Consider the following 50,709-nt stretch of genomic DNA (forward strand, 5'->3'; position numbering starts at 1 on the left):
TTTCGTTATAACTGATCTGATCGACTGATATAAATAAAGTTCAATTGAAGCCTAATTTATTTGTGTATAAGAGTCAGGCAATTAAGCTAGGGGTAAATGCAAATTGCTTCATCCTTAAGTCCTTGTTAGTTTTGTTGAATTTGGTAGCTAAAAAAGCCTCCATATTAATACCATGTAACAAAGGTGTTAGCAATTGCGGTGTGGTGTGACTTTAGTCTGGGTGTTGCTGGTAAAATAGTCAGTGTGTTTTATTTACTTGGAGATAGAAGTTCGACGTAAAGCGGGGTTTTAATATAAATCTTGCGTTGCAATTAGTGGTAAGAATTAAATAGTTTAGTGAGCACTTATTTTGTAATAATTTATTCTTTTATTAACAGCCACTAAGTTGCAGTATATTTATGCAGTTTGGTTTAAAATTGTGCGTTAAATTATTTTAAAATAAATAAAAAAACGCCTAATAAATTAGGCGTTTTTATTTATGCTTTATGCTTCATTAAGCGTTCTTTTTCACGCGACCAGTCTTTATCTTTACCGTCTTCGCGTTTGTCGTGTAATTTTTTACCTTTTGCTAAATGAAACTCAAGTTTCACCCAGCAATTCTTCCAATACATAGCAGTAGCAATTAATGAATAGCCATCGCGTTCAGTCGCGCCTACTAAGCGATCTAGCTCGCGTCTGCTTAATAGTAACTTACGATAACGTAAAGGATCACAAATTACATGGGTAGATGCACTGTTAAGAGGCTGAATTTGGGCGCCTAATAAAAATGCTTCACCGTTTTTAAGATGGATATAAGTTTCAGTGATGTTAACTTTGCCAGCTCGGATGCTTTTTACTTCCCAGCCTTGGAGCTCTACACCCGCTTCAAACTTATCGTGTAAAAAATACTCATGTCGCGCTTTTTTGTTAAGCGCGATGGTATTGCTTGTCGATTTTGATGATTTATTCTTAGCCATAGTGCCCTATATTATACGTAATACGAGATGTTTTACATCGATTTTTTAATAATGCATTTAAAAGCTTAGTAATTAATTTAAGCAGCGTGAAAGTTTGGGGAAACGCGTAAAGCTTGCTAAAATTCCACCACACAGTTGGGAGTGAGTATGCCACAAATAAAAAAAAGTGCGCTGGTTATGTACAGCACTAAAGAGATGTTTGACCTTATTAATGATGTAGAAGCCTATCCTCAGTTTTTACCTAATTGCTCAGACTCAAAAATTATTAAGCAACACAATAATAGCATGACCGCGAGTTTAGAAATATCAAAAGCAGGTATAAAAAAGTGGTTTACCACAGAAAATACCTTTGTTGATGAGCAAACCGTGGTATTAAATCTTGTAGATGGTCCGTTTAAAATGTTGCAGGGGCGTTGGCACTTTCAACAACTTGACGCAAATGCTTGCAAAGTAGAGTTACAATTAGACTTTGAGTTTTCGAGTAAGTTGATTGAGTTAGCGTTTGGTAAAATATTTAATGATGTTGCAAAAAATATGGTGAGTGCGTTTACTCAGCGCGCGAAACAGGTTTATGGAGCGAGAGTATGATTGATGTTGAAGTTGTATTTGCACTACCCGAAACAGCAACAAGCTTAACAATAGAAGTTGTTAAGGGAACAACGGTAGAACAAGCTGTTATTCAATCAGGAATTATCGAAAAACACCCAGAAATAGATGCTACAGCACTAACACTCGGTGTTTGGAATAGAACTGTAAAGCCTAATCAAGAGCTAAAAGAGGGGGATAGAATTGAAATTTATCGTCCTTTAATTGCCGATCCTAAAGATGCGCGTAGAAAACGAGCTGAAAAAGCGAAAGAAGAAGGGCGAGCAAATAAAGTAACCGGTGGCCGTCCTATAGAGCGATAGCATAAGGTTTTAGCTATTATAAAGGTGAGCTTAACTCACCTTTATAATTTTATAAGCGAGGGTGCTTATTGTTCGAGTGGAGTAGTAAAGTTTTCTGGCTGTTCGTAATCACCTGAAATAGAAGCAAGCTTTTCATTTTCAAAGTTAATAACCAGTGATTTGTACTGCTCGTTACTACGGCCTTTATTAAAGCTATATACATAACGCCAAGTGTTATTATCAAATGCATTTTCGGCGATAGGCTTGCCTAATACATAAATAACTTGCTCACGAGTCATGTTTACACGCAGTTTATCAACATCAGATTGTTCTAAAAAGTTACCTTGAGGGATGTTGATTCTGTATACCCAGCTAGAACACCCAGCTGCTGAACTAAGCGTTAAAGCAACGATAAGCCAAAGAGAAAAAGTTTTTAACGACTGCATTGTTAGTTGTGATCCTTATTTTTTATAATCTGCATGATACCGATTAGTCACTGAAGGTAAAACCCTTTTAAGCAATTGTTTTTTGTTAAGGCATTAAGTTAAGGTAGCGATTTGACCACTGATAATCAAAAAAGTTTAAAATGCAGTGAGCAGAGCTGCTTAAAAAAGCCATCTATCTGGTATTTGTATATAGTACAAACCCGCTACGGCCATTGGTATACGGGTATAACGACCAATGTTGAGCAACGTCTTGCTACGCACCAAGCGGGTAATGGTGCAAAAAACCTTAAAGGTAAAGGCCCACTTTTACTTATTCATCAGCACAGTGTTGGCAATAAAAGTGCAGCAAGTAAATTAGAATACCAAGTGAAAAAATTATCTAGGGCTAAAAAAGAAGCCTATGTAGCATCATTTAAGACGGGTTAAGTGGGAGTGGTGTTTTAGCAAGCTGGTTAATAAAGGCTTCTATTAATAGCACTGCATCAGTAAAAAGTTTGCTGTTAATATTCTCGGCGGTGTCATTACTTGTATGATGGGCACTGTCGTAGCCCATGCCAAAGTAAACATAAGGGATTTTTTGCCTTGCAAACGAATAGTGATCGCTCGCTTTATGCCAGTTTATATTTTTAGATTTTATATATCTGCTCATTTGCGCTGCGGAGTAAACCGGTTTTAAATTTACATTATTATTTTCAACGGCTAAAAACACACTATTTAAGGTGTTTTTTAACGTTCTAGAGGTTAATACATATAAGTTGCTACGACGTTTTTTAACCCCTAGCATGTCTAAATTTATGTTCATAATAACGCTATTTGGTAGCAGTGTTTTGGCAAAATATTTACTGCCATGTAAGCCGTTTTCCTCTGCATCTGTGGCTACAAAGGTAAGAGAAAAAGGCAGTGGCTTATCATTAAATACGCTTGCTAAATAAATTAAAGCAGCAACACCGGTGGCATTATCATTTGCTCCAGGATGCAGTTTTCCGCCACGTTTACCTAAATGGTCATAGTGTGCGGTAATAATAATACGAGTGGCTTTTTGTAATGGGTCGCTTGCCTGTGTTACTGCCTCTAGAGCACCTATGTTGGAACTAATAATATTAATACCACACGCTTGGCTAAATAGGCCCGATTTATAGCAAAATGGCTGCTCGACCACGTTATTATTAACTTGGCTTAATCTGTTTTTTATATAGCTTCTTGTAAGCTCTGCGCTTTGAGAACCTGTTTTTCTACCTGCAAGTTGCTGGTCTGCTAAGTAATATAAATCATCAATAAGTAGCTGCTGCGCCGTTTTACTATTAACAAAAGGGCTTAAAAGCAGAAAAATAATAACGACAGTTAATTGTTTAATGGGCACCTACCTTTGCGGTTAATGATTGCAGCGCTTTTAACTTTGCGTCATAACGTTTTTTGTCATGTAAAAAATCAGCATTTTTTCCGGCTTTACGCAAATGGTACTTTGCTTGCTTTGTATCGCCCCACTGAAAGTAAACTCGCGCCAAGCCAAAATGACTTTCGTGAAGTGTGGGGGATAATGTATAGGCCTTTTTAAAGTGTTTGAGTGCTTTAGCGTAATATTTATGTACGTACTCGGTATTACCAAGTGATATATGGTAATAAGGATTACTTTGGCGCTGTTTATCAAGCTGATTAAGTATTTGAGTTCCTTGCATCTCTCGCTCTGTAAGTAAGTACAACATAGCAAGATTACCTTGTGCTGTGTTGTTGTTTTTATCAAGATGAAGGGCGTAATTATAAGCTTGCTCGGCTTCATTTAAATAGTTAAATTGCTTAAATAAAACACCTAAGTTCCCCCATGCAACGCTAAAATTAGGTGCTACCTTAGTTGCTGCATTAAAGTAGCTATAGGCTAATTCATATTGTTTATTTATTAGCGCAGTAGCACCTTTATTATTATAAAACATAGCGGTAACAGTATTTTTTGATAATCGTGTTGTTTTAAAGCGTGCTTGTCGGCTGTTAGAGTCAAAGTCGATAATTAAGCGCTGATCTCGTTGGTAAAATAAAGTGCCAGCATCTTTTATTAGAGGTTGGCTATTAAGGCTTAAATTTATGTGTCCGGTTAATAAATTAACGCCTTGATCAAGTGCCCAATATTCAGGGATATGTACTTTTTGAAATTGCGCTTTTAAGCCTAAGTGCTCCGCTAAGCTATACGCTAATATAGATAATGACAAACAGTTAGCGTTTAGATTTTGATAGCTTTGTGCAGCGGTTAAAGTGGCAGATGAGCGATAGGCAAGTGAGTCATCACCATTTTTTAATAAAAAGCTAAATATGCCTTGTGCAATATGTTGGGCTGAATTTTGACTGTTTAAATGAGAATCTAATTGCCGCGTTAAGCTGGTATCTAATTTAAATATTTCTGCTGGAGTTTCGATCTGTTGTAGCTTAAAGTTTGCTGGCTCAATGAGTTGCGGCAGCGCTAACTTTGGCGGTGAGCTACACGCACACAAAAAAAGTATAAAGCTAAATGATAAATAATATTTAAGTTGAGTGGCTTTCATATAACACCTCTAAGCAAAACTACTTACCAGTTAAGTGTAGTTGTAATTTTACTCAGAGGTATAATTTAAATGTTACAAAAAATGAGTTAGCGATTTGCCTCAAAAGTGGCAACAAGTGACGCAAGCGTTTGTGCGCTATTTGCTAAATCGCGAATAGCCTGCTCAGTATTTAATTGCTCATTCATCGACTTGTCGCTAATTTCACTAATTTGCTCAATATTACGTCCTACATCGGCTACTACATTACTTTGCTGCTCTGTTGCTGTTGCGATTAAGGTTGCCATATCATTAATTTGATTTGCTGTTTCAGTAATTGTATCAAGCAGCTCAACTGAGTTTTGCATTGCCCCTACACTTTGCTGAGCTTTACTTTTGGACTGACTAATATCGGTAACAACATCATTCGATATTTGGGTTAATTCTTCAATCATCGACTGAATTTCAGTGGTTGATTGTGAGGTACGATTAGCCAGCGCTCGCACTTCATCGGCAACAACAGCAAAACCGCGACCGTGCTCGCCCGCACGCGCAGATTCAATAGCAGCATTAAGCGCAAGTAAGTTTGTTTGCTCAGAAATACCTCTAATTGAGTCAACAATACTAGCAATATCAAGCGTTTTTTTAGAAAGTAAGGTTACTTGCTCTGTAATGCCATCTATGTCGCTAGCAAGAGCTGCAATAGTCGTTTGGCTTTGCAGTACCTGTTGATGGCTTTTACTGGTGTTTTCACGGCTACTATTGGTTAACTTCGCGGTGTTGGCGGCACTTTGTGCTATTTCTTGTACTGTTGCGCCCATTTCGTTAATGGCGGCAGCAACCGATATTGTTTGCTCTTTTTGCTGATCAATTGCTTGTGAGTTATGTTTTGCTTGCGCAAACACGTGGTCAGAGCTTTGGCGGATCCCATGGCTTTCATGGGCAACTTGTTTAATTGCTGTGTCTATTTTTTCGATGAATTGATTAAAACCATCGGTTAAATTATTTAGCTCAGGTTGCGCAGAGTAAGGAAGTCTATATGCTAAATTAGCATCGCCTGTGCCTAAACGAGAGAATAGCTCGGCTATTTTCGACAGTGGCGACGACAATGAGCGAGCAAGCAAATAACTAATACAGCTCGCTATAAGGGCAATAATTATAGTGAAGGTTAAAATTTGCCATTCTAATTTACTCACACTCGAAAACACTTCGCTTTTAGGTACTTGGGCTACAACAAAAAGGTCAGTATTTTTTATTGGTGTTGCAGCAACCAGGGTGTCTTCACCGGCTAAGTTAATTTCTGCCAATGAAAAACCATTACTATTTAATAATTTATTATGTATATTTTCGCCGTACAGGGCATCTATATTTACTTTAGCCACTTTATTGGCGTCTTTGTGTAACTGGATCAAGCCATTTTTATTGGCAAGAAAAACAAATCCAGATTGCTCAATCTTAAATTGCTGCAGTAGCTTTTGCATATCGGTAATGCTTTTAGCAAGCCCTGCCAAACCTAAACCATTGGGTTGCTGATGATTAATAAACATTTTTACATCGTTAGCAGATTCTTGATAAATACTAATGTCATAAGGGCGCTTTGACTGTTTAAATGCGAAAAACCAGCCATCTGCGGCATCGTTTTTTAATACGCGTAAAAAGCCATTTTGGTTCCAGTATTGTGCGGTGTCTCTATTTGCCCATGATGCAGTAGCAAGATCGTACTGCTGTACTAATCTATTTAACTCATTAAGAAGTTGAGAGTCGTCCTCTGTGGCTGAATTTGCCCAATCAATCAGAAATACATTTGAAGAAAGTTGTTCTGCGGCGCCTAAAAGCTCGTTTATTTCGCCACCAATATGGTTACTAATAGTTTGTAACTTGCTTGGAAGTTCAGACTCTATCATGCGCTTTTCGATGATATCCTCTGCGTTATGTAACGATGTTAAGCCTATGAGCGCGGCAACACAGATTGCTATAACACTGCCTAAAGCGGTGATTTTTTGAGTAATAGAAAGGTTTTGTATCATCATAAGGGTAATTTTGTTTACAACTGAACCAAGTAGGTGATTATTTTAACACATTATATATTTTGAGCGAGTGATGAATAGCGCGCCATACAGGTACGAAAAAGCCCACCGCAAAAGCAGGTGGGCTTGGTTTCTAACAAGTGAAACTTAGATTAACTTGGGATTAAACTATTTTTTTCATTGCTGACATGTAACCGCGTAATGTAGCGCCTACTTTTTCAACAGGGTGTTCACGTAATGCTGTATTAATTTGAATTAGCGTTTGGTTGTCTACTTGATTACTATGCTCACCTAAGCCTTTACCAATTACGTCGGTGTCAATTTTTTGCATAAAGTCTTGTAGCAAAGGTAAACATGCGTGGTTATATAAATAACAACCATATTCTGCCGTGTCCGAAATTGTACGGTTCATTTCAAATAACTTTTTACGCGCAATGGTATTAGCAATCAGTGGCGTTTCATGTAATGACTCATAATAAGCCGACTCTGCAATAATGCCTGCGGCAGTCATGGTTTCAAATGCAAGCTCTACGCCTGCTTTAACCATAGCGACCATTAAAATACCGTTATCAAAAAATTCTTGCTCAGCAATTTCAACATTGCCCGCTGGGGTTTTTTCAAAGTGAGTTTCGGCTGTTTCTGCGCGCCATTTAAGTAAGTTTGCATCATCATTATTCCAGTCTTCCATCATGGTACGTGAAAAAGTACCATCGATGATGTCATCTTGATGCTTGTTATATAGTGGACGCATAATTTGTTTTAGTTCTTCGCTTAATTCAAACGCTTTTACTTTAGCTGGGTTTGAAAGACGGTCAAGCATATTGGTTACGCCACCGTATTTAAGGGCTTCGGTAATTACTTCCCAGCCGTATTGAATTAGTTTTGAGGCGTAACCTGCATCAATGCCTTTTTCAATCATTTTATCAAAACATAAAATAGAACCGGTTTGTAACATGCCACATAAAATGGTTTGCTCGCCCATTAAATCTGATTTTACTTCAGCAATAAATGACGACTTAAGTACGCCGGCTCTGTGGCCGCCAGTACCTGCAGCATAGGCTTTAGCTTGAGCTAAGCCATGCCCTTGTGGGTCGTTTTCTGGGTGTACAGCAATTAGAGTTGGTACGCCAAAACCACGCTTGTATTCTTCACGCACTTCAGAGCCTGGGCATTTAGGTGCTACCATAATAACGGTAATGTCGTCGCGTACTTGCATACCTTCTTCAACAATATTAAAGCCATGAGAGTAGGCAAGGGTTGAGCCTTGTTTCATTAGTGGCATAATTGCGTTTACCACTGAAGTATGTTGTTTATCAGGCGTTAAATTTAATACTACGTCGGCAGTTGGAATTAGTTCTTGGTAAGTGCCTACAGTAAAGCCATTTTCAGACGCGTTTAAAAATGATTGACGACGTTCACTAATGGCCGAGTCACGCAGCGTATACGACACATCTAAACCAGAATCACGTAAGTTTAAGCCTTGGTTTAAGCCTTGTGCGCCACAGCCTACAATAACCAGTTTTTTACCTTTAAGAGCATCAACGCCGTCAGTAAACTCGTCTGCGTTCATAAATTCACATTGGGCTAATTGCGCCAATTGTTCGCGTAAAGGTAAGGTATTAAAATAATTCGCCATGTTAGTGTCCTATTGATTCAGTTTGTTAGATGCATTGCTGTTGCTTTGCTTAACTCAACCATATGAAAAATCTTTTCTTGCGTAAACTGATATATTTGCATTAGAGTGTTTCATAATATGAAACACTGGGTTGATTATGGATCACAAGCATTTAAATTACTTTTTAGCGTTGGCAAAAACATTGCACTTTTCGCGTGCCAGTGAACTTTGTCATATAAGTGCGCCGACATTGAGCCGTAATATTAAGCAGCTTGAAAGCGAAGTGGGGGTAATGCTATTTTTACGTGATAACCGCAGTGTAAAATTAACCCGCGAAGGGCTGGCATTTATTGACTACGCCACATCCACATTGGCTAATTGGCAGCGCTTTAAAGCGAACCTAAAAGAGCCACAGCAGTATATTTATGGCAACGTGAGTATTTATTGTTCAGTAACCGCGTCGTACAGTTTTTTACATCATATTTTAGAGCAGTTACGCGCTCAACATCAGCATATAGAAATCACCCTAAATACCGGCGATCCTGCGCTGGCAATAAACCGTGTTTTAGATGGCCACGAATCTATGGCTATTGCTGCTAAGCCAAATAAGTTACCTGCACAAATTGCCTTTGTTGATATTGGTTATTCGCCGCTGGTATTTATTGCGCCTAAAATTGCGTGCTCAATTACGCAAAAGCTTGCTAGTAATACAAGTAGTATTGATTGGTCAGAACTTGAATTTATTGTGCCAGAGCAAGGTTTTGCTAGGCAGCGCTTGGAGCAATGGTGGCGAAAAAATAATATTCAGGGAAAAATTTATGCACAAGTAGCGGGGCACGAAGCGATGGTATCTATGGTGAGCCTTGGCTTTGGTATAGCAATGATCCCTAAAATAGTTTTAGATAACAGCCCACTACAAGACAAAGTACACGTTTTACAAACAAATACACATGCACCTAAAGGTATTGATATTGGCTTGGCAGTATTACATAAGGAATTAAACGACCCGGCTATAAGTGCCTTGTGGAATATAGCGCAAAATATGGGTGAAAAAATAATTTAATGCAATACACTTACTAAGGTTGCTCTTAGTATAAAAGCCCAGATAGCGTAAGCCTTTAATCTACCGCTCCTCTATTGCCTATCAATAGAGCTGTTAGGCTAAGTATATAAGCCGCAAAGTAATCATAATTGTATAAAAGTTGTTAATGATTGTAACTGCCTAGAGCTTGTTCTCAATGACCTTGCTACTATGGATAAATGGCCTTTTTATATATGTACGATGAACACAATGCGGTTTTATTTTATAATAATATTATTAATCTCTCTTTCGTTTAATGCTCAGGTATTAGCGCAAAGTGACGAGCCTGTAGATGCACATATATCTACAGAGCAACTGCATTTAAGTATGAGTATAGGGGCGGGAGTAATAACTAATCCATTATATGGTGCAGATAATATTCCGTTGGTGATCATTCCTCAAATAGCCTTTTATGGCCAACAGTGGTTTTTTGATAATGGCCGAGTTGGCTACTCGTTTAAACAAACGCAACAGCATAACTTAAGCCTAGTAACAGAATTAAACCCTGAGTCGCGTTTTTTTATTGATTGGCACCCGCAAAATATATTTGCGCTAAAAAGTGCTAGTTCAAATAATCAATTTACCCAGTTAGAAACAGATACCTCGCCTCAACAAATAAATATTAATAATATTAGTAAGCGCAAGCTCGTTTTAGATGCAGGTATTAGTTACTCCTTTGTAGCTGAGCAGCAGATGTTATCCGTGCAAGCATTGCACGATGTAAACTCAGCTTATAATGGTTGGCGAGCTGCAATACAATGGCAGTATCATGGGCAAGTAGGTAATTTGCAATTAAAGCCCACTGTGGGAGTTAATTATAAGTCTGCGCAATTAAACGACTATTATTACGGTTTAAACAGTGATGAAACACTGTTAGGTAAAATAGTAGTTGGTAGTAGTTGGCAACCTTATGCTAAAATCGATGCCCGCTGGCCCCTTAGCAAGGCCAACGCTCTTCGTTTTCATTTAGCATATTATGACTATTCGGCTATGGATAGTAGCCCGCTGTTTGAACGTCATTATTCAACGACTGCCTTTATAGGATTTGAACATACTTTTTAATATGAAGTATTTAATCTTTTTTGTGTTTATTTCTTCACTACTTAGTGGCGTTAGCGTGGCGCAAACAATTCTTGATGTATCTCCCAAAGTTTGTGTTGTCTCTGAACAGCATGATTTTTGCGATCTCAATTTGCAGTTTAAATGGCAGCAGTTAGCGGTTAAAGATGTGTGTTTGTATCAACAAAATACGCAAATACGATGCTGGCAACAGCAAGGTTCTGGTCAGTTTAGCTATAAAGCGCGTGTTCAGGTGGAGACCATATACTCCCTGATCAATCCTCACACCGGTGACTCACTTGCGAGCGTACTCGTTGAAGTACAAAGTGCCCATACTAAAAAACAGTATCGGCTGCGTTCACCGTGGAGCTTTTTTTAATTTAGGAGTAGTAAATGCCAAAAATATTACTTGTTGAAGATGATCTTGGTTTACAGCAATTAACCAAAGATTACCTCGAACATAATGGCTTAGAAGTCGACGTACTAGATCGTGGTGATGAAGTGTTTACTTACCTTGAAAGTAATCCCGTCGACCTGATTATTTTAGATGTAATGCTGCCAGGTAAAGATGGCTTTAGTGTTTGCAGACAAGTACGTGATAAATACACCACTCCTATTTTAATGTTAACGGCCAAAGGTGAAGACTTTGATCAGGTAATAGGGCTAGAGCTTGGCGCTGATGACTATGTTATTAAACCGGCTGAGCCACGTGTATTATTAGCAAGAATTAGCGCATTATTACGCCGTGGGCAACCTAACTTAAAAGCCACCGAAGAGCTGCAGTTTGGCGACTTATTTATTGATAAAACCAGCCGTATTGTTAAGTTATCGGGCGCAGAAATAGTCCTAACCTCACATGAATTTGAATTACTTTGGCTACTAGCATCAAATGCCGGAGAAGTATTGAGCCGCGAACATGTGCACCAACATATGATAGGGCGACAATACGATGGCCTAGATCGCACCGTAGATGTACGCGTTTCAAGAATTCGCAAAAAACTGGGCGATAACAGCGACAAACCTTATCGGATTAAAACTGTTTGGGGGCAAGGCTATTTATTTGTTTCTGACGCGTGGGATATGTAATTAATGCTTAGTGTTAAGCTGCGTTAATGGGCAAGCTGTTTATAAGCCTGTATGTGTATATTATTGTCTCGTTATTTATTGTCAGCGGGGTAATTGAACAGCTTTGGCCATATGAAGAATCGCAGCAGCAGGTGCTACTCGACGATGAGTTTGGCCAGTCTTTGTGGCTATTATCACAAACCCCTAATGGGCTTACAAAGCTAAAAAACCATTTTTCTAGTCAAGTGATTGCTCAGCGCGATTTAATATTACCCGCCGAGCAACAAGCTCAGCTATTAAAAAATCACTACCTTTATTTATATGATAAACAACAGCGCATAGTTTGGTATGTTCAACTTAACGCCACACAACTATTACAGGTTGGCCCTATAGGGGGGGCAGCCAAGCCCGTTGCCTCTGTTTTACCCTACTTATTGCTGTTAGTAATTGTAGGCATTCCTGTTGGTTTGTGGAGTTTTTTACTGTGGCGAGACTTTGCTAAGCTGCGTAATGCATGCGAGGCGGTAGGTGGCTCACAGGACTTTCAATTAACAGATAGCTCTAAATCATTTTTTTTACCTATAACGGGCACCTTGCAAGTGATGCAGCAGCGAATTGAGTTTTTATTAACCGCGCAGCAAGAGCTTACCTCATCGGTATCGCATGAATTTAGAACGCCACTGGCGCGGTTAAAATTTGCCATTGCAATGCTTCAAGACCGAATGCTCGATGATAAAGCCGAAAAATACTTAGCTAATATGCAAGTCGATATAAATGAACTTGAGGCACTGGTTTCTGAAATGCTTGAGTATGCACGTTTAGATTCACAGCAACCGAGTTTACAGCTGATCAATTGTAATTTAGTGGCAGTGGTTAAAACGGTGGTTGAAAAACTCAGTTTTGATACGCGAATAAAGTTAAGCACTACATTACCCAGTGAACTGATTTACCGCTGCGACAGTCACTTTATGGCGAGAATAATGCAAAACTTGGTAGGTAATGCTTTAAAGCATGCCAATAATAGTGTGCAAATAACCTTATTAGCGCAAGCTAATAATATAGTTTTTATTGTTGAAGATGATGGCAATGGTATTGCTGAAGTTGAGCGTGAAAACGTATTTAAGCCATTTACTCGATTGGATAAAAGTAGAGATAAAAAAACCGGTGGGTTTGGGTTAGGATTGGCTATTGTCAGTAAAATTATTTCTTGGCATCAAGGTCAGTGTACAATTGAAGATTCAAGCTTAGGCGGAGCTAAATTTATTGTCAGCTTACCGATTAATAAATAGCAGCTTTTAATACATAAATAAAAAGTACATAAATAAAAAGTACACAGATAAAAAACACTCAATAAAAAAGCGCCCTTGTTAACAAGGGCGCTTTTTTGGGTTTTAATCAAAATCAACAAGTAGCAAAGTAATAGACAGCCCCTTTATAAAAAAGTTCTTAATTTAATTATTTTTCTTTTCTAGTAATGGCATTAACATTTGCTCTAGCCCATTGAGCTTTATCTCATACATCATGGCTAGTTGGCTGCCTAGCTTTGAGTCGGGAAACCCTTGTTGTTTAAACCATACTAAATAGGGCTCGGGTAAAAGCAGTAAAGGGCGGCCTGCGTACTTTCCAAAGGGCATAATAGTATTAACGGCAATTTTTAGCTGTGTAGGATCCATTGGCTTTAAAGGTTTTATAAAACATAGCTAAGTGTAAGGTATATTAAAGAGATAAAATAGGCTGTGACGGGCAAGTAACAGCCTATTTAACGAGGGAGCAGGCCCTCTGGATTAATATATTTTATTAGTAAGCCCTTCGTTAGCTGGAGTCTAATTAGGGGCAGGTGCTTGCGCTAATATTTACCAATAGTCTTTAGTTTACCTGCTTTTTTCTATGTTAGAGAATTAGCTTGTAAAAGAATGTAAATTCAAACTAGTGCTGCTTTACGAAAATAATTTTTGTTTAACGTGCTCAGCAAAACCACTACCAGCTTCTAAGTAAAAGTTATAGGTAGAATTTACACCCATTTCTTCTAACTCTTTTTGCTGATCAGGGTAGTTAGCAATAGCGGTAACTTGCCCTTTATAACCCGATGCTTTTAATTGCTCTAACGCAAAAATATTTTGCATATGCTGTGGCATTGTTAGCATGACCATTTCAACACGAGAGTGATTTACGCGCTGCCAAAAGTCAGGGTCGGTTGCATCTGCTATTAATACATTTCTTCCGCGTTTTATGTGCTTATCAACTACTTCAGGCTTTATGTCTATACCTGCAACTAGCTGTGGGTGCGTAGCATTTATTGTTTCATAAGCACCTGTGCCAATTCTGCCCATGCCAAATATAACAATTTTAGTGTCGTTAAGGTTAACAGGCAGTTCTTCGGATAAACGAGTTTTACTTTCAAACTTTAGTAGCCAAGGCTCTATTTTTGCGTAAATTTCGTTAGAGCGCTTATTTAAAGGGGATGCAATAATAAAAGTAATTGATACGGCAATTGCAATAACGGCTAACCACTCAGAGGTGATCATGCCTGTAGAGGCGGCTACAGCGCAAACTATTAAACCAAACTCGCTATAATTAGCTAAACTAAAAGTGGTTAGCAATGAGGTGCGAGCACGTAAGTTAAACATGTTTGTTAGCACATAATATAAAAACGTTTTGATTGGTAATACTAACACCAGTAATAACGCGGCAAGTAATGAGCTGGTGGTAAGCTCTGCGTTTAAACCTATTGTTAAGAAAAAGCCAACCAATAAAATATCTTTTAAATTAAGTAATGACTTAGAAAGTTCACTGGCCTTTTTATGAGGCGCAATCATCATACCTATTATTAGTGCCCCTAAATCACCTTTTAAACCAACTAGCTCAAATGCATGATAACCAGCCACAAGTGCAAAGAAAAACCCAAATAATGGCAGGAGTTCGCCGTGTTTAGAGCGGTTTAGTATCCACCCCATAACAGGGCGTACTAGCGGCAGTGAAATAATAAGTACCAAAGCCCAAATATTAGGGATTTTACCTGTGCTAATAGCTAAAAATACCACGGCAAAAATATCTTGCATAACTAAAATACCAATGGCTACTTTTCCGTGTAAGCTGCCCATTTCACCGCGTTCTTCTAACACTTTAACAGCAAAAACGGTACTAGAAAAACTCAATGCAAAGCCAACTAATAAAGCGCTTTGCCAGCTCAAATCAACAAATAATGGCAGTGCAAATAGGCTAAGTAATAGCATAAAGCCACTAAATAACGCACTACTCAAAATAATATGTAAAGTAGCAGAAGCCCACACTTGTGGTTTCATTAAACTATTTACTTTTAGCTTTAAACCAATACTAAATAATAAAAGCGTAACGCCTAAGGTAGCAATGGTGTTGAGTAATTCGGTGCTTTTATAGCCCGCTAAATTAAGCGCGAATCCCGCAAGTAAAAAACCGATAAGAGGAGGGAGCTTTAGCTGATAAACAGCAAAGCCAAACACAAACGCGGCGGCAAAGTAAATTAGTTCCATAATTATAAATATCACTTCATTGGGAGGTTTAGTGTAACGAAAAATCAATACCATTGAAAATAAATATACAAATACTCACCATTTTATTCATACAATAAGTCCTTCATAAAAGATTAGGCTTAAGCGCCGTTTAATCAAATACTTGCTCTGTTGCGTATGAAAAATGGACATTTAACACTTATTTAATCGTAAACAGCATGTAAATAGTAGTTTTTCACTGACAAGAGCATTTAAATGTGGTTAAGATGCGCTAACGACGAAGTTTAAGTTAGAGCACATTATAGAGCCGCTCAGCTTAAGGAGAAAAATATGTTTAAAAAGATTTTAGCATCGGTTGGTATTGGTGCCGCCAAAGTAGACACTATTTTAGAAACAGAGCACCTTCAGCCTGGGCAATTATTTAATGCGCAAATCGTTATTACAGCTGGTGATGTAAGCCAAGAAATTGCAGGGTTAGATTTACTATTAATGACGCGAGTTAAAGCATCAAATGAAGATGGTGACTATTTTACCAACCACGTTATAGAGCAGTGGCGCATTACAGATATAGGCACGGTAGAGCCAGGGGAAGTTAAAACGATTCCTTTTCAAGCACGGTTGCATTCAGAAACACCTATTACTGAAATTAATGCAGGGTATAACCAATCTTATGTTTGGCTTGAAACTGGGCTGGACATTGATTTAGCGCTTGATCCAAGTGATAAAGACCATTTACATGTGTACCCCAATGAAGCTGTTAAAACGTGTATGCAGGCCATGGAAAAGCTTGGCTTTAGCCTAACTAAAGCTGATGTTGAAAAAGGCCATTTGCGCGCATCAACGTTTCAATCAGTGTCTGGTTGTTATCAAGAGCTAGAATACAAGCCTAATAGCCGCAGTTTATTTGGAGTGAAAGAAATTGAATTATCATTCATTCCAGAAGCACATAAAACCCATGTGTTAATTGAGTTAGATAGAGCATTTAAAGGCGATGGTTATGTAGATTTAACCATAGAGCACGACCATGTAAATCTCTCGCAATTATGCGATCAGTTAGAGCGACTATTTACCTAAGGTAGATAATTACTTAAAACAAAAACCCAGCTTATGCTGGGTTTTTGTTTTAAGCCATTTTATTATATAGCATAGCGGTTAATTAAGCCCCTAGCTGCATTACTGCTATTATGCCTAGCCCTAATAAAGTATAGGCTTTTATGTCTATTAGAGCCAACGACAGGAGTTACAATGGCGTTTAAATGTGAAACTTTTACTGCGCTCAATACGCAAACCTTATTCTCCATAATGCGTGGGCGCGTAGAGGTATTTGTAGTTGAGCAAATGTGCCCTTATCCAGAGCTTGACGATAATGATATAGCACCAAGTACCTTGCATATTTACACTGTGAAAAATAATACGCTACAAGCTTATGCTCGATGCTACGAAAAAAACGCAAAATACAGTGCGATCGGTCGCGTGTTAGTCACTAAAGAGGAACGAGGTAGAGGATTGGCTCAGCAATTGGTTACAGAGGCCATTAATTGCTGTAAAAGCCAATGGCCAGAACGTGATATTTATATTGGTGCGCAAACGTACTTACTGGAGTTTTATCGCTCATTCGGATTTGAAAGTATTAATGCTGAATATTTAGAAGATGGCATTGCTCATCAAGATATGGTTTTACAACTAGTACCTTGATTACAAAAGCCCACAATGTGGGCTTTTTTGTTGTTAAGAGCAGAAACTAACTTTAGCTTAATGATGAATGTAAAAATACCAGGCCTATCGCCAGTGGGCATACAAACTTAGTGTACCAAGGCCATACTTTCCAAAATAAGGTATTGTGTACTTCAGGGTTACCTTCTTGAATGGCCTTTAGTAATGAGCCTCTTGACCAAATCCAGCCTACGTATATACAACACATAAGACCTAATAATGGCTGTGCCACTTTAGTGGTTAAGGTGATCACTAAGCCAAACAGTAACTCTAAGTTACACACTATCGTGATGCTCACTAGAGTGATTAATGCACCAATTACCCAAGTGGCCTGTAAGCGAGACATTGCAAAGCGTTCTACCGTATAAGATACCGGCGCTTCGAGCATTGAAATAGAGGAGGTGAGTGCTGCAATGCTCATTAGCGCAAAAAACGCAAAGCCAACAAATAACCCCATACCACCCATACCATCAAAAAGTGCAGGTAATACTTGAAATACTAATGTGTCTTCAGAGAGGAGCTTTCCGGTAGTCGGTGAGAAAATCTCAATCCCTTGTGCTTGTGCTACATACATAGCAGGAATGATTAATAACCCTGCGACAAAAGCAATAAATACATCAATAAGCGTGACATAAGCACCTAACGAAACTAAGTTCTCTTTTTTACTAATATACGAGCCATAAATAATCATCACACTGGTACCTAGTGATAATGAAAAGAATGCTTGCCCTAGTGCACTAACTAACAAGTTAGCATCAAAAATAGATGAAAAATCGGGTACTAAATACGCCTTTAAGCCTTCAATAGCGCCATCTTGGGTCATTACATAAATAATTAACGCAAATAAAATGCTGAGCAAAGCAGGCATTAAACGTTTTGACCATTTTTCGATTCCGTTTTCAACGCCACGACTAATAATAGCAACGGTTAGTACAATAAAGATCATAGTGAAAATGATGTTTCTGCTAAGTGACTGTTCACCTAGCCAAGCAGATGCAGAGTTTGCGCCCACTAATGTTGTAATAGGTTCTACTGTTGCACTTAGCATCCAACCAGCAACAATGGCATAAAAGCTTAAAATAAAGCCAGCACATAAAATACCGCCAAAACCAACCGCAAAAGAAAAATGTTTTTGCCAAGGTTTATTAGATATTTTTCTAAGTGAAGAAACCGCATTTGCTTGGCCATGACGACCAATCATTAACTCCGCCATTAAAGCAGGATAAGCCAAAAAGAATGCCAGTACTAAATACGCAATTAAAAATGCGGCACCACCATTACTTGCGGTTTGTGTAGGGAAACCCCAAATGTTACCTAAACCTACAGCAGATCCTGCGGCGGCCATTATAAAACCAAAGCGAGAGCTAAACTCGCCTCTTACTGCACTCATATTATTGTACTTCTCTATTTTGTGACGGCGCAGACAATCTACTGGAAATGTAAAAAAATAAAAAGTGCTAATTTGCTGATCTAGCACAATTACTTTATTAAACTCTGTGTTATGAACATAGATTTTAATAAAGTAACTTAAAACTAAAAATTAACAGCTTGATATTGTTTAATAATTGTTAATTTACAGTGTGTAGCCTTTACTTTACACTAGGGTGTTGTAGAGCTATTTTCAGGGTAAAACAAGCTCCACCTAACTGCTTACTTTTGCCTGCATAAACACGGCCGTGATGCCAGTCAGCTACTTTTTCAACAATTGCTAATCCGAGGCCATAACTTTTATCAGCTCGATTGCGGTGATTGTTTTCGCGAAAAAAAGGGCTAAATACTTTGCTAAAGTTTTCAGCTGCTATGCCTGGGCCATCGTCCTCTACGGTAATAATAATATGTTGCTCATTGACAGTAGCACTTACATAAATATGTTGCAGGGCAAAGTCGCAGGCATTATTAATTAAATTAGTAACGGCTCTGGCAAGCCAATGTAAGTCGGCATAAATAACATCGTTACTACTATTAAGTTGCACACTGAGTTTGTGGGAGTCTAATTTAGGCGATAGCTGCGCTAAAATATCTTCAAAGTAGCTGCGCATATGGGTTGCAGAGTAGGTTAAGCGGTTGGCATTTTGTTCTAGCGTGGCAAAGGCTAGGTAGCTTTTTAGCATAGACTCCATATGGTCTAAGTCATTTTCCATGCGGGTTAAATATTGCTTCACTTTTGGCATGTCATTGCTATCTATTGCAGCATCTAAACCAAATCGCAGGCAAGCTATGGGGGTGCGAATGTCATGGGATAAACTCGAAGCCATTAGCTTATTTTCAGCAACCAGCTTTTCTATTTGACTCGCCATACGGTTAAAGGTGAGCTCTACATCTTTTATATACGTGAAATGAGAGACTTTGATACGAGTTTTAACATCACCCGATGCAAATTTTTTAGCTGCTTCATTTAACACGCTCAAGCGTTTGGCTAAGGGATAAATAATAAAGCCCATAAATACACACAGCCCAGCGTAAAATAATAAGGTTAGAATAATATCGTCGCGTTGCTCTGCTTCAAATGAGTTATCGAGGCGCATAGATAAATGATAAGGGCTTAATGCTTGGTTGCTATAAAGCATATGAAAACCCTGTTCGCCCTCTAAAATTAACCCACCATGGGTTTGCATTTGCATAAGTAAGGCAGGGCTAAGCGCTAAAGTGTCGTTTAGCTTATAGGTAAGCGGCAGGCTAAAGTCGTTGGCTAACTTTGTAACATAATTACTGCGCTGTGCAGGGGGGAGAGTAGCAAGCTGTTTGCTAAACCCTGCAATCATTTTACTTTGCATGCTAAATTCGTCTAAAGGGGCGTGTGTATTTTGACTAAAAGCGTCAATAAGCCAGCCTAAAACAATAATCGAAAGCAGTGCGCTGCTAAGCAGTGCAATATAAAACTTTTTCATTTGTAGCTACCAAGCAGTGGCAACGAGTAAATAACCTCGTCCCCAAATTGTTTTAATTTTTTCAGGGTTTTGCGGATCGTCATTAAACTTTTTACGTAGCGCAGAAATAAGCACATCAACACTTCTATCAAGGCCGTCGTACTCGCGTCCTTTGGTTGCTTTAAACACCGCATCGCGTGATACAACTTGCCCTGCGTTACTGGCTAAGTAATGCAGCAATAAATACTCAGCGCTAGATATATTTATATCGATATCGTTAAGTTTAACGCTTCGCGACTCACTATTAATGCTCAAAGCCCCTACATTAATAATACTATGCTGTTTATGAGATTGGCTGCTTTGGGTGGTGAGCCTAAGGGCTGACTTTATTCTTGCTAGTAATGCACGAGGGCGTACCGGTTTCATTATGTAGTCACTGGCACCTACCTCTAAGCCAATCACTTCATCCATTTCGTCATCACGAGCTGTTAGCATAATAATAGGAGCTTGATAAAAGCTACGTAGCTCGCGACAAACGCTTATGCCGTCTAACCCAGGAAGCATAATGTCAAGTAGTATTAACTGCGGTTTCAAGGTTTTAACTTGGCCAACAACTTCATCACCGCGATGACAAACATGTACACAATAGCCTTGCTCTGTTAAATATTCAGCCACCCATTGTGCCAAAGAAATATCATCTTCAACGAGTAAAATAGTACCGTAATTATCCATAAGACTTCCTTATTAAAACAATCGCCAACGGCGTTTTTTCTGCCTGTTTTGATAAACCCACTGTAACTTTACGTCAGTGGTGGCTATGACTTTTGCAGTATTACTATCAAATAATTCAAATGATAAGCTCTGCTCAGAGTCAAATGCATAATTAAAAACGCCGTGTTGCTGCTTAAGCCAACATTGCATAATATATTTTGAGGTAGCGTCTCGTAAGCAGTAGTTACCTATTGTGGGCTGCTGCCATGATAAAACCACTTCAGTATAACAGTGGCGGCCTTCACGTAGTGCCACGCAGGTATTAGGTATTGCACTAAGTGCGGTTACCTCTTGGGGCACCTCGGCGAGTAAACTGCCAGGGTAAGCTAATAGTAAATAACACCAGCGTCTAAAATACATAACGCACGCCTAGCTTGGCTTTGTGTTGGTACCCTTGAGAAATAATAGGGCTGTCGTCAATTTCTTTAGAAAATAAAGTCGTTAACCAGCCGGCTAAAAACACCCAGTCTTGGTTAAGCGGGTACTCAGCATGAAACTCAAGCATAATGCTGCTGCTGGCATTGGTTTTATAGGCAGGACGCAGCAAGGTAACTTCACTTTGCTCAATACCAAAATAATAGTTAGTAAAGTCAGCAGAGTAGGCACTAAAGCCTATGCCTGAGCGAAACTCCCAGTTACGCCAAGGTTGTATTTTGCTAAAAAAAGAATTAAATACCCAGCCATTGTGGGCGTTTGAAATATCATGCAAAAATTCAATAGAAACCTGTGAGCCATCAAATCTGTGGGTAAATCTAAGGCCTGTATTAAAGTCATACTTACGCTTTTTAATGCCGCGTAATTCCTCAACCACACCATTGTTATAAAACCCCAAGCCTTTTTGACCAAACCCAGCTTGGGCGTTAGCACCGATTATATCGAGCTCCCAATTATATTTGTTAATTAGACTGTAGCCTATAACAAGGCCGCCGCTGAGTTGGTTATGGTCATAATCGAGATAAAAGTTATCAAAAGAAACCGCAAGGCTGAGATCTAATTCAATACCATCGTCATAAGAGTCCATGCCGATAAGGTAAGAGTCTTCAATATAATAACCAGTACCGGCGCTCCAGTCCCATGCAAAGCCTTGAATAGGCTCCAAGGTGTTATCAGCATAATAGCGGTTACTGGCAGTACTATGGGCACTAAATACACAGGCAAATAATAAGCAGGTGTAACATAAAAAATAGCTAAGTATTGAGTGCTTCATCCTTGGAACCTAAATAAGTAATGATTATAAAGCGTAGTATATTGTTAAACGTTCCTTTAAACCTGTAAAAAAATGTAGTGTTTAACTTACGCTTATATCACTTTAATTTTGTCGATTAATATACTGCTTAAATAAAACTGCATCATTGGTGCTAAAGCACTTATTTCTGTGCGAGTACACGGGCCTTGCACTTTAGTCAGTGTGCTAAGCTTGCTCATTGTATTATATTTAGGAATAGCTACCTTTGTATTTGCCTCGGCGCGTGCTAAACGTGCTTGTTCGGTATTTTGCTGGTGGACAAAGGCGACTACTTCAAGTTCATTAGTGATTTTTTGCTCTTCGGTAAAGCTATAAATCAGTGATTCACGATGAAAGCTAGTGCTATCTAAAGATGATTTTGCAAACCAAACAACATCACCAGAGGCTTTATGCGTTAAGCGCATGCTAACTTGCGCTAAAATAGTTGCACACTGCTGGGTTGGAAATTGCTGTGCAACTTTAGAGTATAGAGCATAAGGTTGTTTGGGCTGATTTAACGTGTATTTACTATCATCGGTAAACGACAGATCAACTTGATGAATAGCAAGTGTGTAATCACTATCGTTTTTAGTAGTTACTTTTAGTTGTTTGTCATTGAGCGCTTGGCTTATTTGCGCCAGTAAAGTGTCGGTTACACTTACTCTGTCGGTAACAATTTTAACCGTTTGGTTTTTCATTACTTTATGAGCTGGTAATTGCACTGACTTTACTTTAGGCGAGGTGTGTTGTGCCTCATACTCCAGTTGGTATGTCTGACTTTTTAACATTGGCTTTAAGGGCATTGCCAATGGCTCAGCAGGCTGATTTGTTGTTGTGGTTATAGCGCAACCCGATGAAAATAATATAAAAAGTGGTACAACTAAAAAACGCATAAATACTTCACACTCAGTAAAAGGCCAATAATCAACATATTGTACGTTAGTCTTGACAAAAGTTCATGATATTATATGCATAGAAGCAATTAAAAAAAGAAAAAACAGCCACCGATGAAGTACCTTAATTACTCGATTTATTACCTGCTCGCCTTTTGTATTTTAATAACCCACTCAGAGGTTGCTGCAAATGTAGATCCAGATTGGCCTGCATTTGTAAAAAAATATGGGCGTTACGCAGAAAAAAAGCTTAAACGAAAAGGTATACCTGGCGCGGCTTTATCGATTGTTAATATGCAGTCGAGTGATTATATTCATACCATGGGCTTTACCAAAGTGGGTAGCTCTCAAAGGGTTAATCAACATACACGTTTTAGATTAGCATCGGTGTCTAAAACCTTTGCAGGATCGTTAGCTGCTAAGCTTGCAAGTGAAGGGGAAATAGATTTATACCAGCCTATTAGCGACTATATTCCTGAATTTGCTAACACCGACTACAAAGATAATTTAAAGGTTTATCATATTTTAAGTCACTCTAGTGGCCTAGTTCCCAACGCCTACGATAACCTAATTGAATCACGAATGAGTTATCCAGATATTGTTGAAAAGCTACTTACGGTAGCGCCCATATGCGATCCTGGGCAGTGTTATGGCTATCAAAATGTGATGTTTAGTTTAATTGACGATGTAATTTTAAGGAGTACTCATAAAAGTTACTCTCAGTGGCTAAATGACGCTATTTTTACGCCCTTAAAAATGCATGACACTAGTTTAGGCTACGACGCTATGGTGCAAGATAAAAACTACGCATTTCCACATGTAAGAGGGAAAAAACGTTGGTATAGCGCTAAGCTGAAAAAAAATTATTATAAAGTAGCCCCCGCTGCAGGCATAAATGCCAGTGCCGCCGATATGGCAATATGGCTAAAGGCGCAATTAGGTCAGTACCCAAATGTATTATCGCTCGATGCATTAGCGGTACAAACACGTCCCTATACGCATACCAAAAAAGAGCAATACCGACGAGTATGGAAAGGTCATCTTAGTGAGGCTTTTTATGGGCTAGGTTGGCGAGTATATAACTACGATGATGAAACCCTTTATTACCATAGTGGTTGGGTGCAAGGCTATCGCACCGATTTAGTGGTTTTTCCTCATTTAAATGTGGGTTTTAGCTTAATAATAAATGCCGAAACCGGGGTGATAAATGAACTTACAACAGAGTTTATAAATAGAGTGCTTAAATATAAGCGAGGCTAAAAATCATGATTAAAGATAAAAGGCTTTTAATTTTGGTGTTACTGGTTATGGTGTTTAATAGCCAATTTGTATTTGCCGCCCCAGATAAGATTTATTTATTTCGCCACAGTGAAAAGCAAGCAGGTAAAAACCCGTCGCTTACAGTGCTTGGCGCACAACGCGCGCAGTATATGGTACAGTTAATAAAACAACATAAAAACGTGCAGCTATTTAGTAGTAACTATAAGCGTACATTACAAACAGCAGCGCCAATGGCTGCTTACTTAAGCACTACAGTAAAAATGTATGATGCAGCTGATTTAGCTTCACTTGAAAGTAAACTACTAAAATTACAGGGTGTTGTAATTGTTGTAGGGCACAGTAATACCACGCCTGAACTTACGGCACTGCTTTCAAAAGGCACGGTGAGTGCTATGTCTGAAAATGAGTTTTCGCGCTATTACATACTAGATAAAATACGCGATAAAGCCCCAAAAGATGCACCGCAATATAGGGTCAGTGAACTCACTATGGATTTTAATCATTAATTTAAAAGTGACAGATAATAAAAAACCAGCGGGTGCTGGTTTTTTTATATTACCGGGTAAATCCTACAAGTAGGTGTTTAGCCACGCGGTAATTTAATTTTTTTCTCTTCACTTTGGCGGTAAAGCACAATAGTGTGACCAATTGATTGTAATTTAGTTGCACCAGTTTCACGCACAATTGCTTCAAAAATGAGCGCTTTAGTTTCGCGATCATCAGTTGGAACCTTCACTTTAATTAATTCGTGAATTTCTAATGCGCTTTGAATTTCTACTACTACGCCTTCGGTTAAACCGTTAGAACCTAGTAAAACTACAGGCTTGAGGCTATGTGCCTGACCTTTTAAAAACTGCTTTTGTTTGTTTGATAATGTCATGTTTATACAAATTTTGCTGAATATGGCTTGAATTAAGGGTATTCTACCGCCATCTAAAGAATATTACTAATTAGTTGCGTGTTAATTTATGACAAATAAAAAACAGTCAGCCAGTTCACAGCGATGGCTGAAAGAACATTTTGATGATAAATATGTTCAAGAGGCGCAAAAAAAAGGTTGGCGTTCTCGAGCTGTTTTTAAATTAGATGAGGTCCAAAGTAGAGACAAGTTACTCCGCCCAGCAATGACTGTTGTTGATTTAGGGGCTGCACCGGGTAGTTGGTCACAATACTTGGCAGAAAAAGTAGGAGATAAAGGACAAGTTATAGCGTGCGATATCCTCCCTATGGATTCATTAGCGGGTGTTGACTTTTTACAAGGCGACTTTCGTGAAGAAGCAGTGTTAAGTGCATTGTTAAAACGTATTGATGGCAAAAATGTTGATGTGGTACTCTCTGACATGGCACCAAATATGAGTGGTAACAATTCGGTTGATCAAGCTGGTAGCATGTATTTGGTCGAGCTTGCACTGGATATGTGTAATCAAGTATTAAAGAAAAATGGTGCATTTATTGTTAAAGTATTCCAAGGTGAAGGCTTTGATCAGTTCTTGCAAGATGTACGTAATAGTTTTAAAACAGTGAAGATACGTAAACCAGATGCCTCGCGCGCCCGTTCACGGGAAGTATATATAGTAGCGACTGGATATAAACTGTAGTACAGTTGTTGGGCGTTTAGTTGAATTTAAATTAATTGGATACAAGAGGTTAACCCCTTGAGCGATATGGCAAAAAATCTAATACTCTGGCTGGTTATTGCAGTTGTGCTGATGTCAGTATTTCAGAGCTTTAATGGCGGCGATCAAGTAGATCGTCAAACAAGTTATAGTCAATTTGTTAAAGATGCCCGCAGTGGCTCTATACAAGAAGTGGCAATTGAAAGTACCAGTGGCACAATTACAGGTACTAAAACCAGTGGCGAACGTTTTCAAACGATTATGCCTATTTACGACAAAGACATTTTAAATGATTTGTTAAAAAGTAACGTCAATGTGAAAGGGGTTAAACCTGAAGAGCAGTCATTTTTAGCAAGTATATTTATTTCTTGGTTCCCAATGATACTGCTTATTGGTGTGTGGATATTTTTCATGCGTCAAATGCAAGGCGGTGGCGGTAAAGGCGCAATGTCGTTTGGTAAGAGCAAAGCGCGCTTAATGAGCGAAGATCAAATTAAAACCACTTTCGCCGATGTTGCTGGCTGTGATGAAGCAAAAGAAGATGTATCAGAATTGGTAGATTTTTTACGCGACCCATCAAAATTCCAAAAATTAGGTGGCAGCATTCCTAAAGGCGTGTTGATGGTTGGTCCTCCTGGTACAGGTAAAACGTTACTTGCTAAAGCCGTTGCTGGTGAAGCAAAAGTGCCGTTCTTTACTATTTCTGGTTCGGACTTTGTTGAAATGTTTGTTGGTGTGGGCGCATCTCGCGTACGAGATATGTTCGAGCAAGCTAAAAAAGCATCACCCTGTATTATCTTTATTGATGAAATAGATGCTGTAGGTCGTAAACGTGGTGCTGGTATGGGCGGCGGTAACGACGAACGTGAGCAAACGCTAAACCAAATGCTAGTAGAAATGGATGGTTTTGGTGGTAACGAAGGTATTATCGTTATTGCTGCAACTAACCGCCCAGACGTATTAGATCCAGCCTTACTTCGTCCGGGTCGTTTTGACCGCCAAGTTGAAGTTGGCTTACCTGATATTCGTGGTCGTGAGCAAATACTTAAAGTACATATGCGTAAAGTGCCATTAGGCGACAACGTTGAAGCAGCTTTAATTGCACGCGGTACACCGGGTTTTTCAGGTGCTGATTTAGCAAACCTAGTAAACGAAGCTGCACTCTATGCGGCACGCGGTAATAAACGTGTTGTTAGTATGGCTGAGTTTGACGCTGCTAAAGATAAAATCATGATGGGCGCTGAGCGCAAAACCATGGTGATGAGCGAGCAAGAAAAAGCCATGACAGCGTACCACGAAGCTGGCCATGCTATTGTTGGTCGTATGGTGCCAGAGCATGATCCTGTTTATAAAGTATCTATAATTCCACGTGGCCGTGCGCTAGGTGTAACTATGTACTTGCCTGAACAAGACCGTGTAAGCCATTCGAAAGAATTGCTAGAGTCGATGATCTCAAGCCTGTATGGCGGACGTATCGCAGAAGCACTTATTTATGGTGCAGATAAAGTAACCACAGGTGCTAGTAACGATATTGAACGTGCGAGTGATATTGCCCGTAAAATGGTAACGCACTGGGGTTTAAGTGAAAAACTTGGACCACTACTTTACGCAGAAGATCAAAACGATATGTACATGGGCGGTGGTCGCTCTATGAGTATATCGGACGAAACAGCTAAAATTATCGATAGCGAAGTACGCTTATTATCAGATCGTAACTATCAGCGAGCAGAAGCGATATTAAAAGAAAATATCGATATTCTACACGCAATGAAAGATGCGCTGATGAAGTACGAAACGATTGATGCTAAGCAAATTGATGATTTAATGGCGCGCCAAGAAGTTCGTGAACCACGCGATGCGCATGACCGCCATGAAAAAAAGCCAGTTAAAGAAGATGTTTCAGCAGAAAAATTAGTTGATGAAGATCAAAAACCAACTGATGAAGCTAAAAAAGATGAAACAAACCTTGATGACAAAGCTGAATAATCGTTAAAATAGCTAAACTAAAAGCCCCGAACCTCGGGGCTTTTTTGTATCAAACGTATAAAATAAACTTCAGCTAATTCAAACAAAAAAGGTCATCATGAATAATTTACTAAACTTGCCTCGCAAACGTACACTAAGTTTGGCAAATCCAGTAATTATGGGAATACTTAATGTTACTCCCGATTCTTTTTCAGATGGCGGGAAGTTTATAGACCCTGATATTGCGCTGCAGCGTGCGCTGCAATTGTTAGACGACGGGGCGCAAATTATAGATATTGGCGGAGAGTCGACTCGCCCAGGTGCTCCTGATGTGAGCCTTGAGGATGAATTAGCACGTGTAATACCAGCGATTAAAGCAATTCGTGAAAACAGTGATTGCGTTATATCTATTGATACCAGTAAAGCACAAGTAATGCACCAAGCTATTTTAGCTGGGGCCGATATTGTTAATGACGTACGTGCATTACAAGAAAGCGACGCACTGAACGTAGTGGCGCAGTTTCCTGATGTTGCGGTGTGTTTAATGCATATGCAAGGCCAACCTCGCAGCATGCAGGCAGCGCCGCACTATGATGATTTATTTACAGATATAAAACAGTTTTTTAGTCAGCGTATTGCTGCGTGTAAAACAGCGGGGATTAAGCAAACACAACTTATTCTTGATCCTGGCTTTGGTTTTGGTAAAACACTCAGCCACAATTACCAACTACTGGCGCAGTTTAATGACTTTAATCAGTTTGGTTTACCGTTATTAGCGGGATTATCGCGTAAGTCGATGATTGGCAACTTATTAAATAGAAATACAAATGAGCGATTGGCCGGCAGTTTAGCGGGCGCATTAATCGCAGCACAAAATGGTGCGCATATTATTCGTGTACACGACGTAAAAGAAACCGCAGATGTACTTAACGTACTACAAGCCTGCAAACAAGGAGTACTTTAAATGAAAGAAAGAAAATATTTTGGCACCGATGGTGTACGCGGGCTCGTGGGTGAGCATCCTATAAATCCTGAGTTTGCAATGAAACTAGGTTGGGCTGCGGGCCGTGTCCTATCAGAAAACGGCACTAAAAAAGTGATGATAGGTAAAGATACCCGCATTTCAGGCTATATGTTAGAAACCGCATTACAAGCAGGGTTAATTGCAGCAGGAATTGATGTTGTATTACTGGGCCCTATGCCAACCCCTGCGATTGCTTATTTAGCACAAACATTTAGAGCCGAAGCCGGCATAGTAATTAGTGCATCGCACAACCCGTATTACGATAACGGCATAAAGTTTTTTAACTGTCGCGGTTTAAAGCTTGATGACAAAGTAGAGCTTGAAATTGAAGCCATGCTTGATGAACCAATGACTTGTGTTGAGTCAGATAAACTAGGTAAAGCGAGTCGCTTAACTAGCGCTGATGGTCGTTATATCGAATTTTGTAAAAGCCAATTTCCACAAAGCTTGTCGCTTGAAGGATTAAAAATTGTACTCGATTGTGCCAATGGCGCAACTTACCATATTGCCCCATCAGTAATGCGCGAACTAGGTGCAAATATAATCACGCATGCGTGTGAGCCCAATGGTGTAAATATTAACCATGAATGCGGCGCTACTCACGTAGATACCCTAAAACGTAAAGTGCTTGAACATAATGCAGACGTGGGCATTGCCTATGATGGCGATGGCGACCGTGTAATGATGGTTGATCATAATGGTCGTGTGTTTGATGGTGATGACTTAGTGTATATTATTGCCTGCCAAGCAGCGCAAGATGATAATTTAGGTGGTGGTGTTGTTGGCACTGTTATGTCAAACATGGGCCTTGAGAATGCATTGAAAGCCAAAGGTATTGAATTTGCACGCAGTAAAGTAGGCGACCGTTATGTAATGGAATTGCTACAACAAAAAGGCTGGACTATTGGCGGCGAAAGTTCGGGCCATGTATTAAACCTTGATTTAATTAGCACCGGCGATGGCATTATTTCAAGCTTGCAAGTACTAGCTGCTATGGTTGCGCAAAATAAAACATTACAAGACTTAGGTACTGGTTTTACTAAGTACCCAATGAAAATGATTAACGTACGTTACACCCCAGGTACAGATCCGACAAAAGCGCCTGCAGTATTAGCTGCAGTAGCAGAGGTTGAGCAAACTTTAGGTGAAAAGGGGCGTGTGTTACTACGTAAATCAGGCACTGAACCTGTTGTACGTGTTATGGTTGAGGCCGAACAAGAGAAGTTAGTAATCGACAGCGCAGAAAAAATAGCCGCGGTTGTTGAATCTATGAGCAAACAAACTGATTGATAACAATAACCTCTTGTAACTTTGGGCGAGTCGAGTTAATATCTCGACCGCTTTCTCATGTGGAGTGGAAAAATGGCAGCACGCAAGGCGATGGTCGCAGGCAATTGGAAAATGAATGGCTCTTTAGAGCTGGTTAAACAAATGTCTGATGCTATTAACAATGTTAAATCAAACGAGATAGACATTGTTTTATTTCCTCCGTTTCCGTTAGTGTCAGCAATGATAGCCAGCGGTGTTTCAACGGGAACTCAAACTGTGTCAGAAAATACCCCCGGTGCATTTACCGGTGAAGTTGATGCACAACTTATTAAAGAGTTGGGCGCCCAATATGTATTAGTAGGTCACTCAGAGCGCCGTAGTATATACAAAGAAAGCAATGATGTCGTAGCTGCAAAATTTGCTCGCGCACAACAAGTTGGTTTAACGCCAATTTTATGTGTTGGAGAGAGCGAAAGTGAGCAAGAAAACGGTAAAACAGAACAAATAGTTGCTGCACAAATTGATGCAGTAATTGAAAAATTAGGTGTAGCAGCACTCAAAGATTCTGTGATAGCATATGAACCCGTTTGGGCCATAGGCACAGGTAAGACTGCATCGCCAGAACAGGCACAAAGCGTTCATAAATTTATCCGTGACAAAATCGCTTCATTAAACAGCGATTTAGCACAAGGGCTAACCATCTTATATGGTGGTAGCGTTAACGAAAAAAATAGCGAATTATTATTTGCACAAACAGATATAGACGGCGGCCTAATTGGTGGCGCAAGTTTAAAAGCAGATTCATTTACTGCTATCTGCAACAGTGCAAAAGGGACCGTATAAATGTACGAAATTTTACTAGTAGTTTATTTAGTTGTAGCTTTAGCGCTTGTTGGAATGGTTTTAATCCAGCAAGGTAAAGGTGCCGATATGGGTTCTTCATTTGGCGCGGGTGCTTCGTCAACTGTTTTCGGATCATCAGGTGCAGGTAACTTTATGACTAAAACAACGACAGTTTTAGCTTCTGTGTTTTTTATATTAAGCATAGTACTGGGCAACCTTACTGCAAGTCATATTAAAAAGACTGATGAATGGGAAAACCTTGAAGCAGCACCAGCTTTAGAAACAGTTATTCCTGTTGAAGAAGATGTGCCAGTTACATCTTCGAAAGAGCAACGCTCTGACGTACCAAATTAATTTAGCGTAAAAGCTAAAACGTTAAACGATTTATACTCCTCAAATAAATCATAAAGTTTAACACCTAAGCGCAAGCTTAAAAAATGCGGATGTGGTGGAATTGGTAGACACGCCACCTTGAGGGGGTGGTGCTTTAGGGCATGGGGGTTCAAGTCCCCCCATCCGCACCAAATTTAAAACCCAGTAACTAACGTTGCTGGGTTTTTTGCTTTTAGCTAACGTTAACCTTTATTACCACAAAATCTCCTCACAAAATCACTTATTTAATCTAACAATAGATGCTTTTAGAACACACATTATTACTTGTGTAATCAGTTATGTAGCATTTTCATATAACAATAAAATCCTTGGTCCATTTAAACTATGCCGCAATGCTAAATTGATGCTAAGTTAAATAAAAAATAGGAGATAATTTGTGTCAAAAGTAGCGTTTATTTCAGGTGCAAGTAGAGGTATTGGTCGTGCAACAGCCATCGCATTTGCAAAAGCAGGCTATCGAGTAGCAATAACAGCTCGTGAATTAGATAGCGAGGTAGCGCAGCAAAGTACGCAAGGGAGTTTAAAACAAACAGCCCAAATGATGGAGCAATTAGGTTGTGAGGTCATTGCGCTAAAAATGGATTTACTTGATTTTAACTCCGTTGCTAGTGCTCTAAAGCAGGTGTTTGAACACTTTGGTAAAATTGACGTGGTTGTTAATAATGCTATTTATCAGGGGGCTGGCCTTAATGCTTCTTTACTAGATGTAACGCAGCAAACGCTTGAAAAAGTTGCTAGAGGTTACATAGGCGCGCCAGTGCAAATAGCACAAGCTGTTTTACCAAGTATGTTAGCGCAACAAAGCGGTTGTATAATAAATATAACCTCGGGAGCGGGTGAAAAAGATCCGCCTATTCCTGCATCTAAAGGGGGCTGGGGTTATGCATACGGTGCAGGTAAGGCTGCAGTGTCGCGACTGTCGGGTATTATTTGCCGTGAACATGGTCATCAAGGTATTCGCGCTTTTACAGTAAACCCGGGAGTTGTTAACACTGAAACGCTAAGAGCGACTATTGGCGATCAGGGTATTAAAGGCTTGCAGCAGGCTGTAGCCGAACCGGATGAAATAGGTAATGTATTGTTATGGATTGCAGATAACTCTGCAGCAGATGAGCTGCAGTACAGTACCATCTCCGCACAAAAGTTAGCGCGCGAGTTAAACCTACCTAAATAATCGAACCTCATATAATCTTGCTGCTTTGTGCTAGGTCAATTAAGCGCAATTACAGCAAGGTTATAATTAATATAACTTTATATCCTACCTACCAAATTATGCGTATTAACCCTATCTCAACGATCATTACTGTGCAAATACAGCTGTATTCGTAGCAACAATAGCAGCACAAATAAAAAGGCCTTAATAAATATTAAGGCCTTTTTTCACTATAATAATTATTTAATTAATACTCAAAACTAACATCTATGCCATAGGTTCTTGGCGTACCGTATGCCTGCGCATCAAAGAAGTTAAAGTTTGAACCAAATACAATGTACTCTTCATCGGTAATATTTTTCCCCCAAAGCGATACTTTAAGGTTTGAACGCTCACCGATTTTAATATCTGACAATGTTAGACGTGCATTGAGCAGCTGATAATTATCACCCACTAAGCTTGGGTCAGATACAGAAAATTGATAGTCATCCACCATCACATAGTTTGTATTGAGTGCTAAGTTACCAAAGTCTAATTCGGCTATAGTCCAATTCATTGCAACAGATGCCGAATAAGAGGTGTTGTCGGTAAATGTAATATCACTGTATTTCGTATCTAAATACCCAAGGCTGGTGGTAAAGAATAGGCTGTCGGTAGCAGCAAATTTAGCATCAATCTCGATCCCCTTATTTTTCGACTCACCAGTATTAAGTGAACGACGAATACTGCCATCGAAAATGGTTTTTTGTAGGTTAGTGTTATTATTTAAAAATACTGCGGTATTAAGCATTAAACGGTCATCCAGCAGCATTGTTTTAACACCGACCTCATACGCTGTGGTATCTTCAGGATCGGCAGGTGTTAGTGTTCCTTCATAGTTTGCTTCGCCCATATTTGCTGGATTAAGATAAGCAAATCGGTCGATAGAACCTGGGTTGTAAACCCCTGCAGCGTACCCTTGTGAGATACTAGCGTACATAGTTAAATCTTGATCTACTACATAATTAAATAGCAGTGATCCCACTGTTTTTGACCAGTCAGTTTCAGAGTGTAAATCGTTTCTTAACATTGCATCATGCTTTGCTACGTTAGTCAGAGATTTGGTATCTTTTGTATAGCGTATCCCTGCAACCACATTTAACTCGTCCGTTAATTTATAATCAACATTGGTAAAAAGCGCCGATGATTTAGCGTTTACTTTATAAAAGCTACCCCATGGTAGTGAGCCGGTGAATAATACGTTAGCGCCTTGGCCTGTAAAAATACCTATATTCCACGGGTTGTTTTCTTCACCTTCTTCACTGAAGTAATAATACCCAGCTACGTACTTTAAATCACCTTCTAAAAACTGACCGAGTAGTTGAAATTCTTGTGATTTTTGCTCTTGTGATTTCACGCTAGTATATTGAAACGCCGGAATAGCAAGCACGTCACTGGTGTCAACACTTGGTGGCGAAGTACTGAAATCTAAAGCTGGAGCAAAATAAGCACCGCCATCGGTATCGTAACCTTCGCTTAAATCTGAGTCATAGCTGCGAAATGAGCTAATCGATTTAAAGGTATGGTTGTCAGAAAAATCCCATTCAAACGTTAAGTTGTGTCCTTCAATATCAACATACTCACGGCCATGTTGATCTAATTCAAACTCGGTTTGACGGCCAGGCGCTTTCTCATTGGCGGCCATCATTGCAAATACGTTGCCGGCATAGAGCTTACCTGTAGATAGGTCCATAGTGGGTACATTTGGATCTGTATATTGCGGGCGCACATTGCTAATTTGTACAGGCATAGCGACTGAACTGCCATCAGTATTGTCATAGCTGTAGTTAACGGTAAAATCATCACCGGTATAACGCAGTGCAACACGCAGTGCATCAACATCTTCTGCACCTAAGTTTTTTTCTTTTGCACCAGCAAAGGTATTGGTAGCCCAACCATCATGCTCACTGGTCATATACGTAAGTCTGGCGGTAAAATTACCAATTGCGCCGGTATCAATTGATGTGGTTGAGCTAAGTAAGCTGTTATTGCCTACAGTAACCTTTTGCTTAAATTGAAAGTCATCTGATGGTTTTCTAGTGACTAAGTTAAGCGCACCACCGGTTGTATTTTTACCCCAAAGTGTACCTTGAGGTCCACGTAGTATTTCCATACGCTCTAAATCGACGATATTAAAAATAGCCCCAGAGTTACGTGCTAAATAAACGCCATCTAAATAAATACCTACTTTAGGGTCAATCGCTAATGAAGGTTCAGATGTCCCTAGGCCGCGAATATCCATGCCAACGTTAAAGGTACTACCATATGGAGGAAAAATTTTGACGTTGGGTGCTTGCGCATTAACATCACTGATATCTTCAATACCCAGGTTTTCTATTGCTTCAGCGTTAAAAGCGGTAATGGCGATAGGCGTTTCTTGTAATGTGCTAATACGTTTTTGGGCTGTTACCGAAACACGCTCAATGCCTTTAACTGCGGTCTGTTTAGCTTCGGCCTGCTCTGGTTCTTGCGCTGCAAATACCTGACCAGATACAGCGCATGCAATAGCAAACGCTAACGGTTTTATAGTGAGATTTGATGCAAACCTATTGTCATTTAAATTCATTACACTTCCTCGATGATTTTTTATATTTATTTCAGCGATAGGCATTCACTAACTACTGCAACCCTCATTGAGTAAAGCTTATCAAAGAGGAAATGCCTAACCGCTATTTTGTTGTACTTTTTTTACACTGCGGTTTGAAAGTAGCGATAAGTGATCTGTTGAGCATCACGCATTTGGACTATGTGTAAATAAGAGGTAAACAAACTGCTGCTTTGGTGTTGTTTTATAAGCGTTATATAAGTTAGTGTCCGTTGCCGTATTTGTTCACTTGAGTTTTACACCCATATTCCAACCCCCCTTTCTTTGGTTAAGCTGTTGAATTTAAAGTGATATTACTGAGTTTGGAAATATTGTTCTTTATTATGTGAGTTGCTTAATAGCGCTGTTAATTATTGCATGGAATGCGAAGTTTTTTTGCTTAGTCCATATTGACGATGAGAGATAGTGGCTAGTGTGAAAATCTGGTGTTAAGCAAGTTGGTGAGTTTAACCAGTGCAATTGCGCGCTAATTCTATGAAGGATAACAACCATGAGTGTTCCATATAAAATTGATATTACAGGTATCTCAGATGATTTTCTTACACCAGAAGCTAATCGTCTCATCGCAGTGGCAGAGAAGTTGGTTCCTAACTTACTTGAGCGCGCCCAAGCTGCCGAAACTGCCGGTAAAGTACCTGATGAAACAATAAAAGAAATGATTGCAGCAGGTTTATTCCGTGTTTTACAACCTAAACGTTGGGGCGGCTATGAGCTTGACCCTAGAGTATTTTATATTATTCAAATGACGCTAGCGCAAGGCTGTATGTCTACCGCTTGGATTTATGGTGTTATTGGCGTACATAACTGGCAAATCGGCTTGTTTGATGAAAGAGCACAAATAGAAGTGCTTGCCGAAAACCCAGAAATATTAATTGCTTCTACTTATATGCCAGTGGGCAAAGTAGAAAAAGTGGAAGGTGGTTTTAACTTTTCAGGCCGTTGGGGTTTTTCAAGCGGTGTAGAGCACTGTGAATGGATATTTTTAGGTGGCTTAGTACCTAAATCACCAGGCAGCAAAGAGCTGGAACATAGAACATTTTTATTACCTAAATCAGATTTTAAAGTGGTAAAAAACTGGGATGTACTTGGACTACGCGCTTCTGGTAGTCACGATATTGTGGTTGAAGGGGCATTTGTTCCTGAGTATCGCACCCATCAAACAAATGACTACAGTGATGCAGCTTGTAAAGGGCGCGCGATTAATGATAACTGGTTATACCGTATCCCATTTGTGCAAATATTTCAGCGTGCTGTATCTACCGCGTGTATTGGCGCACTGGATGGCGCTGTTACTGAGTTTCGTCATCGCTGCGCTGAACACGTGGGTAAACACGGTGGTAAAACAGCAGAAGACGTGAATGCGCAAATGGCAGTAACTGAAGCAATAATGACTAGCGATCAGTTAAAGCTGGTGTTGTTTCGTAATTTTTCAGAAGTGGTTAAGCATACTCAAAATGGCGAAATGATGCCGGTTAATGACCGTTTACTACAGCGCGCGCAATCTGCAGCTGTACCTAAACAGTGTAGTGAAAGAATTAACGAGATTATGCGCGCTTGTGCAGCGTCGGGAACTTATAAAGGTAACCCGATTGAGCGAATTTTTCGCGATATAAATCAGTCTCGTGGTCATATTGCTAACAATACAGATACTTACATGCGTGCACATGGCACTGTAATGCTAGGTTTACCTAACTCAGATCCTTTTGTATAAGCTAGGGAGTCGCTATGTCTCGTTATCATAATTTAACTGTTGCTGAAGTAATACAAGAAACCGCTGATGCGAATTCTATTGTATTTGACGTACCAGCATCGTTAACCGAGCAATTTGACTATCAGCCGGGTCAGTTTTTGACCCTTAAACTCCCTTATGAAGGGGCGTTTTTGATGCGTTGTTACTCTATGTCGAGCACGCCAAGCCAAGATACAGGATTACGTGTCACGGTTAAGCGTGTAGTAGACGGGCGAGGTTCAAACTGGATTTGCGATAATCTTAAAGCGGGTAGCAACATAGAAGTGATGCAACCTGCTGGGCTGTTTGTGCCAAAAGATTTAGCTGAAGATCATCTGTTATGCGCAGGAGGCAGTGGTGTTACTCCTGTGTTGTCTATTTTGCGACATGTGTTAATTAATGGTACTGGAAAGGTGCGGGTTATATACGCTAATCGCGATGAAGCCTCGGTTATATTTCAACAAATATTTAAGGCACTATCGGCGCAGTACCCAGAGCGTCTTGAAGTGATTCATTTATTAGATTCGTTACAAGGCATTCCTTCATTGTCGCTATTAACTTCGTTAGCCGATGGCATGCAACAAGGACGCGCTTTTATTTGTGGCCCAGGGCCATTTATGGATGCAATGGAATTGGCCGTTAAGGCCGCTAAATTTCCTGCTAGTCGTATTCATATTGAACGCTTTTCTAGTGCAGTGCCAAAAATTACAACAAAACCGGTACCAGCCAATTCATTAAAAACACCGATTCAAGACAATGACGCAGAACTTGTTGTTGATGAAACAAATATGCCAGCGGCAACAATACAGCTTGAACTTGATGGCGAACATTATGTTATTGCTTGTGAGAGCGGGCAAACCGTGCTCGATGCTGCTGAAAAAATAGGTATTGAATTGCCGTATTCTTGTCGCGAGGGCATGTGTGCCTCGTGCATGTGTGAAGTGGTGTCAGGGCAAGTAAAACTTAATAATAATGATGTGCTCGATGAAAAAGATTTAGCAAATAACTTAACGCTAAGTTGCCAAGCTGTGCCTTTAACCAGTGAACTTAAGCTCAAATATACTTAATACCTAATACTAATATCAGTAACGCAACGCGTTATCACTCATTCACTCAGTGCAACATTGTTTGTACTTTCCGATATAAGGAATTTCCCATGCAATCTCGTTTTAAAGATAAAGTCGCTTTCGTAACAGGTGGTGGCAGCGGAATTGGTGCAGCTACTGCACAGCGACTTGCACAAGAGGGCGCCACAGTAATTATTTGTGGTCGCAGTAAAGCACCATTAGACGAAGTAGTAGCGACTATTCGCCAGCAAGGCGGTAACGCCCATGCAGTACAAGCCGATGTAAGCAACGAGCAAGCATTTGTTACAGCGCTTGAGCAAACGGCGCAGCAATATGGTGGCCTCGATATTTTAGTTAATAATGCCATGGCCTTTTCGTATGGGGCAATTGAAGATATGAGCACCGAACAGTGGCATAGCAACTTTACAACCTCGGTCGATGGTACATTTTGGGGTACCCGAACGGCAATGCAATTAATGAAAGAAAAAGGCGGTGCTATTGTTAATATTTCATCTATTTGTGGTGAATTAGGTACGCCGATGATGGCCGGATATAGCGCTTCTAAAGCAGCAGTCGTTAACTTTTCACGTGCGGCTGCGGCAGAAGGTGCAGCGCATAATATTCGCGTTAATGTGGTAGTACCCGCAGTAGTAGAAACGCCCGCAACGGCAGGTATGTTAAGTGACGAAGGTATGCTAAATAATACCAACAGGCTTATTCCTATGGGCCGTGTTGGCCGCGCCGATGAGTTAGCCAGTGCAATTGCCTTTTTAGCCAGCGATGACGCATCTTATATAACAGGGGCTTCTTTACCTGTTGATGGTGGCCGCGCAGCAGTATTGGTAACTGCTTTAGATTAAGGATATTGTATGACCACAAATAACCCACTATTAACCCCATGCAAATTGGGTGATATAGAAATAGCAAACCGAGTAATAATGGCCCCAATGACGCGTAATCGCGCTGATGCAGATGGCACACCTAATAGCATAATGCGTGACTATTATGCACAGCGAGCAAGTGCTGGGCTGATTGTAGCTGAAGGCTCGTGGCCTGTTATCACAGGGCAAGCATATAATCGTCAACCGGGAATACAAACGCCAAAGCAAATTCAAGCATGGCGCGAAGTAACCGATGCAGTGCATCAGGCGGGCGGTAAAATAGTGCTGCAAATTATGCATGCAGGGCGTATAGGCTCGCATCATATTAAAGGTAGTGATGTAGCTACTGTTGCTCCTTCAGCAATAAAAGCCCGTGGCGAAGTATATACCGACAGTGCGGGTATGCAGCCATTTGATATGCCTGAGGCCTTAACCACAGAGCAAGTGTGGCAAGTAATAGATGAGCATCGTCAAGCTGCCGAAAATGCAAAAGAAGCTGGTTTTGATGGTGTTGAACTGCATTGCACCAGTGGCTATTTACCTATGCAGTTTTTGTGTTCTGATTCAAACCAACGCAACGACGAATTTGGTGGTAGCGCTCAAGCCCGCGCTAAATTTGCCAGTGAATGTATACGAGCTATGGCAACGGTATTTGGCGCAGGGCGAGTTGGTTTGCGGATGAATCCGGGAAACCGCTTTAACGATACCAAAGATGAAAACCCAGCAGAAAGTCATTTGGCCTTGCTGCATGCGGTGGCCGATTTAGATCTTGCTTATTTGCATATTATGCGTGCGCCGACAGCCGATATTGACGCCTTTAAAATGGGCAGAGAAGCATTTAAAGGCGCTCTTATTATTAATGATGGTTTTGATGGCGAGTCTGCTGCTGAGGCCGTTACTTCAAATCAAGCCGAAGCGGTTTCATTTGCTCGTCACTATGTTGCTAACCCTGATTTAGTAACACGCTTTGCAGCGCAATTACCACTGGCAAAGTTTAAACGTGAAACTCTTTATACCCCTGGTGCGGCAGGCTACACCGATTATCCAAACGCATAACAGAGTACTGTTATTGAGTGTTGCAACATAATATGTGCTGCAACACTCAATAGCCTCATTTCACCATTCATCATAATTTTCATACAATAAACTTAATCGTTAAAATAGATTAATATTACTTTAGTTAGACTAAATGATAATCAAGGAGTCACTTGCAAACCTTGCTAATAACGGTGATAGTGGAGTAAGTGAAATATTAAATAGCAGTATAAATTAATAATATAGCATGCTTATTTTTTTGTTTTATTTTCAAATTTTAATCAAAAAAAATAACTATAGGTTGAAAAATGGCACAATTAGATATAAGTCTCGATGCATATAATGAATTAATAAATGCATTATACGAAGCGTCGGCAGATACCAGTTCTTCAAGTTGGAATATCCCTCTTAAGCTAATCCAAAGCATACTTCAAGCAAACTATGTCACCTTAATATTAAAAGTTCCCGAGGAAGACGATTTAGGATTAATGATCGCAGTAGGTGAAGGTTTAGAAGACGGGGACACCGTTCAGCATTTACCCTATCAATATAAATTGACCCCTTTTGCTGAACAACCACTTGATACAGTGTTAACTGTTGCGGATTTTATGGATGAAAATGAATGGAAAAATTCATCATATAGAGAACACTGGTGCGAAAAAAATAACATTTACCATGTACTAACTGCCGATATTAGCACCCCTAATGTTGGTCATTTAAGGTTTAGGGTTACGCGAACCGATGCACAAGAAGATTTTTCTCCAGCTGATAAAGCGTTTGTAGAGTTACTTATCCCGCATTTTAGACGCGCAATTACCACCTTTTTACAACTCAATAGTAGTGCCTCTTTGGGCTCGCTATATTCTCGTGCTATTGGTCGTTTGTCTATTGCTACTATTACTATTGATGAGCATGGCAAAGTACTCGATAAAAACGTATTTGCTAGCCATATACTCGATGCCGAAGACGGGCTTAAAATAATTGGCGGTAAACTAACCGCGCAAGATAACAGTGATAATCGCGAGTTAAAACGCTTAATTAAAGCAACGTTTGCTAATGCTGATGGCAAGCAAACTATGCCAGAGGCAATGTCGATTACTCGCCCATCAGGCGAAATTGCTCTTGGTGTAGTAATTGAAGTTATTCCATCATTAGGTTGGGCTGAAGGTAAAGGGCAAAACAAGGCTGTAATTTACATTCGCGATGCGGTGGGTAAATCGACCACCAGTATTGAAATATCGAAAAAGCTATTTGGTTTAACGCCGGCAGAAACGGCGTTATCACTGCAGTTAACTAATGGTTTATCGTTAGAAGAAGCTGCTGAAGAGCTGAATATTCGCCGTAATACAGCGCGTGCTCACTTACGTTCTATATTTTCTAAAACCGGTGTACGCAGACAAACAGAGTTAGTCAGATTGTTTTTAAATAGTGTCGCTGCGCTGGGCTACGACGACAGAAATAGCTTGTAAACTATATTACAAAACGATTCCTGCCTTACCTTAAAGTAAAAACAGTAGGCAAAAAAAAGCCAGCTAAATGCTGGCTAAAATTAACAAAGGGGAGTGTTAATTAATTTAAATAAATGGGTAATAAAAAACTAGTAACCTTACTTTCCGCTAAATACAGGGTGGCGTTTTTGTAAAAACGCTTCCATGCCTTCACGTTGATCTTTTGATGCAAATAATAACGCATTTGCTTTGCGCTCCAGCGCCATAGCACTGGCAAGTGGAGCGTCCATTCCTGCTAAAATAACTTCTTTTATTTGCTCTGCCGCTAGCGGAGGCATACGTGCTATACGACGACAATTTGCTAGTGCCTGTTTATATACATCTTCATCTTCGCACAGCTCACTTACCAGTCCGCCTACCCAAGCATCGTAAGCACTAATAGGCTTGCCTGTAAGCGCCATTTGCATTGCTTTGGCTTTACCTACTGCACGTACTAAACGCTGCGTGCCACCAATACCCGGCATAATGCCTATGGCTATTTCGGGCTGACAAAAACTTGCGCCTTTACCGGCAATAATAATGTCAGCTAACATGGCCAGTTCACAGCCACCGCCATACGCGTAGCCATTTACTGCAGCAACTACAGGTATTGGGCATTGCTCAATAGGTGCCCATAATCGCTCTGTATGACGCTGGTAAATCTCAATTGGGTCTGCATCTATTAAGCTAGTAATGTCGCCACCTGCAGCAAATACTTTGTCGCCACCGGTTAATAAAATACAGCGAATGTCTTTATTGTCTGCCAGCTCAGTAAAGTACTTAGATAGTAATGTTTGCAGCTCTAAGCTTAATGCATTGGTGGCACTGGGTCGGTTTAACGTTAACTCGGCCACACCAGGCTCAGGGAAACTTAGTAAAACGCTAGGCTCGTTTGTATCCGTCATTCATTACTCCAAAACATTGCTAGGCAACGCACAGTAAAATTTCTATGTTGTTATTGTCACTTGTTGTCGCTAAACACAGCATCGTCCATTTAGACGAAGAGGCTTATCTAATACTGCCTGTACACTGTTTTTATGGAATTATTTTATGACAAGGCTTAATTATGCATGCGAGTAAAAACTATAAAGATAAAGTGGTACTCATAACCGGCGGTACTAAAGGCATTGGCCTTGGTATAGCACAAGGTTTCTTGTCGGCAGGCGCTAAAGTAGTCGTGTGTGGTCGTCAACAAGTAGAGCAGCTACCACAGGTAATCCTTGATGGAAAAACTCGTCAGGCACACTTTATTCAAGCAGATGTGAAAGACATTGATAGCACCGCGGCCATGTTTAGCACCATAGTAAAAGAATATGGCACGCTTGATGTACTCATTAATAATGCCGGTGGCAGTCCGTTTGCTTTGGCAGACAAAGCATCTCCTCGTTTTCATGAGGCTATTCTTAAGCTTAATTTAATTGCACCGTTAAACGTAGCACAGCAAGCAAACGAAATTATGCAAGCAAATAACAGTGGCTGCATTATTTTTATAGGCAGTATTAGTGCCATGCGTGCTTCACCAGGTACGGCGGCTTATGGCGCTGCTAAAGCGGGTATTTTATCTTTAGTAAAATCACTTGCAGTAGAGTGGGCACCTAAAGTGCGTGTTGTGGCGGTAAGCCCAGGATTAGTCCATACCGAAAACTCACACCTACATTACGGTGACGAGGCAGGAATTGCCGCAGTAAGCGCAACAATTCCAGCAGGGCGTATGGCGCAACCAGATGATATTGCTAACGCTTGTTTGTTTTTAGCTTCAGCAGAAGCAAGTTATGCAAGTGGCTGTAATTTACTGCTAAATGGCGGCGGTGAAATGCCCGCTTTTCTTAGTGCTAGCGAAACTAACTAAATAATTAATAATTTTAATTTTAATTTTTAGAATTTATCTTGATAAATGCAGGAGACGAACATTGGCTAAATATGAATGGTTTGCAGAAATAGAAGCGATGATAGGGCGACAATATGGTCGTATCTATGCGTGGGACAAGGTTAATGAAGCTATGGTACGTCAGTGGTGTGAAATTATGGGGGTAGAAAACCCACTTTACACCGATGCAGACTACGCGGCAACAACCGAGTATGGGCAACTAGTAGCACCACCAGCGATGCTACAAAGTTGGTGTTTAGCAGGCTTTGGTGACAAAATTTTAGCACCAGGTTCAACTACCGAAAACCCGTATGGCGTGCTCGAAATACTTGAAAAAAATGGCTACCCAGCGGTAGTGGCCGTTAATTCTAACCTAACGTTTGATCGCTACATTACTATGGGTGAAAAGCTTTATTACACCACAGTACTCGATAGCATCAGTGAAGAAAAAACCACCGCACTAGGCACCGGCTTTTTTGTCACGCTAAAAATGACTTATTTCTCAGAAAAAACCAATGGTGAAGCCGACGAAAAAGTGGGCGACATGATGTTTAGAGTCATTAAGTTTAAACCTGCGCACAAACCTGAGCAAACAGCACCCGCTAAAGAGGCTCCGGCCAGAAAACGTCCTAAGCCTGGGATCAGCGACGATAACCGCTTCTTTTGGGAAGGGTTTGGCGAGCAAGAGCTGCGCATTCAACACTGTATAAGCTGTGATAAATTACAACACCCACCAGCACCTGTTTGCATGCATTGCCATTCGTTTGAACTTGATTACCAAGTAGCTAGTGGTAAGGGGGAACTGTATTCATTTGTGATAATGCACTATCCACATGTAGCCCCATTTGATAGCCCAAATCCTATTGGTTTGATTGAGCTTGAGGAAGGCGTACGTATTCCAGCAGGCTTAATCGAAGTTGAAGAAGGTGTAGCCCCTAAAATTGGCCAAAAAGTGCAAGTCGAATATCACACATTTGATGGTGAGCTGACCTTGCCACAATTTAGACTTGTTCCAACTAAGGAGTCGTAATGGATTTTAACTTAAGCGAAGAGCAATCAGCCATTGCAGAAATGGCCAATAGCTTATTTACCGATACCTGTACCGATGACTTTCTTCGTGACTATGACGAAGCTGGCCAAGGCACCATGACGCAGTTATGGAACTCGTGTATAGAAACCGGGCTGCACGGGGTAATTATTCCCGAAGCAACTGGTGGCATTGACTTGGGTATGACCGAGCTGAGCTTAGTATTACAGGCGCAAGGCGGGGCGTTAGGGCAAGTTCCTTTATGGCGTCATCAGCTGGTGGCCACTGCTATTGCAAAGTTTGCGGGTACAGAACTACAAACTGCTGCACAAGCAGCGGCTGAAGGCACAAACCTATTAACGCTGGCATTTAACTTAGTAAATACCCACAGTGAAGCGACGCTCAACGTAGAAAAAACGGATGACGGCTTAAGCATTAATGGCTTAGTGCAGTCGGTTGCAGTTGCAGGGCTCGCTGACTTTGTTGTACTGCCACTGACCCTTGATGAGCAAACACGCTGGGCACTAGTGGCAACAACAGCGCCAGGTTTAACCTTAGTTAAAGGACAGATGACCCAAGGCGAAGAAGTTGCAGACTTACAACTAAATAACCTGCTTGTAAGTAATGCGGCGTTACTCGATAGCAAAGCTAATGACTGGTTAGTGCCAAGAATATTCGCCTCTTTAGCATCGTTACAGTTAGGTGTTAGTGAAGCGCAAATTAAAAAAACCGTTGAATATATTAGTGAACGCCAACAGTTTGGTCGCGCTATAGGCACCTTTCAAGCAGTACAAATGACCATGGCCGATACCAAAATTGCCCTTGAGGCATTACGCAGCAATGTATGGCAGTTGTGTTATCGCCTTGATAACAACTTAGGCTGCGATCACGAAGCGTTAGCAACAGCGTGGCACGCCTGCGAAGCGGGTCATTCTATTGGCCACAAAGCGCAACATGTGCATGGCGGTTTTGGTGTGGATGTTAGTTACGTTATCTACCGATACCTCTATTGGAGCCGGGCTATTAGCCTAAATTTAGGCGGGAGTCCCGCATTATTGGCAAAACTTGGCGATGCCTTAACCGAAAATAATAAGCTGGGGTGGAAATATGACCTTGATGAAAACAATGCAATTTAACGACATAAACGTAGGTGACAAGCTACCTGAAAAAGCGATTCCAATTACCGTGGCACTTATCTCTAATGGAGCTTTAGCAACGCGTGATTTTTTTCCAGGCCATCACGATAAAGATGCCGCTATTGCGCTGGGCTCACCGCATATTTTTATGAATATTTTAACCACTAATGGCTTAGTGCAAAGCTATGTAGAAGGCTGGAGCGGCCCACAAAGTCGTTTAAAAAATATTGATATTAAATTAGGTATGCCTAATTACCCTGGCGATGTTATGACCTTTATGGGCGAAGTAACCGCAACCGATGCCACAACCCGCACTGTGGATGTAGGTTTAGCCGGCAAAAATAAATACGGCATGCATGTTACAGGTACCGTGCAATTGGTATTGCCATAAAATTTAGGAGAGACAAGATGAGTGAGTCAATTAGTGGTAAAGCTGCCATTGTAGGTCTGGGTGCCACAGAGTTTTCTAAAAATTCAGGGCGTACTGAATTACGTTTAGCCATGGAGGCAACATTAGCAGCTTTAAAAGATGCGGGAATTGATCCCAGTGAAGTGGATGGCTTTAGTAGTTATTCAGTTGATAAAGTACCAGAGTACGAAATTGCGCGTTTACTCGGTTGTAAAGAAGTTAAGTTTTTTTCACAAATACCTCATGGCGGCGGCGCAGCATGTGCACCTATAGTGCATGCAGCAATGGCTGTGGCCAGTGGCGTGGCTAAAACCGTAGTGGTATATCGGGCGATGAACGAGCGTTCTTGGTATCGTTTTGGTACTGGCGATTATGGTTTTTCATCAACCCCTATTTTTGAAAATGTGAATTACGGTTATTACATGCCTCATGGTTTTCATACTCCTGCAAGTTGGGTGGGTATGTTTGCACAGCGTTATATGCATGAGTATGGCGCTACATCAGAAGATTTTGGTCTTGTTGCGGTTGCCGCACGTGACTTTGCAGCAACTAACCCTGCGGCATTCTTTTACGAAAAACCAATTACTTTGGCCGATCACCAAGCGTCTAAGTGGATTTGTGAGCCGCTACATTTACTTGATTGTTGTCAAGAATCTGATGGTGCGGTAGCAATGATTATTACCAGTGTTGAGCGTGCAAAAACGCTAAAAAATAAACCTGTAGTAATTAAAGCTGGTTCGCAAGGTATTGCCGAAGGCCAGCAAAGTATGACCTCGTATTATCGCGACGACATTACCGGTTTACCCGAAATGGGCATAGTAGCAAAAGAGCTTTATGCACAATCAGGCCTAGGGCCAGATGATTTTCAAACTGCGATTATTTACGATCACTTTACCCCTTTTGTATTGCCACAACTTGAAGAGTTTGGGTTTGTAGAACGTGGTAAAGCAAAGGAGTTTATTCGCGCAGGTCATCATCAGCGTGGTGGTAAGTTACCTATTAATACCCATGGAGGACAATTAGGTGAAGCCTATATCCATGGTATGAATGGCGTGGCCGAAGCAGTACGACAAGTGCGTGGTACAGCAGTAAACCAAGTTGATAATGTTGAAAATGTACTCGTTACAGCGGGCACTGGTGTACCAACCAGCGGCTTAATTTTAGGCGCAGAGTAGGAGTGCAAAATGTTCATTGATTTAACACCAGAACAAAGGGCGTTACGCCTAGAAGTACGTGATTATTTTTCTCAATTAATGACTCCCGAACTGCGTCAAAAGCTAAGAGGCAGTGAAGGCGGCGAAGACTTCCGTAAGGTTGTACGTCAAATGGGTAAAGACGGCTGGTTAGCTGTTGGTTGGCCAAAAGAGCACGGTGGCCAAGGTTATCAAGCCACCGAACAGTTAATCTTTTTTGAAGAAGCCAATATTGCAGGCGCGCCCCTACCATTTGTTACTATTAGCACTGTAGGTCCTGCGTTAATGGAATACGGTACTGAGTTACAAAAAGAAAAGTTTTTACCGGGTATTGCCAATGGCGAAATTCATTTTGCCATTGGTTATTCAGAGCCAAATGCGGGCTCTGATCTAGCCACTTTAAAAACTAAAGCTAGCTTAGAGGGCGACAATTTTATTGTTAATGGCAATAAGCTATGGACCTCTGGCGCTGAGTCGGCCGACTATATTTGGTTAGCAGCACGTACCGATCAAGAGCTGGCGCGTCACAAGGGGATTTCTATTATGATTTTAGATACCCAAAGTGATGGCTTTAGCAGCACAGTTATTCCAACGTGTTCAAACCCAACTGCGGCTACTTATTACGACAACGTAAAAGTACCTCAAGAAATGCTGGTGGGTGAATTAAATGGTGGTTGGCGTTTAATTACTTCGCAACTTAACCATGAACGTTTAGGTTTAGGTTCGTGGTCAGATAAATTGGTTGGCTTATTTCGCCGAGTGTATTTGTGGGCTAACACCGCGGATGAGCAAGGCAAGTCTGCTGCTAATAATCCGTGGGTGCGCGCAGCGTTAGCTGAATGTTACGCTAAGTTAGAAGCCATGCGCTTAATTAACTTTCGCATCGCCGCCGATTTAGAAAAAGGCCATATGGATATTGCTCTGGCGTCAATCACTAAAGTATATGGCTCAGAATGCTCAATTGAAATACTGCGTAAGCTGATTGATATTGTGGGAATGAATGGCATGGTTCGTGATGATTCTGCCGCGTCATTTTTAATGGGTGAGCTGGAATACGAAGTGCGTGCCTCGGTTACCTTAACCTTTGGTGGTGGCACGAATGAGTTACAACGAGAACTAATAGCCCAATTTGGTATTGGTATGCCACGTGCAGTACGCTAATAGGAGATAACAGCATGAATGAGTTAACTGAATTTCGCCAGCAGGTCCGCACTTGGCTAGAGGCAAATTGCCCTATGTCGCTGCGCACACCAACGCCTGATGGCGAGCTCATTTGGGGCGGGAGTGAAGTTAACTTCACTTTTGATGATCAACGCCAGTGGTTTGAAACTATGCGCGATAAACATTGGTTTTGCCCTAGTTGGCCAACGCAGTACGGTGGTGGTGGTTTAACCGCGCAACAAAACAGCGTTTTAGAAAGTGAAATGCGCCGCTTAAAGTGTCGTCCGCCACAAATTAATTTAGGTATTTGGATGTTAGGTCCTGTGCTGTTAGAGCACGGAACTGAGCTGCAAAAACAACAGTTTTTAACACCAATGACCCGCGGTGAAGTGCGTTGGTGCCAAGGATTTAGTGAGCCAAATGCCGGATCTGACTTGGCCAGTATTCGCACCAGCGCGGTTGATCAAGGCGATCATTACTTAGTTAATGGTAGTAAAATTTGGACTTCTTATGGTGACAAATCCGATTGGATGTACGCATTAGTACGCACCGATGCTAAAGCCCCTAAACACCAAGGCATAAGTTTATTACTCCTCGATATGCACAGCCAAGGTGTGCAAGCTAAGCCTATTGATTTAATTAGCGGTAAATCTTCTTTTTGTGAAGTGTTTTTCGATAATGTAGCCGTGCCTAAAGAAAACCTTATAGGTGAGCTTAATGGCGGCTGGAAATTAGCTAAAGAATTGCTGCAACACGAACGCAGTGCAATGTCTAAGTTTGGTGAGTTTCAATTACCCACGCACTTTGACTTAATGTCACTAATGAGCGATTACATGCCTGCGCCGCACAGCGCTAGTGAAGCCGCGCTTGTAAATAAGGCGGTTGCAGCCAATATGGAAGAGCAGGCATATAACTTAACGGTGCAACGCTTAGGTGCAGAAATGCAAGCGGGGCAAAGCTGTTTTGGTTTAATGTCGATTATGAAGTTAGTGCATACCGAACAAGAAAAAATTAAATTTGAATTATTACTCGATGCGATGGGTTACCGCGGTTTAGGTTGGGAAGATGATAGCTTTAGCGAGCAAGAGCAAGCCGTTACTCGCGCTTGGCTAAATAGTTTTTCGCAAACCATAGCTGGCGGCTCGTCAGAAGTTCAGCTGAACGTGATAGCAAAGCGTGTATTGCAGTTACCTGAAAATAAAGGAGTAAGCTGATGAGTATGGTATATAGCGAAGACGATCGCATGTTGGCAGATACAGCCGAAGAGTTTTTAAGTGCGCAAAGCCCTGTCGCAGCGCAGCGCGCATTACGCGATAAGCCAACCGCAGTTAATTTTGATGAAAAAATTTGGCAACAAATGCTGGAACTTGGTTGGGGAGCAATTACTTTTCCCGAAGATCTGGGTGGCCTAGATTTTGGTTATAAAGGAATGGGCGCAATATTTGAAGCTATGGGTAAACACCTGAGTGCTTCGCCAATGTTATCGTCAGTAACCCTGTGTGGTTCGTTATTACAACAACTTGCCAACGCAGAGCAACAAACCTGGTTAACAGCAATAATAAGTGGTGAAAAACGCTTAGCCTTAGCAATTGACGAACACGCAAGACACGATCCCGACAGCATGCAAACAACGGCAACAACAGCGGTAGATGGCTTTGTGTTAAATGGTAAAAAAACCATGGTTATTGATGGTGTCAGCCCCGATGGTTGGATAGTTGCGGCGCAGCATAACGCTGGCTGTAGTATGTTTATTGTGCCATTTAGTGAGCAAGTAAAGGTTAAGCGCCTTAACCTTATCGATGCACGCAATTACGCCGAGCTTACTTTTAATGACTTAAAACTACCCGCAGAAGCCTTATTAGGCGATGCTGGCAATAGCTTAAAAGCACTGCAACAAGCACTCGATTTAGGTCGTTTATGTTTAAGTGCTGAAATGCTTGGTGCTATTAAAGCGCTGTTTGATATGACTATAGAATACTTAAAGGTACGTGAACAATTTGGTGTAAAAATTGGTACTTTTCAGGCATTACAACATCGTGCGGCACGCTGTTATGTAGAATTAGAATTAGCTCAATCTTGTGTTATAGCCGCACTTTCGGATGCAGATAAGGCTGACGCAAATTTAGCCTCAAGCGCTAGTTTAGCTAAATGGAAACTATCAAAAGTAGCCGATTTAATCAGCGGTGAAGCGGTGCAAATGCATGGCGGCATTGGGGTTACTGATGAGCTAGACATTGGTCTTTACCTAAAGCGCATTCGCGTAGCACAAATGTGCCTTGGTGATGCCGATTACCATCAAGCGCGGTTTGCAGCTTTAGCGCCTTAAAACTCATCTTGAGTTAAACATAAAAAACCAGCCAACAGTTATTCACTGCTGGCTGGTTTTTTTGTTCATGCACTGAGAGCCTTAATGCGCGTTGAAGGTCGCTATTACTGTGCTGGCGCGCCAGGTACACCATAATAATATTGACCAGCCGTTAGGCCGCCATCTACCACCATTTCGGTGCCATTACAGTAAGATGCCTGATCCGAGACTAAAAAGTTAACCATATTGGCTACTTCTTCAGGCTGACAACCACGTTGCTGTGGAATAAATTTATAGTGTGGGTTCAGCTCTTCGCTACTTAGCCCCTGTGGGTTAGTCATGGGGGTATTTACAGCACCAGGATGCACACTATTTACACGTATACCAAACGGGCCTAGCTCAAGCGCTGCGGTGCGAGTTAACCCTCTTACTGCATATTTACTTGCAGCATACGCACCTGTGCCATTGTTAGGTAAAATAGACGAGGCTGATGAAATATTAACAATAGCGCCACTGCCTAATGCCAGTCAGTTAACACTGACTGGCTTTTTTTTATAGGGATATTTAGATGGTTTCTTTTTCACACATCGTGGAAAGCTGCGCTCATGACGCCTTGTTGGTAAC

The 50,709-nt window shown here is 40.7% G+C and carries 50 protein-coding genes and 1 tRNA gene; 33 read left to right on the forward strand and 18 right to left on the reverse strand.

Features of this window, described 5'->3' with window-relative positions; genetic code table 11:
* Positions 1-476 precede the first annotated feature (476 nt).
* Positions 477-956 (reverse strand): SsrA-binding protein SmpB, encoded by a 480-nt coding sequence (gene smpB, locus J5X91_RS12945; RefSeq protein WP_011327534.1) that lies wholly within the window; start codon positions 954-956, stop codon positions 477-479.
* Positions 957-1,103: 147 nt separating this feature from the next.
* On the opposite strand from smpB, the gene J5X91_RS12950 reads away from it, so the two are divergent.
* On the forward strand, positions 1,104-1,544 hold the full coding sequence (locus tag J5X91_RS12950; protein ID WP_011327535.1) for a type II toxin-antitoxin system RatA family toxin: 441 nt from the start codon (positions 1,104-1,106) through the stop codon (positions 1,542-1,544).
* Complete coding sequence (locus tag J5X91_RS12955; protein ID WP_011327536.1) at positions 1,541-1,864, forward strand: RnfH family protein; 324 nt, start codon at positions 1,541-1,543, stop codon at positions 1,862-1,864. Before J5X91_RS12950 ends, J5X91_RS12955 begins: the two co-directional genes overlap by 4 nt.
* Before the next feature lie 65 nt (positions 1,865-1,929).
* Here the strand turns inward: J5X91_RS12955 and J5X91_RS12960 are convergent, their stop codons facing one another.
* Positions 1,930-2,289, reverse strand: coding sequence for an outer membrane protein assembly factor BamE (locus tag J5X91_RS12960; protein ID WP_011327537.1), 360 nt, complete (start codon positions 2,287-2,289; stop codon positions 1,930-1,932).
* A 111-nt stretch (positions 2,290-2,400) separates the two neighbouring features.
* Here J5X91_RS12960 and J5X91_RS12965 point away from each other — a divergent pair, with 111 nt between their 5' ends.
* Complete coding sequence (locus tag J5X91_RS12965) at positions 2,401-2,715, forward strand: GIY-YIG nuclease family protein (RefSeq protein ID WP_011327538.1); 315 nt, start codon at positions 2,401-2,403, stop codon at positions 2,713-2,715.
* Here the strand turns inward: J5X91_RS12965 and J5X91_RS12970 are convergent.
* From J5X91_RS12970 to ilvC, 4 genes are all read right to left on the reverse strand, one after another.
* A complete protein-coding gene (locus J5X91_RS12970; RefSeq protein ID WP_208834974.1) occupies positions 2,702-3,649 on the reverse strand; it encodes a M20/M25/M40 family metallo-hydrolase in 948 nt (315 codons plus the stop codon). The two genes, J5X91_RS12965 and J5X91_RS12970, sit on opposite strands and share 14 nt — an antisense overlap.
* The gene (locus J5X91_RS12975; RefSeq protein ID WP_179808128.1) at positions 3,639-4,820 is read right to left on the reverse strand and encodes a hypothetical protein; all 1,182 of its coding nucleotides are present in this window, start codon (positions 4,818-4,820) and stop codon (positions 3,639-3,641) included. Before J5X91_RS12975 ends, J5X91_RS12970 begins: the two co-directional genes overlap by 11 nt.
* 86 nt (positions 4,821-4,906) lie before the next feature.
* Positions 4,907-6,826, reverse strand: coding sequence for a methyl-accepting chemotaxis protein (locus J5X91_RS12980; protein WP_011327541.1), 1,920 nt, complete (start codon positions 6,824-6,826; stop codon positions 4,907-4,909).
* 160 nt (positions 6,827-6,986) lie between these two features.
* On the reverse strand, positions 6,987-8,459 hold the full coding sequence (ilvC, locus tag J5X91_RS12985; RefSeq protein WP_011327542.1) for a ketol-acid reductoisomerase: 1,473 nt from the start codon (positions 8,457-8,459) through the stop codon (positions 6,987-6,989).
* Positions 8,460-8,595: 136 nt separating this feature from the next.
* On the opposite strand from ilvC, the gene ilvY reads away from it, so the two are divergent.
* The 5 genes from ilvY to J5X91_RS13010 all read left to right on the forward strand — a co-directional run bounded on the left by ilvY (position 8,596) and on the right by J5X91_RS13010 (position 12,932).
* Positions 8,596-9,501 (forward strand): HTH-type transcriptional activator IlvY, encoded by a 906-nt coding sequence (gene ilvY / locus J5X91_RS12990; RefSeq protein ID WP_197181908.1) that lies wholly within the window; start codon positions 8,596-8,598, stop codon positions 9,499-9,501.
* Positions 9,502-9,729: 228 nt separating this feature from the next.
* Positions 9,730-10,581 (forward strand): MipA/OmpV family protein, encoded by an 852-nt coding sequence (locus J5X91_RS12995; protein WP_011327544.1) that lies wholly within the window; start codon positions 9,730-9,732, stop codon positions 10,579-10,581.
* A 1-nt stretch (position 10,582) separates the two neighbouring features.
* Positions 10,583-10,957 carry a DUF3019 domain-containing protein gene (locus tag J5X91_RS13000; RefSeq protein WP_011327545.1) on the forward strand — a complete coding sequence of 125 codons (375 nt, stop codon included), beginning with the start codon at positions 10,583-10,585 and terminating at the stop codon, positions 10,955-10,957.
* 14 nt (positions 10,958-10,971) lie between these two features.
* Positions 10,972-11,664, forward strand: coding sequence for a response regulator (locus J5X91_RS13005; protein WP_011327546.1), 693 nt, complete (start codon positions 10,972-10,974; stop codon positions 11,662-11,664).
* A 26-nt stretch (positions 11,665-11,690) separates the two neighbouring features.
* Positions 11,691-12,932 carry an ATP-binding protein gene (locus tag J5X91_RS13010; protein ID WP_208834975.1) on the forward strand — a complete coding sequence of 414 codons (1,242 nt, stop codon included), beginning with the start codon at positions 11,691-11,693 and terminating at the stop codon, positions 12,930-12,932.
* A gap of 162 nt (positions 12,933-13,094) precedes the next feature.
* On the opposite strand, the gene J5X91_RS13015 is transcribed toward J5X91_RS13010, so the two are convergent.
* Positions 13,095-13,316 (reverse strand): DUF3820 family protein, encoded by a 222-nt coding sequence (locus tag J5X91_RS13015; protein ID WP_086993510.1) that lies wholly within the window; start codon positions 13,314-13,316, stop codon positions 13,095-13,097.
* A 264-nt stretch (positions 13,317-13,580) separates the two neighbouring features.
* The gene (locus J5X91_RS13020) at positions 13,581-15,152 is read right to left on the reverse strand and encodes a cation:proton antiporter family protein (protein ID WP_041454668.1); all 1,572 of its coding nucleotides are present in this window, start codon (positions 15,150-15,152) and stop codon (positions 13,581-13,583) included.
* Positions 15,153-15,461: 309 nt separating this feature from the next.
* Here J5X91_RS13020 and J5X91_RS13025 point away from each other — a divergent pair, with 309 nt between their 5' ends.
* Positions 15,462-16,205: a sporulation protein gene (locus J5X91_RS13025; protein ID WP_011327550.1), complete on the forward strand. Its 744-nt coding sequence runs from the start codon at positions 15,462-15,464 to the stop codon at positions 16,203-16,205.
* Positions 16,206-16,376: 171 nt separating this feature from the next.
* Positions 16,377-16,826 carry a GNAT family N-acetyltransferase gene (locus J5X91_RS13030; RefSeq protein WP_086993505.1) on the forward strand — a complete coding sequence of 150 codons (450 nt, stop codon included), beginning with the start codon at positions 16,377-16,379 and terminating at the stop codon, positions 16,824-16,826.
* 52 nt (positions 16,827-16,878) lie between these two features.
* On the opposite strand, the gene J5X91_RS13035 is transcribed toward J5X91_RS13030, so the two are convergent.
* The 6 genes from J5X91_RS13035 to J5X91_RS13060 form a co-directional block, all read right to left on the reverse strand.
* Positions 16,879-18,234, reverse strand: coding sequence for a sodium-dependent transporter (locus tag J5X91_RS13035; RefSeq protein ID WP_208834976.1), 1,356 nt, complete (start codon positions 18,232-18,234; stop codon positions 16,879-16,881).
* A 199-nt stretch (positions 18,235-18,433) separates the two neighbouring features.
* The gene (locus J5X91_RS13040; RefSeq protein WP_011327553.1) at positions 18,434-19,732 is read right to left on the reverse strand and encodes an ATP-binding protein; all 1,299 of its coding nucleotides are present in this window, start codon (positions 19,730-19,732) and stop codon (positions 18,434-18,436) included.
* Between the two features lie 6 nt (positions 19,733-19,738).
* A complete protein-coding gene (locus J5X91_RS13045) occupies positions 19,739-20,443 on the reverse strand; it encodes a response regulator transcription factor (RefSeq protein WP_011327554.1) in 705 nt (234 codons plus the stop codon).
* 12 nt (positions 20,444-20,455) lie between these two features.
* Positions 20,456-20,842, reverse strand: coding sequence for a DUF3019 domain-containing protein (locus J5X91_RS13050; protein WP_208834977.1), 387 nt, complete (start codon positions 20,840-20,842; stop codon positions 20,456-20,458).
* Positions 20,832-21,689 carry a MipA/OmpV family protein gene (locus tag J5X91_RS13055; protein WP_086993499.1) on the reverse strand — a complete coding sequence of 286 codons (858 nt, stop codon included), beginning with the start codon at positions 21,687-21,689 and terminating at the stop codon, positions 20,832-20,834. The genes J5X91_RS13050 and J5X91_RS13055 overlap by 11 nt, the downstream gene beginning before the upstream one ends.
* 92 nt (positions 21,690-21,781) lie before the next feature.
* A complete protein-coding gene (locus tag J5X91_RS13060; RefSeq protein WP_208834978.1) occupies positions 21,782-22,600 on the reverse strand; it encodes a hypothetical protein in 819 nt (272 codons plus the stop codon).
* Between the two features lie 114 nt (positions 22,601-22,714).
* On the opposite strand from J5X91_RS13060, the gene J5X91_RS13065 reads away from it, so the two are divergent.
* Positions 22,715-23,860 carry a serine hydrolase domain-containing protein gene (locus J5X91_RS13065; RefSeq protein WP_011327558.1) on the forward strand — a complete coding sequence of 382 codons (1,146 nt, stop codon included), beginning with the start codon at positions 22,715-22,717 and terminating at the stop codon, positions 23,858-23,860.
* A gap of 5 nt (positions 23,861-23,865) precedes the next feature.
* Positions 23,866-24,387: a histidine phosphatase family protein gene (locus J5X91_RS13070; protein WP_208834979.1), complete on the forward strand. Its 522-nt coding sequence runs from the start codon at positions 23,866-23,868 to the stop codon at positions 24,385-24,387.
* Positions 24,388-24,464: 77 nt separating this feature from the next.
* On the opposite strand, the gene yhbY is transcribed toward J5X91_RS13070, so the two are convergent.
* Positions 24,465-24,761, reverse strand: coding sequence for a ribosome assembly RNA-binding protein YhbY (gene yhbY, locus J5X91_RS13075; protein ID WP_011327561.1), 297 nt, complete (start codon positions 24,759-24,761; stop codon positions 24,465-24,467).
* Positions 24,762-24,849: 88 nt separating this feature from the next.
* On the opposite strand from yhbY, the gene rlmE reads away from it, so the two are divergent.
* The 8 genes from rlmE to J5X91_RS13115 all read left to right on the forward strand — a co-directional run bounded on the left by rlmE (position 24,850) and on the right by J5X91_RS13115 (position 32,165).
* Positions 24,850-25,479, forward strand: a complete 630-nt coding sequence (rlmE, locus tag J5X91_RS13080) for a 23S rRNA (uridine(2552)-2'-O)-methyltransferase RlmE (RefSeq protein ID WP_011327562.1) — start codon at positions 24,850-24,852, stop codon at positions 25,477-25,479.
* A 66-nt stretch (positions 25,480-25,545) separates the two neighbouring features.
* On the forward strand, positions 25,546-27,483 hold the full coding sequence (gene ftsH, locus J5X91_RS13085) for an ATP-dependent zinc metalloprotease FtsH (RefSeq protein WP_041454669.1): 1,938 nt from the start codon (positions 25,546-25,548) through the stop codon (positions 27,481-27,483).
* Positions 27,484-27,580: 97 nt separating this feature from the next.
* Positions 27,581-28,426 carry a dihydropteroate synthase gene (gene folP / locus J5X91_RS13090; RefSeq protein ID WP_179808219.1) on the forward strand — a complete coding sequence of 282 codons (846 nt, stop codon included), beginning with the start codon at positions 27,581-27,583 and terminating at the stop codon, positions 28,424-28,426.
* Positions 28,427-29,776, forward strand: coding sequence for a phosphoglucosamine mutase (gene glmM, locus J5X91_RS13095; RefSeq protein ID WP_011327565.1), 1,350 nt, complete (start codon positions 28,427-28,429; stop codon positions 29,774-29,776).
* 72 nt (positions 29,777-29,848) lie between these two features.
* Positions 29,849-30,598 (forward strand): triose-phosphate isomerase, encoded by a 750-nt coding sequence (tpiA, locus tag J5X91_RS13100; protein WP_011327566.1) that lies wholly within the window; start codon positions 29,849-29,851, stop codon positions 30,596-30,598.
* On the forward strand, positions 30,599-30,952 hold the full coding sequence (gene secG / locus J5X91_RS13105; protein WP_011327567.1) for a preprotein translocase subunit SecG: 354 nt from the start codon (positions 30,599-30,601) through the stop codon (positions 30,950-30,952).
* A gap of 85 nt (positions 30,953-31,037) precedes the next feature.
* Positions 31,038-31,122, forward strand: a tRNA-Leu gene (locus J5X91_RS13110).
* A 245-nt stretch (positions 31,123-31,367) separates the two neighbouring features.
* Entirely contained in the window at positions 31,368-32,165 is a 798-nt protein-coding gene (locus J5X91_RS13115; RefSeq protein WP_011327568.1) for an SDR family oxidoreductase, read from the forward strand.
* Between the two features lie 226 nt (positions 32,166-32,391).
* Here the strand turns inward: J5X91_RS13115 and J5X91_RS13120 are convergent, their stop codons facing one another.
* On the reverse strand, positions 32,392-34,749 hold the full coding sequence (locus tag J5X91_RS13120; protein ID WP_208834980.1) for a TonB-dependent receptor: 2,358 nt from the start codon (positions 34,747-34,749) through the stop codon (positions 32,392-32,394).
* 529 nt (positions 34,750-35,278) lie between these two features.
* Between J5X91_RS13120 and J5X91_RS13125 the strand changes: the two genes are divergently transcribed.
* The 5 genes from J5X91_RS13125 to J5X91_RS13145 all read left to right on the forward strand — a co-directional run bounded on the left by J5X91_RS13125 (position 35,279) and on the right by J5X91_RS13145 (position 40,969).
* Positions 35,279-36,499 (forward strand): acyl-CoA dehydrogenase family protein, encoded by a 1,221-nt coding sequence (locus J5X91_RS13125; protein WP_208834981.1) that lies wholly within the window; start codon positions 35,279-35,281, stop codon positions 36,497-36,499.
* A 14-nt stretch (positions 36,500-36,513) separates the two neighbouring features.
* The gene (locus tag J5X91_RS13130; protein WP_208834982.1) at positions 36,514-37,584 is read left to right on the forward strand and encodes a ferredoxin--NADP reductase; all 1,071 of its coding nucleotides are present in this window, start codon (positions 36,514-36,516) and stop codon (positions 37,582-37,584) included.
* Between the two features lie 89 nt (positions 37,585-37,673).
* Complete coding sequence (locus tag J5X91_RS13135) at positions 37,674-38,444, forward strand: SDR family NAD(P)-dependent oxidoreductase (RefSeq protein WP_208834983.1); 771 nt, start codon at positions 37,674-37,676, stop codon at positions 38,442-38,444.
* A gap of 9 nt (positions 38,445-38,453) precedes the next feature.
* Positions 38,454-39,521: an alkene reductase gene (locus J5X91_RS13140; protein WP_208834984.1), complete on the forward strand. Its 1,068-nt coding sequence runs from the start codon at positions 38,454-38,456 to the stop codon at positions 39,519-39,521.
* 287 nt (positions 39,522-39,808) lie between these two features.
* Positions 39,809-40,969: a helix-turn-helix transcriptional regulator gene (locus tag J5X91_RS13145; RefSeq protein WP_208834985.1), complete on the forward strand. Its 1,161-nt coding sequence runs from the start codon at positions 39,809-39,811 to the stop codon at positions 40,967-40,969.
* A gap of 137 nt (positions 40,970-41,106) precedes the next feature.
* Here J5X91_RS13145 and J5X91_RS13150 read toward each other — a convergent pair whose 3' ends face one another.
* Positions 41,107-41,892, reverse strand: coding sequence for an enoyl-CoA hydratase (locus J5X91_RS13150; protein WP_058372845.1), 786 nt, complete (start codon positions 41,890-41,892; stop codon positions 41,107-41,109).
* Between the two features lie 161 nt (positions 41,893-42,053).
* On the opposite strand from J5X91_RS13150, the gene J5X91_RS13155 reads away from it, so the two are divergent.
* The 8 genes from J5X91_RS13155 (at position 42,054) to J5X91_RS13190 (ending at position 50,106) form a co-directional block, all read left to right on the forward strand.
* Positions 42,054-42,836, forward strand: coding sequence for an SDR family oxidoreductase (locus tag J5X91_RS13155; protein WP_208834986.1), 783 nt, complete (start codon positions 42,054-42,056; stop codon positions 42,834-42,836).
* A 61-nt stretch (positions 42,837-42,897) separates the two neighbouring features.
* The gene (locus tag J5X91_RS13160) at positions 42,898-43,884 is read left to right on the forward strand and encodes an OB-fold domain-containing protein (RefSeq protein ID WP_208834987.1); all 987 of its coding nucleotides are present in this window, start codon (positions 42,898-42,900) and stop codon (positions 43,882-43,884) included.
* Positions 43,884-45,017 (forward strand): acyl-CoA dehydrogenase family protein, encoded by a 1,134-nt coding sequence (locus J5X91_RS13165; RefSeq protein ID WP_208834988.1) that lies wholly within the window; start codon positions 43,884-43,886, stop codon positions 45,015-45,017. Before J5X91_RS13160 ends, J5X91_RS13165 begins: the two co-directional genes overlap by 1 nt.
* The gene (locus J5X91_RS13170; RefSeq protein WP_011327579.1) at positions 44,989-45,408 is read left to right on the forward strand and encodes a MaoC family dehydratase; all 420 of its coding nucleotides are present in this window, start codon (positions 44,989-44,991) and stop codon (positions 45,406-45,408) included. The genes J5X91_RS13165 and J5X91_RS13170 overlap by 29 nt, the downstream gene beginning before the upstream one ends.
* A gap of 17 nt (positions 45,409-45,425) precedes the next feature.
* Entirely contained in the window at positions 45,426-46,601 is a 1,176-nt protein-coding gene (locus tag J5X91_RS13175; RefSeq protein ID WP_011327580.1) for a lipid-transfer protein, read from the forward strand.
* A gap of 9 nt (positions 46,602-46,610) precedes the next feature.
* Positions 46,611-47,780, forward strand: coding sequence for an acyl-CoA dehydrogenase family protein (locus J5X91_RS13180; RefSeq protein ID WP_208834989.1), 1,170 nt, complete (start codon positions 46,611-46,613; stop codon positions 47,778-47,780).
* A 14-nt stretch (positions 47,781-47,794) separates the two neighbouring features.
* Positions 47,795-48,994, forward strand: coding sequence for an acyl-CoA dehydrogenase family protein (locus J5X91_RS13185; RefSeq protein WP_208834990.1), 1,200 nt, complete (start codon positions 47,795-47,797; stop codon positions 48,992-48,994).
* On the forward strand, positions 48,994-50,106 hold the full coding sequence (locus J5X91_RS13190; protein WP_208834991.1) for an acyl-CoA dehydrogenase family protein: 1,113 nt from the start codon (positions 48,994-48,996) through the stop codon (positions 50,104-50,106). Before J5X91_RS13185 ends, J5X91_RS13190 begins: the two co-directional genes overlap by 1 nt.
* 104 nt (positions 50,107-50,210) lie before the next feature.
* Here the strand turns inward: J5X91_RS13190 and J5X91_RS13195 are convergent, their stop codons facing one another.
* Complete coding sequence (locus J5X91_RS13195; protein WP_244363861.1) at positions 50,211-50,612, reverse strand: SDR family oxidoreductase; 402 nt, start codon at positions 50,610-50,612, stop codon at positions 50,211-50,213.
* Positions 50,613-50,709: the final 97 nt, after the last annotated feature.

Source organism: Pseudoalteromonas sp. K222D, assembly GCF_017653575.1.
Classification (GTDB): domain Bacteria; phylum Pseudomonadota; class Gammaproteobacteria; order Enterobacterales; family Alteromonadaceae; genus Pseudoalteromonas; species Pseudoalteromonas nigrifaciens.

Coding starts and splice junctions, on each gene's coding strand:
- smpB (WP_011327534.1), bottom strand. CDS start 956: ATGGCTAAGAATAAATCATCAAAATCGACAAGCAATACCATCGCGCTT.
- J5X91_RS12950 (WP_011327535.1), top strand. CDS start 1,104: ATGCCACAAATAAAAAAAAGTGCGCTGGTTATGTACAGCACTAAAGAG.
- J5X91_RS12955 (WP_011327536.1), top strand. CDS start 1,541: ATGATTGATGTTGAAGTTGTATTTGCACTACCCGAAACAGCAACAAGC.
- J5X91_RS12960 (WP_011327537.1), bottom strand. CDS start 2,289: ATGCAGTCGTTAAAAACTTTTTCTCTTTGGCTTATCGTTGCTTTAACG.
- J5X91_RS12975 (WP_179808128.1), bottom strand. CDS start 4,820: ATGAAAGCCACTCAACTTAAATATTATTTATCATTTAGCTTTATACTT.
- J5X91_RS12980 (WP_011327541.1), bottom strand. CDS start 6,826: ATGATGATACAAAACCTTTCTATTACTCAAAAAATCACCGCTTTAGGC.
- ilvC (WP_011327542.1), bottom strand. CDS start 8,459: ATGGCGAATTATTTTAATACCTTACCTTTACGCGAACAATTGGCGCAA.
- ilvY (WP_197181908.1), top strand. CDS start 8,596: ATGGATCACAAGCATTTAAATTACTTTTTAGCGTTGGCAAAAACATTG.
- J5X91_RS12995 (WP_011327544.1), top strand. CDS start 9,730: ATGCGGTTTTATTTTATAATAATATTATTAATCTCTCTTTCGTTTAAT.
- J5X91_RS13000 (WP_011327545.1), top strand. CDS start 10,583: ATGAAGTATTTAATCTTTTTTGTGTTTATTTCTTCACTACTTAGTGGC.
- J5X91_RS13005 (WP_011327546.1), top strand. CDS start 10,972: ATGCCAAAAATATTACTTGTTGAAGATGATCTTGGTTTACAGCAATTA.
- J5X91_RS13010 (WP_208834975.1), top strand. CDS start 11,691: ATGGGCAAGCTGTTTATAAGCCTGTATGTGTATATTATTGTCTCGTTA.
- J5X91_RS13015 (WP_086993510.1), bottom strand. CDS start 13,316: ATGGATCCTACACAGCTAAAAATTGCCGTTAATACTATTATGCCCTTT.
- J5X91_RS13020 (WP_041454668.1), bottom strand. CDS start 15,152: ATGGAACTAATTTACTTTGCCGCCGCGTTTGTGTTTGGCTTTGCTGTT.
- J5X91_RS13025 (WP_011327550.1), top strand. CDS start 15,462: ATGTTTAAAAAGATTTTAGCATCGGTTGGTATTGGTGCCGCCAAAGTA.
- J5X91_RS13030 (WP_086993505.1), top strand. CDS start 16,377: ATGGCGTTTAAATGTGAAACTTTTACTGCGCTCAATACGCAAACCTTA.
- J5X91_RS13035 (WP_208834976.1), bottom strand. CDS start 18,234: ATGAGTGCAGTAAGAGGCGAGTTTAGCTCTCGCTTTGGTTTTATAATG.
- J5X91_RS13040 (WP_011327553.1), bottom strand. CDS start 19,732: ATGAAAAAGTTTTATATTGCACTGCTTAGCAGCGCACTGCTTTCGATT.
- J5X91_RS13045 (WP_011327554.1), bottom strand. CDS start 20,443: ATGGATAATTACGGTACTATTTTACTCGTTGAAGATGATATTTCTTTG.
- J5X91_RS13050 (WP_208834977.1), bottom strand. CDS start 20,842: ATGTATTTTAGACGCTGGTGTTATTTACTATTAGCTTACCCTGGCAGT.
- J5X91_RS13055 (WP_086993499.1), bottom strand. CDS start 21,689: ATGAAGCACTCAATACTTAGCTATTTTTTATGTTACACCTGCTTATTA.
- J5X91_RS13060 (WP_208834978.1), bottom strand. CDS start 22,600: ATGCGTTTTTTAGTTGTACCACTTTTTATATTATTTTCATCGGGTTGC.
- J5X91_RS13065 (WP_011327558.1), top strand. CDS start 22,715: ATGAAGTACCTTAATTACTCGATTTATTACCTGCTCGCCTTTTGTATT.
- J5X91_RS13070 (WP_208834979.1), top strand. CDS start 23,866: ATGATTAAAGATAAAAGGCTTTTAATTTTGGTGTTACTGGTTATGGTG.
- yhbY (WP_011327561.1), bottom strand. CDS start 24,761: ATGACATTATCAAACAAACAAAAGCAGTTTTTAAAAGGTCAGGCACAT.
- rlmE (WP_011327562.1), top strand. CDS start 24,850: ATGACAAATAAAAAACAGTCAGCCAGTTCACAGCGATGGCTGAAAGAA.
- ftsH (WP_041454669.1), top strand. CDS start 25,546: ATGGCAAAAAATCTAATACTCTGGCTGGTTATTGCAGTTGTGCTGATG.
- folP (WP_179808219.1), top strand. CDS start 27,581: ATGAATAATTTACTAAACTTGCCTCGCAAACGTACACTAAGTTTGGCA.
- glmM (WP_011327565.1), top strand. CDS start 28,427: ATGAAAGAAAGAAAATATTTTGGCACCGATGGTGTACGCGGGCTCGTG.
- tpiA (WP_011327566.1), top strand. CDS start 29,849: ATGGCAGCACGCAAGGCGATGGTCGCAGGCAATTGGAAAATGAATGGC.
- secG (WP_011327567.1), top strand. CDS start 30,599: ATGTACGAAATTTTACTAGTAGTTTATTTAGTTGTAGCTTTAGCGCTT.
- J5X91_RS13120 (WP_208834980.1), bottom strand. CDS start 34,749: ATGAATTTAAATGACAATAGGTTTGCATCAAATCTCACTATAAAACCG.
- J5X91_RS13125 (WP_208834981.1), top strand. CDS start 35,279: ATGAGTGTTCCATATAAAATTGATATTACAGGTATCTCAGATGATTTT.
- J5X91_RS13130 (WP_208834982.1), top strand. CDS start 36,514: ATGTCTCGTTATCATAATTTAACTGTTGCTGAAGTAATACAAGAAACC.
- J5X91_RS13135 (WP_208834983.1), top strand. CDS start 37,674: ATGCAATCTCGTTTTAAAGATAAAGTCGCTTTCGTAACAGGTGGTGGC.
- J5X91_RS13140 (WP_208834984.1), top strand. CDS start 38,454: ATGACCACAAATAACCCACTATTAACCCCATGCAAATTGGGTGATATA.
- J5X91_RS13145 (WP_208834985.1), top strand. CDS start 39,809: ATGGCACAATTAGATATAAGTCTCGATGCATATAATGAATTAATAAAT.
- J5X91_RS13150 (WP_058372845.1), bottom strand. CDS start 41,892: ATGACGGATACAAACGAGCCTAGCGTTTTACTAAGTTTCCCTGAGCCT.
- J5X91_RS13155 (WP_208834986.1), top strand. CDS start 42,054: ATGCATGCGAGTAAAAACTATAAAGATAAAGTGGTACTCATAACCGGC.
- J5X91_RS13165 (WP_208834988.1), top strand. CDS start 43,884: ATGGATTTTAACTTAAGCGAAGAGCAATCAGCCATTGCAGAAATGGCC.
- J5X91_RS13170 (WP_011327579.1), top strand. CDS start 44,989: ATGACCTTGATGAAAACAATGCAATTTAACGACATAAACGTAGGTGAC.
- J5X91_RS13175 (WP_011327580.1), top strand. CDS start 45,426: ATGAGTGAGTCAATTAGTGGTAAAGCTGCCATTGTAGGTCTGGGTGCC.
- J5X91_RS13180 (WP_208834989.1), top strand. CDS start 46,611: ATGTTCATTGATTTAACACCAGAACAAAGGGCGTTACGCCTAGAAGTA.
- J5X91_RS13185 (WP_208834990.1), top strand. CDS start 47,795: ATGAATGAGTTAACTGAATTTCGCCAGCAGGTCCGCACTTGGCTAGAG.
- J5X91_RS13190 (WP_208834991.1), top strand. CDS start 48,994: ATGAGTATGGTATATAGCGAAGACGATCGCATGTTGGCAGATACAGCC.